55 protein-coding genes (2 of these 55 cut by a window edge) are annotated in these 55,939 nt (G+C 68.9%); 35 read left to right on the top strand and 20 right to left on the bottom strand.

Annotated elements, in window-relative coordinates:
* Positions 1–133 carry the 5' portion of an ABC transporter permease gene (locus tag E0H92_RS19500; protein ID WP_238173489.1) on the bottom strand. The gene continues 884 nt to the left of window position 1, outside the view, so 133 of the gene's 1,017 nt are visible here — the first part of the coding sequence; it begins with the start codon at positions 131–133; the stop codon falls past the left edge of the window.
* 153 nt (positions 134–286) lie between these two features.
* Here E0H92_RS19500 and E0H92_RS19495 point away from each other — a divergent pair, with 153 nt between their 5' ends.
* From E0H92_RS19495 to E0H92_RS19475, 5 genes are all read left to right on the top strand, one after another.
* Positions 287–1,333 (top strand): hydroxyacid dehydrogenase, encoded by a 1,047-nt coding sequence (locus E0H92_RS19495; protein WP_238173488.1) that lies wholly within the window; start codon positions 287–289, stop codon positions 1,331–1,333.
* Between the two features lie 148 nt (positions 1,334–1,481).
* Positions 1,482–3,326, top strand: coding sequence for a DUF2264 domain-containing protein (locus tag E0H92_RS19490; protein ID WP_131497180.1), 1,845 nt, complete (start codon positions 1,482–1,484; stop codon positions 3,324–3,326).
* Positions 3,286–4,386: a LacI family DNA-binding transcriptional regulator gene (locus E0H92_RS19485; RefSeq protein WP_131459165.1), complete on the top strand. Its 1,101-nt coding sequence runs from the start codon at positions 3,286–3,288 to the stop codon at positions 4,384–4,386. Before E0H92_RS19490 ends, E0H92_RS19485 begins: the two co-directional genes overlap by 41 nt.
* Positions 4,387–4,601: 215 nt before the next feature.
* Positions 4,602–5,924, top strand: a complete 1,323-nt coding sequence (locus E0H92_RS19480) for an ABC transporter substrate-binding protein (RefSeq protein WP_131497179.1) — start codon at positions 4,602–4,604, stop codon at positions 5,922–5,924.
* 97 nt (positions 5,925–6,021) lie between these two features.
* Positions 6,022–7,041, top strand: a complete 1,020-nt coding sequence (locus E0H92_RS19475; RefSeq protein ID WP_131459163.1) for a LacI family DNA-binding transcriptional regulator — start codon at positions 6,022–6,024, stop codon at positions 7,039–7,041.
* Positions 7,042–7,044: 3 nt separating this feature from the next.
* On the opposite strand, the gene E0H92_RS19470 is transcribed toward E0H92_RS19475, so the two are convergent.
* Both E0H92_RS19470 and E0H92_RS19465 read right to left on the bottom strand, forming a co-directional pair.
* Complete coding sequence (locus tag E0H92_RS19470) at positions 7,045–7,881, bottom strand: hypothetical protein (RefSeq protein ID WP_131497178.1); 837 nt, start codon at positions 7,879–7,881, stop codon at positions 7,045–7,047.
* A 3-nt stretch (positions 7,882–7,884) separates the two neighbouring features.
* Complete coding sequence (locus tag E0H92_RS19465) at positions 7,885–8,448, bottom strand: hypothetical protein (RefSeq protein WP_131497177.1); 564 nt, start codon at positions 8,446–8,448, stop codon at positions 7,885–7,887.
* Positions 8,449–8,563: 115 nt separating this feature from the next.
* On the opposite strand from E0H92_RS19465, the gene E0H92_RS19460 reads away from it, so the two are divergent.
* Positions 8,564–11,173: a DUF3376 domain-containing protein gene (locus E0H92_RS19460; protein ID WP_131497176.1), complete on the top strand. Its 2,610-nt coding sequence runs from the start codon at positions 8,564–8,566 to the stop codon at positions 11,171–11,173.
* On the opposite strand, the gene E0H92_RS19455 is transcribed toward E0H92_RS19460, so the two are convergent.
* The 4 genes from E0H92_RS19455 to E0H92_RS19440 all read right to left on the bottom strand — a co-directional run bounded on the left by E0H92_RS19455 (position 11,148) and on the right by E0H92_RS19440 (position 14,806).
* Positions 11,148–11,972: a DUF3097 domain-containing protein gene (locus E0H92_RS19455; protein WP_131290792.1), complete on the bottom strand. Its 825-nt coding sequence runs from the start codon at positions 11,970–11,972 to the stop codon at positions 11,148–11,150. The genes E0H92_RS19460 and E0H92_RS19455 overlap by 26 nt on opposite strands.
* A 9-nt stretch (positions 11,973–11,981) precedes the next feature.
* On the bottom strand, positions 11,982–13,517 hold the full coding sequence (locus tag E0H92_RS19450) for an NCS1 family nucleobase:cation symporter-1 (RefSeq protein WP_131459159.1): 1,536 nt from the start codon (positions 13,515–13,517) through the stop codon (positions 11,982–11,984).
* A 105-nt stretch (positions 13,518–13,622) separates the two neighbouring features.
* The gene (locus E0H92_RS19445) at positions 13,623–14,396 is read right to left on the bottom strand and encodes an MBL fold metallo-hydrolase (protein WP_131497175.1); all 774 of its coding nucleotides are present in this window, start codon (positions 14,394–14,396) and stop codon (positions 13,623–13,625) included.
* A 23-nt stretch (positions 14,397–14,419) separates the two neighbouring features.
* Complete coding sequence (locus E0H92_RS19440; protein WP_131459157.1) at positions 14,420–14,806, bottom strand: EF-Tu/IF-2/RF-3 family GTPase; 387 nt, start codon at positions 14,804–14,806, stop codon at positions 14,420–14,422.
* Positions 14,807–14,899: 93 nt separating this feature from the next.
* On the opposite strand from E0H92_RS19440, the gene E0H92_RS19435 reads away from it, so the two are divergent.
* The 5 genes from E0H92_RS19435 (at position 14,900) to E0H92_RS19415 (ending at position 19,882) form a co-directional block, all read left to right on the top strand.
* Positions 14,900–15,541 (top strand): ThuA domain-containing protein, encoded by a 642-nt coding sequence (locus E0H92_RS19435; RefSeq protein WP_238173487.1) that lies wholly within the window; start codon positions 14,900–14,902, stop codon positions 15,539–15,541.
* Positions 15,526–16,629 carry a Gfo/Idh/MocA family protein gene (locus E0H92_RS19430; RefSeq protein ID WP_131497173.1) on the top strand — a complete coding sequence of 368 codons (1,104 nt, stop codon included), beginning with the start codon at positions 15,526–15,528 and terminating at the stop codon, positions 16,627–16,629. The genes E0H92_RS19435 and E0H92_RS19430 overlap by 16 nt, the downstream gene beginning before the upstream one ends.
* A gap of 52 nt (positions 16,630–16,681) precedes the next feature.
* Entirely contained in the window at positions 16,682–17,704 is a 1,023-nt protein-coding gene (hrcA, locus tag E0H92_RS19425) for a heat-inducible transcriptional repressor HrcA (RefSeq protein WP_131459154.1), read from the top strand.
* Between the two features lie 37 nt (positions 17,705–17,741).
* Positions 17,742–18,884, top strand: a complete 1,143-nt coding sequence (dnaJ, locus tag E0H92_RS19420) for a molecular chaperone DnaJ (RefSeq protein ID WP_131459153.1) — start codon at positions 17,742–17,744, stop codon at positions 18,882–18,884.
* A gap of 281 nt (positions 18,885–19,165) precedes the next feature.
* Positions 19,166–19,882: a 16S rRNA (uracil(1498)-N(3))-methyltransferase gene (locus E0H92_RS19415; protein ID WP_131497172.1), complete on the top strand. Its 717-nt coding sequence runs from the start codon at positions 19,166–19,168 to the stop codon at positions 19,880–19,882.
* Positions 19,883–19,886: 4 nt separating this feature from the next.
* Here E0H92_RS19415 and E0H92_RS19410 read toward each other — a convergent pair whose 3' ends face one another.
* A complete protein-coding gene (locus E0H92_RS19410; RefSeq protein ID WP_131497171.1) occupies positions 19,887–20,369 on the bottom strand; it encodes a YybH family protein in 483 nt (160 codons plus the stop codon).
* Between the two features lie 62 nt (positions 20,370–20,431).
* Here E0H92_RS19410 and E0H92_RS19405 point away from each other — a divergent pair, with 62 nt between their 5' ends.
* Together E0H92_RS19405 and E0H92_RS19400 are read left to right on the top strand one after the other, a co-directional pair.
* On the top strand, positions 20,432–20,761 hold the full coding sequence (locus E0H92_RS19405; protein WP_131497170.1) for an ArsR/SmtB family transcription factor: 330 nt from the start codon (positions 20,432–20,434) through the stop codon (positions 20,759–20,761).
* Between the two features lie 95 nt (positions 20,762–20,856).
* Positions 20,857–21,303 (top strand): hypothetical protein, encoded by a 447-nt coding sequence (locus E0H92_RS19400; RefSeq protein WP_131497169.1) that lies wholly within the window; start codon positions 20,857–20,859, stop codon positions 21,301–21,303.
* 7 nt (positions 21,304–21,310) lie between these two features.
* Here E0H92_RS19400 and E0H92_RS19395 read toward each other — a convergent pair whose 3' ends face one another.
* Complete coding sequence (locus E0H92_RS19395; RefSeq protein WP_131497168.1) at positions 21,311–22,450, bottom strand: Gmad2 immunoglobulin-like domain-containing protein; 1,140 nt, start codon at positions 22,448–22,450, stop codon at positions 21,311–21,313.
* Positions 22,447–22,956, bottom strand: a complete 510-nt coding sequence (locus E0H92_RS19390) for a SigE family RNA polymerase sigma factor (protein WP_238151095.1) — start codon at positions 22,954–22,956, stop codon at positions 22,447–22,449. Before E0H92_RS19390 ends, E0H92_RS19395 begins: the two co-directional genes overlap by 4 nt.
* Positions 22,957–23,059: 103 nt before the next feature.
* Between E0H92_RS19390 and E0H92_RS19385 the strand changes: the two genes are divergently transcribed.
* From E0H92_RS19385 to E0H92_RS19350, 8 genes are all read left to right on the top strand, one after another.
* Entirely contained in the window at positions 23,060–24,007 is a 948-nt protein-coding gene (locus tag E0H92_RS19385) for a hypothetical protein (RefSeq protein ID WP_131459150.1), read from the top strand.
* A 150-nt stretch (positions 24,008–24,157) separates the two neighbouring features.
* Entirely contained in the window at positions 24,158–25,084 is a 927-nt protein-coding gene (locus E0H92_RS19380) for a PhoH family protein (protein ID WP_165549887.1), read from the top strand.
* Complete coding sequence (ybeY, locus tag E0H92_RS19375) at positions 25,081–25,557, top strand: rRNA maturation RNase YbeY (protein ID WP_131290828.1); 477 nt, start codon at positions 25,081–25,083, stop codon at positions 25,555–25,557. The genes E0H92_RS19380 and ybeY overlap by 4 nt, the downstream gene beginning before the upstream one ends.
* A 7-nt stretch (positions 25,558–25,564) precedes the next feature.
* Positions 25,565–26,869 carry a hemolysin family protein gene (locus E0H92_RS19370; RefSeq protein ID WP_131290831.1) on the top strand — a complete coding sequence of 435 codons (1,305 nt, stop codon included), beginning with the start codon at positions 25,565–25,567 and terminating at the stop codon, positions 26,867–26,869.
* 18 nt (positions 26,870–26,887) lie between these two features.
* The gene (locus tag E0H92_RS19365) at positions 26,888–27,220 is read left to right on the top strand and encodes a cytidine deaminase (protein ID WP_131459148.1); all 333 of its coding nucleotides are present in this window, start codon (positions 26,888–26,890) and stop codon (positions 27,218–27,220) included.
* Positions 27,204–28,133 (top strand): GTPase Era, encoded by a 930-nt coding sequence (gene era / locus E0H92_RS19360; protein WP_131459147.1) that lies wholly within the window; start codon positions 27,204–27,206, stop codon positions 28,131–28,133. Before E0H92_RS19365 ends, era begins: the two co-directional genes overlap by 17 nt.
* A complete protein-coding gene (locus E0H92_RS19355) occupies positions 28,133–28,801 on the top strand; it encodes a GNAT family N-acetyltransferase (RefSeq protein ID WP_131459146.1) in 669 nt (222 codons plus the stop codon). The genes era and E0H92_RS19355 overlap by 1 nt, the downstream gene beginning before the upstream one ends.
* A gap of 117 nt (positions 28,802–28,918) precedes the next feature.
* Positions 28,919–29,872 (top strand): hypothetical protein, encoded by a 954-nt coding sequence (locus E0H92_RS19350; protein WP_131459145.1) that lies wholly within the window; start codon positions 28,919–28,921, stop codon positions 29,870–29,872.
* Positions 29,873–29,926: 54 nt separating this feature from the next.
* On the opposite strand, the gene E0H92_RS19345 is transcribed toward E0H92_RS19350, so the two are convergent.
* Genes E0H92_RS19345 through E0H92_RS19330 form a run of 4 tightly spaced genes read right to left on the bottom strand, consistent with a single transcriptional unit; the run spans position 29,927 to position 32,867 of the window.
* Positions 29,927–30,916, bottom strand: a complete 990-nt coding sequence (locus E0H92_RS19345; RefSeq protein WP_238152384.1) for a GNAT family N-acetyltransferase — start codon at positions 30,914–30,916, stop codon at positions 29,927–29,929.
* Between the two features lie 41 nt (positions 30,917–30,957).
* Entirely contained in the window at positions 30,958–31,383 is a 426-nt protein-coding gene (locus E0H92_RS19340; protein ID WP_131459144.1) for a PPOX class F420-dependent oxidoreductase, read from the bottom strand.
* Positions 31,384–31,400: 17 nt separating this feature from the next.
* The gene (locus E0H92_RS19335; RefSeq protein WP_131459143.1) at positions 31,401–32,060 is read right to left on the bottom strand and encodes an alpha/beta fold hydrolase; all 660 of its coding nucleotides are present in this window, start codon (positions 32,058–32,060) and stop codon (positions 31,401–31,403) included.
* 15 nt (positions 32,061–32,075) lie between these two features.
* The gene (locus E0H92_RS19330; RefSeq protein WP_165549836.1) at positions 32,076–32,867 is read right to left on the bottom strand and encodes an EamA family transporter; all 792 of its coding nucleotides are present in this window, start codon (positions 32,865–32,867) and stop codon (positions 32,076–32,078) included.
* Between the two features lie 112 nt (positions 32,868–32,979).
* Here E0H92_RS19330 and E0H92_RS19325 point away from each other — a divergent pair, with 112 nt between their 5' ends.
* On the top strand, positions 32,980–34,398 hold the full coding sequence (locus tag E0H92_RS19325; protein WP_165549835.1) for a DUF1800 domain-containing protein: 1,419 nt from the start codon (positions 32,980–32,982) through the stop codon (positions 34,396–34,398).
* Positions 34,399–34,405: 7 nt separating this feature from the next.
* Positions 34,406–35,656 carry a DUF1501 domain-containing protein gene (locus E0H92_RS19320; protein ID WP_131459140.1) on the top strand — a complete coding sequence of 417 codons (1,251 nt, stop codon included), beginning with the start codon at positions 34,406–34,408 and terminating at the stop codon, positions 35,654–35,656.
* 108 nt (positions 35,657–35,764) lie between these two features.
* Here the strand turns inward: E0H92_RS19320 and E0H92_RS19315 are convergent, their stop codons facing one another.
* Together E0H92_RS19315 and E0H92_RS19310 are read right to left on the bottom strand one after the other, a co-directional pair.
* A complete protein-coding gene (locus E0H92_RS19315) occupies positions 35,765–37,183 on the bottom strand; it encodes a sensor histidine kinase (RefSeq protein WP_131497164.1) in 1,419 nt (472 codons plus the stop codon).
* Positions 37,180–37,842, bottom strand: a complete 663-nt coding sequence (locus E0H92_RS19310) for a response regulator transcription factor (protein WP_131497163.1) — start codon at positions 37,840–37,842, stop codon at positions 37,180–37,182. Before E0H92_RS19310 ends, E0H92_RS19315 begins: the two co-directional genes overlap by 4 nt.
* A gap of 370 nt (positions 37,843–38,212) precedes the next feature.
* Here E0H92_RS19310 and leuA point away from each other — a divergent pair, with 370 nt between their 5' ends.
* The 9 genes from leuA (at position 38,213) to E0H92_RS19265 (ending at position 48,266) form a co-directional block, all read left to right on the top strand.
* Positions 38,213–39,886, top strand: coding sequence for a 2-isopropylmalate synthase (gene leuA, locus E0H92_RS19305; protein WP_202873744.1), 1,674 nt, complete (start codon positions 38,213–38,215; stop codon positions 39,884–39,886).
* 247 nt (positions 39,887–40,133) lie between these two features.
* Positions 40,134–41,234 carry an ABC transporter permease gene (locus E0H92_RS19300; protein WP_202873690.1) on the top strand — a complete coding sequence of 367 codons (1,101 nt, stop codon included), beginning with the start codon at positions 40,134–40,136 and terminating at the stop codon, positions 41,232–41,234.
* Between the two features lie 4 nt (positions 41,235–41,238).
* The gene (locus E0H92_RS19295; RefSeq protein ID WP_131497162.1) at positions 41,239–42,135 is read left to right on the top strand and encodes an ABC transporter permease; all 897 of its coding nucleotides are present in this window, start codon (positions 41,239–41,241) and stop codon (positions 42,133–42,135) included.
* A gap of 5 nt (positions 42,136–42,140) precedes the next feature.
* Positions 42,141–43,220 (top strand): ABC transporter ATP-binding protein, encoded by a 1,080-nt coding sequence (locus tag E0H92_RS19290; RefSeq protein WP_131462279.1) that lies wholly within the window; start codon positions 42,141–42,143, stop codon positions 43,218–43,220.
* Complete coding sequence (locus E0H92_RS19285; RefSeq protein ID WP_131497161.1) at positions 43,217–44,278, top strand: ABC transporter ATP-binding protein; 1,062 nt, start codon at positions 43,217–43,219, stop codon at positions 44,276–44,278. Before E0H92_RS19290 ends, E0H92_RS19285 begins: the two co-directional genes overlap by 4 nt.
* Positions 44,278–44,484 carry a hypothetical protein gene (locus tag E0H92_RS19280; protein ID WP_131497160.1) on the top strand — a complete coding sequence of 69 codons (207 nt, stop codon included), beginning with the start codon at positions 44,278–44,280 and terminating at the stop codon, positions 44,482–44,484. The genes E0H92_RS19285 and E0H92_RS19280 overlap by 1 nt, the downstream gene beginning before the upstream one ends.
* Before the next feature lie 59 nt (positions 44,485–44,543).
* Entirely contained in the window at positions 44,544–46,406 is a 1,863-nt protein-coding gene (locus tag E0H92_RS19275; protein WP_131497159.1) for an ABC transporter substrate-binding protein, read from the top strand.
* A 42-nt stretch (positions 46,407–46,448) separates the two neighbouring features.
* Positions 46,449–47,900, top strand: coding sequence for a bifunctional GNAT family N-acetyltransferase/NUDIX hydrolase (locus tag E0H92_RS19270; RefSeq protein ID WP_131497158.1), 1,452 nt, complete (start codon positions 46,449–46,451; stop codon positions 47,898–47,900).
* A 63-nt stretch (positions 47,901–47,963) separates the two neighbouring features.
* Positions 47,964–48,266 (top strand): SAV_915 family protein, encoded by a 303-nt coding sequence (locus tag E0H92_RS19265; RefSeq protein ID WP_131497157.1) that lies wholly within the window; start codon positions 47,964–47,966, stop codon positions 48,264–48,266.
* Here E0H92_RS19265 and E0H92_RS19260 read toward each other — a convergent pair.
* From E0H92_RS19260 to E0H92_RS19250, 3 genes are read right to left on the bottom strand one after another with little or no spacing between them, the layout of a single operon-like run.
* The gene (locus E0H92_RS19260) at positions 48,225–48,872 is read right to left on the bottom strand and encodes an ABC transporter ATP-binding protein (RefSeq protein ID WP_131497156.1); all 648 of its coding nucleotides are present in this window, start codon (positions 48,870–48,872) and stop codon (positions 48,225–48,227) included. The two genes, E0H92_RS19265 and E0H92_RS19260, sit on opposite strands and share 42 nt — an antisense overlap.
* On the bottom strand, positions 48,869–49,696 hold the full coding sequence (locus E0H92_RS19255; RefSeq protein ID WP_131497155.1) for an ABC transporter ATP-binding protein: 828 nt from the start codon (positions 49,694–49,696) through the stop codon (positions 48,869–48,871). Before E0H92_RS19255 ends, E0H92_RS19260 begins: the two co-directional genes overlap by 4 nt.
* On the bottom strand, positions 49,693–52,752 hold the full coding sequence (locus E0H92_RS19250) for an FtsX-like permease family protein (protein WP_131497154.1): 3,060 nt from the start codon (positions 52,750–52,752) through the stop codon (positions 49,693–49,695). The genes E0H92_RS19255 and E0H92_RS19250 overlap by 4 nt, the downstream gene beginning before the upstream one ends.
* Before the next feature lie 149 nt (positions 52,753–52,901).
* Between E0H92_RS19250 and E0H92_RS19245 the strand changes: the two genes are divergently transcribed.
* Genes E0H92_RS19245 through recO form a run of 3 tightly spaced genes read left to right on the top strand, consistent with a single transcriptional unit; the run spans position 52,902 to position 55,480 of the window.
* Positions 52,902–53,891 carry an aldo/keto reductase gene (locus E0H92_RS19245; protein ID WP_131497153.1) on the top strand — a complete coding sequence of 330 codons (990 nt, stop codon included), beginning with the start codon at positions 52,902–52,904 and terminating at the stop codon, positions 53,889–53,891.
* Positions 53,888–54,724, top strand: a complete 837-nt coding sequence (locus E0H92_RS19240; RefSeq protein WP_131497152.1) for an SDR family oxidoreductase — start codon at positions 53,888–53,890, stop codon at positions 54,722–54,724. The genes E0H92_RS19245 and E0H92_RS19240 overlap by 4 nt, the downstream gene beginning before the upstream one ends.
* Before the next feature lie 12 nt (positions 54,725–54,736).
* A complete protein-coding gene (recO, locus tag E0H92_RS19235; RefSeq protein WP_131462290.1) occupies positions 54,737–55,480 on the top strand; it encodes a DNA repair protein RecO in 744 nt (247 codons plus the stop codon).
* A gap of 18 nt (positions 55,481–55,498) precedes the next feature.
* On the opposite strand, the gene E0H92_RS19230 is transcribed toward recO, so the two are convergent.
* A protein-coding gene (locus E0H92_RS19230; RefSeq protein WP_131497151.1) for a PIN domain-containing protein crosses the window boundary here: on the bottom strand, positions 55,499–55,939 show its 3' portion. It continues 324 nt past the right edge of the window; the window shows 441 of its 765 coding nt (coding positions 325–765); its start codon lies off the right edge, out of view — the gene reads right to left on this strand; the stop codon is at positions 55,499–55,501.

Raw genomic sequence — 55,939 nt, 5'->3', positions numbered from 1 at the left:
GCCTGGCGCCCAGGCTCGGCCCACCCTGCGCCCGACCCGCCGGTTGACCTGCCGCCCGGCGGGCTGCCCGGCGCGCGGCCCACGATGCGGCGCGGTCCGGCGAGCGGCCGGAGGATCGGCTGACGCGATGCATGAGGCGCCTCCTGATAGTAAGCGTTTGCTGTCCCGGGTGGCAGTAACGATGAAACGTTCACCGCCTTGCTGTCAAGCGCTCGGGGAAGATTGTCTTGACCTTCACCGGATCTCCTGTCTACGGTTTCCAGTAACCGTTTACTAGGAGTGATCCGTGCCGAAACCTGAACCCGACCGGGGCGCCAGTCCGCGGTTGCGCACGCTCGTGGCGATGCCCGCGCAGACCTGGTCGGAGGTACTCACCCCAGCAACCCGCCACCGCCTCGCAACAGCCACCGAACTGCTCGGCGTACAGGCTGGTGGGGTGCCGCGGTTGCGGGGGTCGTTCGGGGAGGTGGCGGACGAGCTGGCCTCGGCTGAGGTGTTGCTGACCGGGTGGGGGTGTCCGCGGATCACCGCCGAGGTACTCGACGCGGCGCCGAAGCTGCGGGCGATCGTGCATGCGGCCGGGACGATCAAGACGTTCGTGGATCCGGTCGTGTTCGAGCGCGGTGTCGAGGTCTCGTCGGCGGCCGCGGCGAACGCGGTCCCGGTCGCCGAGTTCACGCTCGCGGCGATCGTGCTGGCCGGGAAGCGGGCGTTCCGGCATCGGGACTGGTACCGGACCTCCGGGACGAAGCGTCCGTTGCCAGGGGCACCGATTCTCGGCACGCTCGGTACGACGGTCGGCGTGCTCGGCGCCTCGCGGATCGGGCGGTTGGTGCTGGAGCGGCTACGGGGCCTCGACGTCGACGTACTGGTGAATGATCCGTATCTGAGTCCGGCGGAGGCGGCGGAGTTCGGGGCGCGGTGGTGCGAGTTGCCGGAGCTGTTCGCGGCCAGCGACATCGTGAGCGTGCACGCCCCGTTGCTGCCGGAGACCGAGGGGCTGGTGTCGGCGGAGTTGCTGGCCGCGATGCCGGACGGCGGGGTGCTGATCAACACCGCGCGAGGACCAGTCGTGGACCACGCCGCGCTGGAACGCGAGTGCGTCTCCGGCCGGCTCGACGCGATCCTCGACGTCACAGATCCCGAACCCCTGCCGCCCGAATCACCGATGCTCCACCTCCCCAACGTCTTCATCACCCCGCACCTGGCCGGTGCCATGGGCAACGAGTCCACACGACTGGGCGAAGCCGCCGTCGCCGAGATAGAACTCCTCGCCACCGGCCGCCCTCTGGCCCACCCCATCCACCGCGACGACCTGGGACGGATCGCATGACGGCGTGCAGCTGGACAGGAGGTGTCAGTCGACTGGGTAGTGCACCTGAGCGTGATCGTCTCCGCGCGTACGGCGTCTCACTGGTGCACTACCTGTCGAGCTGCACATCACCCGCCCTGTGCCGGCCCGCCACAAAGGGGCGGATCGCATGAAGTTGCCGGGGCCGGATCGGGTGTTGAGCTCGAGGACTGGGTATTCGCGGGGGACCTGGCTGGCGGTGGCCGATCATTTGCTGGACTCGTTGGTGCCTTGGTTTTCGGGGAGTGGGGCGCTGGTGCGGGTGCCGGGGCGGGGAAGTTGGTCGGGGGCGGACTGTGATGGGTTGGAGGGGTTCGCTCGGTCGTTTCTGCTGGCTGCGTTTCGGATTGCGGCGGACGGAGGGGACGATCGGCTGGTCGAGCGGTACTCGCGCGGGTTGGTGGCGGGTGCGGCGGGTGAGTGGCCGCGGTTGACGCCGTGTTCGCAGCAGATGGTGGAGGCGGCGGCGATCGCGGTCGGCCTGCACGAGTCGCGGGCGTGGCTGTGGGACCGGCTGGACGAGCGCGAGCAGACCCACGTCGTCGACTGGCTGAGCGGGTTCGTCGGTTCTCGGACCTGGGACAACAACTGGCGGCTGTTCCAGGTGGTCGGCGAGCAGTTCCTGGCCTCTGTCGGCGCACCGCACGAGCAGGACGACATCGACGCGGGCCTCGACCGGATCGAGGACTGGTACGTCGGCGACGGCTGGTACTCGGACGGGCCGGGGCAGAACTTCGACCACTACATCGGCTGGGCGATGCACCTGTATCCGGGCCTGTGGACGCGGATGGCGGGACCGTCCGCTGACGGTCGACTGGCCGTGTACCGCGAGCGCCTGCATCGCTTTCTCGAGGACGCCGTACATCTCACCGGCTCCGACGGCGCACCGGTTCACTTCGGTCGGTCGCTGTGTTACCGCATGGCCACCGCGGCGCCGTACTGGATGGGTGCGCTCCTCGACGCGACGCCGCTGACGCCCGGTCAGACTCGTCGCTTGTGCTCCGGAACGCTGCGGCATTTCGTCGACCATGGTGTGCCGGATGATCGTGGGCTTCTGTCGCTCGGTTGGCATCATCAGTTCCTGCCGACCACCCAGCCGTACTCCGGACCTGGATCGCCTTACTGGGCTTCGAAAGGGTTTCTCGGCTTGCTGCTCCCGGCTGACCATGACGTCTGGACCGCTCGCGAGTCTGCCTTGCCGATTGATGAGCACGACCAGGTACGGGCGATGCCGGCGCCCGGGTTCCTGATCCAGGCGACCAAGCACGACGGCATCGTGCGTCTGCTCAACCACGGCAGCGACCACGGCGCGGAGGGCGACGCCCACTACAACCGCCTCGCCTACTCCAGCCGGACCGGCCCCGAGCTCACCGACGAACAGCTCGACAACCAGCTCACGTTCATCGAGTCAGGCCGCCGGGAGAGCATTCGGCGCCTCCGGGTGACCGGAGATATGGCCGCGTCGTGGTGGCAAGCTGGCGCGGCGCGGATCGAGGTGGCGAGTGTTGTGCAGGGGCGGATCGAGGTGCGCTGTGTGCTGGTCGACGGACCACCCGGTCTGGTGCGCCACGGCGGATACGCAGTGGCAGGCGAGGACCGACCGGAAGCGACATCACAAGGGACCTGGGCACAGGCAACCAGGATCGACAGGCTGACGTCAACGGTCGTCGGGCTGCACGGGTACCAGACCGCGGCCGTACGTCGTGGGCTCGACGTGAACGCGTTCGGGCCGCACTCCGCGACGCCGTACCTGGAGGCTGAGCACGAGGGGAAAGATCCGCTGGTGCTGGTGTCCGCGGTGGTACTGTCCGGCGACACGGTCTGGCCGCGGCAACTGGCCGAGAGCATCGAGGTGACGGTGCACGGGCTGCACGTCACCGTCCGGTTCGCCGACGGTACGACGGCCGACGTACAGCTGGGTGAGGAGGTGGGTGATGGCGGCGGAACCGCCCCGGTCGAGGGCGCGCCGGCGTGACCCCGAGTCCGCCCGCACCATCCGGGACGTGGCCGCCCGCGCGGGCGTCTCCACGGCGACCGTCTCTCGTGTTGTCAACGGCAACTATCCGGTCGCGGCCTCGACCCGCGCCGCGGTCGAACGCGCGATGCGGGACCTCGGGTACGTCGCGAACGCGCACGCCCGCGCCCTCGCCGGGTCCACCACCCGCGTGGTCGGCATCGTGGTCAGCGAGATCGTCGATCCGTTCTTCGCCTACATCGCCCGCGGTGTCCAGTCCGAGGCGCTCGCGTCCGGCCGCCTCTGCCTGGTCTGCTCGACGCAGGGCGGTGAGTCCGCCGAGCTGCGCTTCGTCGACCTTCTGCTCGAACAGCGCGCCGACGCCGTGATCCTGGTCGGCGGCGCGGTCGAGGACAAGGAGTACTTCGCCGCGGTCGGGCAACGCGCCCGCCAGTTGGCGAACAACGGGTCGAGTCTCGTCCTGTGCGGGCGGCCGGGGCTGGAGGCCGGCGTCCCGGCGTACGCAGTCGAGTACGACAACATCGGCGGCGCGGCGGCGATCACCGATCACCTGCTCAGCGCCGGCCACACCAAGATCCTGTATCTGGGCGGACCGACGACGCTGTCGACGACGACCGCCCGGCTCAGCGGCTTCCGGCAGGCGTTCGCCGCGCGCAAGCTCGAGCACGACCCGAGCCTGGTCCGGACCGGCGCGTTCGGCCGGCAATGGGGTTACCAGCAAACGCTGAAAGCCCTCGACGACGGCCTCGACTTCACCGCGATCTTCGCCGCCAACGACATCGTCGCCGCGGGCGTGTACGCCGCCCTGCGCGAGCGCGGCCTGCGGATCCCGGACGACGTGTCGGTGGCCGGGTACGACGACGTACCGGTGGCGACCGAGCTGCAGCCCGCGTTGACGACCGTCCGGGTCCCGCTGGAGGAGCTCGGGCGGGCCGCCGTACGGGCCGGGCTCTCCGGTCAGGAACCGAGTGCGGACCCGTTCGCGCATCAGCAGCCGATGACCACGCTCGGCACCGTCGTCGTGGTCCGCGACTCGGTCGGCCCGCCGCGGCCACGCTGATCACTCACAGCGAACTCCCAGCGTCGGCGGCCCTCGGTGATCGCGGCGATTCACAGCGTGACCAGCGGTGACACTATGTCAGGACCTTGTGGCGCCCGTGTCTCAGCGTGACGACGAGATGCTTGACATATCCACCGCGGACACCTGAGACTCAGCTCACTTTCGCGATCCGAGAGCGCTCTCAACCCCCGTCCGAGTTCCAGGGAGCTTCGCACATGCGGCCCAGTGCCCGCTATCGCCCCGTAGCCGGCGTTCTGGCCTGCGCCGCGATCCTCTTCGCCGCTGCTTGCGGCGGCGGTTCCGGTACCCCCGAGTCCGGCGCCGCCAAGGCCGACGGGCCGAAGATCGAGCTGACCATCGCCACCTTCAACGAGTTCGGGTACGCCGACCTGTACGCCGAGTACGAGGCCGCGCACCCGAACATCTCGATCGTGGAGCGGCACGCCAAGACCGTCGACGACCACGTCAAGAACCTGGACGCGAACCTCACTCGCGGCACCGGCCTGGCCGACATCGAGGCGATGGAGGTCAGCTGGATCTACAAGTACCTGGCCAAGGACGACAAGTTCGTCGACCTGCGCAAGTACGGCGCGGACGACCTGCGGGACCGCTGGCTGGACTGGAAGGTGGCCGGCGCGACGACGCCGGACGGGAAGATCATCGGGTACGGCACCGACATCGGGCCGGAGGCGATCTGCTACCGGCGCGACCTGTTCGCCAAGGCCGGGCTGCCGACCGACCGCGCCAAGGTAGCGGAGCTGTTCCAGGACTGGCCGTCGTACTTCGCGGCCGGCCGGAAGTTCGTGCAGCGGGTCCCGGGCTCGGCCTGGTACGACTCCGCGGTGCTGACCTGGGAAGCCATGCGCAACCAGCTCATCCAGGCGTACTACTCGAACCAGGACCGCTTCCTCGGCGACGAGAACCCGCTGCTGAAGACCACCTGGAACCAGGTGGTCGCGGGCAGCAAGGCCGGCTTGTCCGCGCGGCTGCCGGCCTGGAGCGACGCCTGGAACGCGGCGTTCCGCAGTGACAAGTTCGCGACGATCGCGTGTCCGGGCTGGCTGCTCGGCGTGATCCAGGACAACGCGGGCGCCTACGGCAAAGGCAAGTGGGACGTCGCCGACGTGTTCCCCGGCGGCGGTGGCAACTGGGGCGGGTCGTACCTGACCGTGCCGGTGCAGTCGCCGCACCCCGAGGAGGCCGCCAAGCTGGCCGCCTGGCTGACCGCGCCGGAGCAGCAGGTGAAGGTGTTCAAGAAGATCGGCTCGTTCCCGTCCACGCTCGACGCGTACAACGATCCGCAGGTGAAGTCGCAGGTCAACGCGTACTTCAACAACGCGCCCGTCGGGCAGATCTTCGTCAACCGGGCCCGCAACGTGATCCTCAAGCAGCACAAGGGTCCTCGCGACGGCGAGGTCAACCAGATCTTCAGCGCCGCACTGTCCCGCGTCGACGACAAGAAGCAGCCCGCGGACGCCGCGTGGAAGCAGGCCGTCACCCAGGCAGAGAAGGTCGCCGACACCCGCGTCGGCAACTGAAGCAACACACCCCTCCGCGTGGCCGACGACTCACGCGCGTTCGGCCGGGGAGGTACTACGGTGTGAACGCGGGCCAATCGAGAACTGAGGAGGGCCGATGAACGAGTCTGGTTCTCCGACGCTGGAGCAGGTCGCGGCGCTCGCCGGAGTGTCGCGGGCAACGGTTTCGCGGGTCGTGAACGGGTCGCCGAAGGTGCTGCCGGACACGGTCGCCGCCGTCGAGCAGGCGATTCTGCAACTCGGCTACGTACCGAACCGGGCGGCCCGCGCGCTGGTGACCCGGCGCACCGACTCGATCGCGATCGTCGTACCGGAACCGGACAGCCGGGTGTTCTCGGACCCGTTCTTCGCCGGCATGCTGAGCGGCGTCAGCCGGACGCTCGCACCGACCTCGTCCCAGCTCGTACTGCTGATCGAGCCGGCACCGGAACCGACCGAAGCCGACGACCAGCGGCTCCTGCGGTACTTGCGCGGTGGGCACGTCGACGGCGCGATCGTCATCAGCCACCACGGCCGCGACAACGTGCTGCAGGAGCTGGCGCAGCTGCCGTTGCCGATCGTGTTCAGCGCGCGGCCGCTCGGGGTCGACGTACCGGTGGCCAGTGTGGACGTGGACAACGTCGCCGGCGCCCGGACCGGCGTCGAGCACCTGCTGTCGATCGGCCGCCGCAAGGTCGCGACGGTCGCCGGGCCGCTCGACATGACCGCCGGCCTCGACCGCCTGACCGGCTACCAGGAAGTGATGAAGGAAGCCGGACTGCCCGCGATGATCGCGTACGGCGACTTCACCGCCGACGGTGGTGAGCAGGCGACGCTACGGCTCCTGGACGAGCACCCGGACCTCGACGGCCTGTTCGTCGCGTCCGACCTGATGGCGACCGCGGCCCTCCGCGTCCTCTCGCAACACGACCGCCGTGTCCCCGCCGACGTCGCGGTGGTCGGCTTCGACGACTCGGTCCTGGCCACCACGACCACCCCGAAACTCACCACGGTCCGCCAGCCGGTCGAACAACTGGGCGCCCGCCTGGCCGAGATCCTGCTGGCCAAGATCGCCGGCGCCGACCTGAGGTCCCCCGAGATCTACGACACCGAACTGATCATCCGCGACAGCGCCTGACCCTCACGGCGGGTCGTTCTCGAACTGGAACTGCACGCGGATGGAGCTGTCCAGCGGCAGCACGACCGTGGTGTTCGACGCGGACCAGTTCGCCGGCACCAGGAACAGCCGGTTCTCGCCGACCACGAGCAGCCGGAGACCGCGATACCGGTAGTTGAACGTCTGCCCCGCACCCGCCCGCAGCGCGGTCTCCTCGATACCGGGGGAGCGCAACGCGAGCTTCTCCTTGGTGTCGAGGATGACGACCGGGAAGCGGTTCGGGTGGCGCGCGTCGGACTTGGCCAGGCCGCGGCCGGTGTACTGCGCGGTGGTCGCCGCGGTCCAGAAGGCGCAGGTGACGGTGACTGCGGCCAGCAGAACGATCAGGACGCGTTGCGAACCGGCGGTCGGGTCGGCCTTGCCGCGGAGATAGGTCAAGTAGGCAAGCACGGCGGCGGACAGACCGATCACGGCAGGCACGACGAGGGCGTAGTAAGCCGCCTGGCCGATCAGCGGATACGCGAGCAGGCACGCCACACCGATCAGCAGGATCACCACGGCGACGCGGGCGGCTCGGCGTACGGCGACCGGCGTCGGGTGGATCGCCTTGTGGAGCAGGAGGGCGGCGACTGCGAGCAGCATGAGCACGAGCAGCGGGACCGAGAGCGGTTGTGGGCTTCGCATCACGTAGTCCTGTGTGCTCAGCCCGATCGTGTCGACGTCGATTCCGAAGTACTCGTACTGCGAACGCGCCGACACGTACCCGAAGTAGAACAGCAGCGCGCTGACCAACGTCACCGGTGTGACGATGCCTGCCGCGAAACTGATCCACCGCTCGGCCTGCGACCGCTCGTCCGCCATCGGTCACCCACTCGACGGTGTCTCGAGCGGAGTTTCGGGTGGCAGCGCGGTGAGGGTGATCTGGCTGCCGCCTAAGGTCTTCAGGGTGTCGCACACCTCTTGGCTGTCGCAGGTCGCGGTGGCGGGGATGATCAAGGAGACCGTCCCTTCGCGGGCGATCTGCTGGAAGCCGACCCAGCACTGCGGTGTGTTCTGCGCCGTCCACTCCAGGCCGGTGCAGGTCTGGGCGTCGGATCGGCAGCCGGACGGGTCGACCTCGAAGACGCCGGTCGGGTCGAAGGACGGCGTACCGAGTCTGATCGTCACCCCGGCGGGGATCTCGCCGGCCAGCCAGCTGATCGGGTTGCAGTTCGAGCCGTCCTCGGGGACACCGCCGACCGGCAGCGACGCGATCTCGATCGACGGCTTGGTCTGCTGCGACTGCGTCGGTTCGGCCTCGGTCGGCTCGGGGCTGGGCTCGTCGGTGGCCTCGACCGTGACGGTCGCGTCCGGCGGCGACGTCTCGCCCGCGCCGGAACATCCCGAGACAGCCAGCACAACCGCAACCGCCATCGCCCAAACGCGCATGACGACCACCCCCACCCCAAGGATGACCCTGCGTGCAGAACTCGACAACCTTTTGTTCACTCTCCGCTGCGACAACCACCACAACCGTGGTATGTCTGAGTGAAAGGGGGGCCGCATGACCGACCATGAGATCCGGATCGCGCTGGTTCTGAACGGCGGTGTCAGCCTGGCGGTCTGGATGGGCGGGGTGACGCACGAGCTGGATCTGATCCGGCGCGCGTCCGGCGGCAATGGCGCTCCAGGGCCGCAGACGTACGACGCGGTCCTCGCGGATCGCTGGCGGGAGTTGTGCCACCGTGGCGAGGAACGGCGCCGGGTCGTCGTCGACGTGATCGCGGGGACGAGCGCCGGCGGTCTGAACGGTTCGCTGCTGGCCACCGCGATCGCGAACGGCTCGACCCTCGACCCGGACGGCGGCGGTGACCCCGGCGGTGGGGCGGGGAAGGAATTCGACGGTCCGTGGCTGCGGCAGAAGTGGATCGGGCTCGGGTCGCTCGACGTCGGCAAGCTGGTGCCGTCCGCGGGATCCAAGTCGACCTCGGTGCTCGACGGCAAGTACTTCCTGCGCCAGCTCGAGGACCTGCTCAAGGGCGTCGCCGACGCGGGCGAGAGTGCCGCCGAGGAGCCGGTGACGTTGTTCGTGACCGCGTCCGGGCTGGGCGTGCAGCAGTTCGAGGCGAAGGACGCCGCGGGCCAGGCGTTCGTCGTACCGGATCATCGGTACCTGTACGGCTTCACGAGTGAGGACGCGCCGACGTACGACGGTGCGCGGCGGAAGTTCGGCGTCGAGGAGAAGAACGGGCTGAAGGACACCGACCTGCTCGCGCGGGCGGCCCGTGCGAGCGCGTCGTTCCCGGCCGCGTTCGGTCCGGTCCTGGAGACGCCTGAGCTGGCCGCCCAGCCACCGCGGATTCAGCCGGGACCGGCCGAGTCCGGATCCTGGCTCGTCGACGGCGGCGTCCTCGACAACGCCCCGTTCGGTCCGGTGCTCGACGTCGTCGCCCGCCGTCCGGTCAACGGCAAGGCGACCCGCTACGTCCTGTACGTCGTACCCTCGGCCGGGATCGGGCACGCGTCGACCGCGTTGCCCGGTGCGAAGGAGCCCAGCTGGCGGGTCGCGGCACTGTCCGCGGTGCAGTTCCCGCGGGAGGTGGACTTCCGCTCCGACGTCGAGCAGCTGGAGCGTCTGCTGCTCGAGGCGGACGCGTCCTGGTCCGACTCCCAGCGCCTCTTCGACCGTTGCCTGAAGCAACCAGAGGAGCGGGCGCGGCTGAAGGCGGCCGCCGAGGCGCTGCAGCCGGCGTACTCGCGGGGACGCGCGGCCGGCGGTGTCTGGGAAGCCGTGACGGTCGCGAGTCACGACCAGTCGACCGTGCTGGACGCGGCGACCGCTTTGTCGGAATCGGAGATCGACGAGATCCTCACCACCGAGCACCCGTGGGTTCCGGCCCCGGACGGCTCCACGGCGGCGCTCCGCGACGATGCCGACGGCAACCCGAGCTGGCTGTGGGGCACCGGCGCCGCCGAGCGGATCGTCCGGTTGATCCTGCGCTCGCTGCGGAACCGGATCAAGGCGGCGCAGCCGGACGAGCGCGCCGACCTGGACAAGCGGCTGACCGCGGCGAGCGACTGCCTGATGAAGGTCCAGGCGGTCCGCGACGCCCTCGAGGTCGAGCTGGCGGCCGCGAATCTCGACCTCCGCCCGGCCGGCGGCGCGGAAGCGGTCGCGGTCGGGTTGAACGACATCTTCGAGCAGCTCCAGATCCAGCGCGCGCTCGGTGACGCGTTCGCGACCCTGATCGCGGAGATCGGCTGGGAACTCGTGGACACCGCGCTCGAGGTCGAGATCGTCTCCCGCTGTACGTCGGCGCGCACGCCCCAGCAGCGCAGCGCCCCGTTCCAGTTCCTCCGCCTCGGGCCGGACATCCCGCTCGCCGTCCTCGACGAGTTGCAGGAAGGGTCGATCGCCAACCAGCTGAACGACCGCATCCTGTACGGCAGCCAGGTGGGCCACTTCGGCGCGTTCGGCGCGGCTGACTGGCGGCGGTGGGACTGGCTGATGGGCCGGTTGCACTCCGTCGCGCATCTGGGTGCGATGCTCGGCGCCGACGCGGCCTGGATCCGCGAGACCCAGCGTCAGGTGCTGCAGGCCGAGGGCTGGCAGCTGAACGAGGTCGCCGAGCGGATCGAGCGGCTGGCCCGGGACTTCCCGGTCGATGCCGGGATCGGCGCACTCGTGACGATGCGGGACGAACTGAACGCGTCACCCGAAGGCCGCGCGATCACCAAGGGGATCGCGGACCGGATGGTCGACGTCTCGGGTGGTCTCGGTCCGCAGGTCGGCAGCTGGGTGAAGGCGGCCGCGGGCCGCAAGCAACAGCCCGGTTCGTGGTTGCTGCGGACCGCGCGCTGGTTCACCGAACCGGCCCGGCAGACCGTGTGGGACCGGATGGTCCGTGGCGCCAAGCTCAGCCCCGCGCACCGGCCCGCGATCTTCGAGCCATGGTTGCCCGCGGCAACAGCTGCGGCAGGCGTCGTACTGCTGGTGCTTTCCGTTGTCGTCGACGCCGTACGGATCCCGGCCGCGGTGCTCGCCGGCGCGGTCCTGGCCCTCAGCGCGGTGCTCGGCGTCATCACCTGGTACGTACGCCGCGCCCGCCGCCGGATCCGCGCCTGGATCGAGAAACGGATGCCGGCGATCAGTCCAGGGTCACGAAATCGATGAGTTCCTCGACGCGGCCGAGGAGGGACGGGTCGAGGTCGGCGAAGCTGTTCACCTTGGACAGGATGTGCTTCCAGGCGGCGGCGACGTCGGCCTGATCGGTGGCCGGCCAGCCGAACGACTGCAGCACGCCCTTCTTCCAGTCCTGCCCGTGCGGGATCCGCGGCCACGCCTTGATGCCGACCGACGACGGCTTGACCGCTTCCCAGATGTCGATGAACGGGTGGCCGACCACGTGCACGTACCGGTTCGACACCTGCGCGGCGATCTTCGACTCCTTCGACCCCTCGACCAGGTGGTCGACGAGTACGCCGAGCCGCCGGCCGGGACCGGGCTGGAACCGGTTGACGATCTGCACCAGGTCGTCGACGCCTTCGAGGTACTCGACCACGACACCCTCGATCCGCAGGTCGTCGCCCCACACCTTCTCGACCAGCTCCGCGTCGTGCCGGCCTTCGACGTAGATCCGGCTGGCCCGCGCCACCTTCGCCCGGACGTTGTCGACGGCCACCGATCCCGAGGCGGTCCGGGTCTTCTTCGCCGGACCGGCCTTCTTCGGCGGCTTCAGGCTGACCGGTTTGCCGTCGATCCAGAACCCCGGACCGAGCGGGTACGTCCGGATCGTGCCGTGCCGGTCCTCCAGATCGACGACGCCGTGCTCCCAGCGCACGATCGCCCCGACGAACCCCGAACTCGGCTCCTCGACGACCATCCCCTTCGCGATCTCGACCTCGACGGTCCGCCCGTTCTTCGGCTTACGCCAGTCCCCACTGAGTACGTCGTTCCCATACCTGTCGGCCACGCGCCAACTCTAATAAGTGGGAGCGGCATGCGTGGCCGTCGACTGGCGGCTCGGCGCGGTGAGTGTGAGAGCGAGGTACGCCACGAAGCCGACGACGAGACCGACAGCCCAGGAGTAGTCGTACAGCGGCTTGAGGAACGGGATCAGGCCGTCCGCGGGGAACGGGCCCGCGCCCGGGTTCGAGTACGCGCCGCCGACGGCGAGCAGTGAGCCGAGGAGCGTGGCGACGACACCGCGCCAGTTCCAGCCGGACGCGTACCAGTAGCGGCCGCCGGGCCGGTAGAGGTCGGCGAGGTTCAGGTTCGTCCGGTCGATCACCCAGTAGCCCGCGATCAGGACGCCGGCCACCGACGCGAGCAGACCGCCGTAGAACGACAGCCACACGAAGATGTAGATCGACGGGTCCGAGATCAGCCGCCAGGGCTGGATCACGATGCCGATCACGCCGGTCAGCAGGCCCGCGGTCCGGAAGTTCAGCCATCGCGGCAGCGCGTTCGCGAAGTCGTACGACGGACTCACGACGTTGGCCGCGACGTTGCAGGACATCGTCGCGAGGATCGCCATCACCAGGCCGATCGTGACGATCACCGGGTTCTCGAACCGGCGGGTGAGCTCGACCGGGTCCCAGATCGCCGAGCCGTACAGCACGACGGTGCCGGACGTGGTGATGATCGAGACCAGCGCGATGAACGACATCGTGGTCGGCAGGCCGATGATCTGGCCCCAGACCTGTTGCCGCTGGCCCTTCCCGAACCGGGTGAAGTCCGGCATGTTCAGCGACAGCGTGGCCCAGAACGCGATCATGCCCATCAGCGACGGCGCGAAGATCTTCCAGAAGTCCGCGTCCCAGCCGAGTTTCGACGGCTGCGACAGGATCGGCCCGAACCCGCCGGCCTTCACCAGGATCGCCACCATCAGCGCCACGAACGCGACCGTCACCAGCGGCGCCGCCCAGTTCTCGAACCGGCGCAGTCCTTCGATCCCGCGGAAGATCAGCACCATCTGCAGCACCCAGAAGAAACCGAAGCTGAGCCACAGCGTCCATGGGTGCCCGCCGATCGCGGACGCCTCGATCCAGCCCTTGCCGAACAGTTCGCCGACGATCACGTAGATCGCCTGCCCGCCGATCCAGGTCTGGATCCCGAACCAGCCGCAGGCGATGAAGGCCCGCAGCAGCGCCGGGAAGTTCGCGCCGCGGACGCCGTAGAACGCCCGCGCGAAGACCGGGAACGGGATGCCGTACTTCGTTCCCGCGTGACTGTTCAGCAGCAGCGGAACCAGGACGATCAGGTTCCCGAGGGTGATCGTGAGGAACGCCTGCAGCCAGTTCATCCCGATCGCGACCAGGCCGGACGCGAGCAGGTAGCTGGGGATGTTGTGCGCCATCCCCATCCACAGCGCGGCGTAGTTGTACGTCGTCCAGGTGCGCTCGGGCAACCGGGTCGGGGCGAGCTCCGCGTTGGCGTACGCGCTGTCTGCCAGGACGGCGGGATCAGCTAGTTCGACGCGTCCGTCGGGGTGAACCGTCTGTTCGGTCGTGGCCATGTAGTTCCACCCCATCCGGTCGGGCGATGTCCGTTCCGAACAAGTTGCGCGACCGGATGACTTCGTGTCAACAAACAACTACCGAAAGGGCACAGGTTCGTGCACTCAGTCGGAGAGGCCGAGGAGCGGGAGGCTCGGGCGTTGCGGCGTACCGAGAGCTTGGTAGCCACGGCGGATGGCGTCCTGGAGTTTGTCGACCGGCCACGGCCAGTCCTCGGTGTGCTCGAGCGCCTTGTCGAGCGGAGTGCCGGCGTGGTGCAGCGTCGAGATCGTGTTCGCGACCTTGCCCAGCTCGATCGCCTGGTCGGTGGCGAACGCGATGTCGACCACGGCACCATGCCCCGGGACGATCGTCGCGTCCGCGGTCATCATGCCGATCGCGCTCTGCACCGTGTCCGGCCATTCGAGCGGGAACGAGTCCTCGCCGTACGACGGCGGCGCCGACTCCTCGATCAGGTCGCCGAGGAAGAACACGTTCACGTCCGGTACGCCGACCACGATGTCGCCGGAGGTGTGCCCGTTGCCGACGTACAGCAGCTCGACGCGACGGTCGCCGAGGTCGATGACCTTCGCGACCGAGAACGTCGTACCGGCGAGCTTCTCCTCGGTAGCGGCGTTCTCGTGCAGGTAGACCGTCGCGTCGGTGAAGACGCTGTTGCCGGCCACGTGGTCGAAGTGCGCGTGGGTGTTGACGACCCACTTCACCGGTGCGTCGGTCAGCTCGCGGATGTGTTCGCGGAGCTGCTCGGCCTCTTCGGTCGTGGCGCGCGTGTCGATCACCAGCGCGCCTTCGGCTCCGACGACGAGGCCGACGTTCAGGTCCCATTCGTCGTACCGGCGAACCCAGGTGCGATCGCCGATCTCGGCCCAAGCGCTCATGATCCTGAGGTTACTTGCCCCGATTACTTGCTCAGTACGTCGCCCCTGGCCACCTGATCCTTGGCGAGGCCGCGGAGCAGCAGCCCGACGTTGTCGCCGGCCGCCGCGGTCTGCACGGTCTTGCGGAACATCTCGACCCCGGTCACCTCGACCTGGAGCAGCGGCTGCCCGGCCCGGCTGAGCAGCACCTGCTCGCCGACCGTCACCGTCCCGGCCTGCACCCGCCCGGTCACCACGGTGCCCCGGCCGGTGATCGAGAACACGTCCTCGACCGTCATCCCGAACGACCCCACCGGCAAGCCGTCCTGCGGCCGCGGCGGCCCCGGAAAACTGTTCGGCTCCGCATGCCCGCGCGCCAGCATCTCCTGCGGATCCATCGGGTTCGACCGCTTCCAGAACTTCCAGCCCATCCCTTGACACTAACGGTTGGCAAGCCATCTGCTCGCGACTTAAGGTCGCAAGTGTTCCGATCGGAACTCCGAAACTTTCGAAGGGTGGCCGGTGTGACGACACGACGTGCTGTGGTGGTCCGGGGCGGCTGGGAAGGGCACTCGCCGGTCGAGGCGACCGACCTGTTCATCCCGTTCCTGAAGGAGAACGGGTACGACGTCACGGTCTCCGACTCGACCGCCGCGTACCTGGAGCTGGACGGCGTCGACCTGATCGTGCAGTGCGTGACGATGAGCGAGATCGAGCCGGACCACTTCAAGGGCCTGGAGGCGGCGATCCGGCGCGGCACCGGGTTCGCCGGCTGGCACGGTGGGATCGCCGACTCGTTCCGGAAGAACGTGGACTACAGCTTCATCACCGGCGGGCAGTTCATCTCGCACCCGCACGGCTTCACCGACTACCGCGTCAACGTGATTGCCGACCATCCGATTGTCGACGGCATCACGCACTTCGACGTGCACACCGAGCAGTACTACATCCACTACGACCCGACCAACAACGTGCTCGCGACGACCACGTTCGACTCGCACCCGGACTACCCGTGGATCGAGGGCGCCGTGATGCCGGCCGTCTGGACCCGGACCTGGGGCGAGGGCAAGGTCTTCGTCTGCACGGTCGGTCACAAGCTCGACGACCTGGAGACGCCCGAGGTGCGCACGATCGTGGAGCGGGGGCTGCTGTGGGCGAGCAAGTGACCCGCGTCGGCATCGTCGGCACCGGCGTCATCTCCGGCACGTACCTCGACCACCTGGGCAAGCTTCCGGGCGTCGACGTGGTTGCGGTCGCCGACCTGGACCTCGCCCGCGCTCAAACGATTGCCGACCAGAACCCAGCCATCCGCGCGTCGTCGCCGGAAGAGCTGTACGCGGCTGACGACATTGAGATTGTCGTCAATCTGACGATCCCCGCCGCCCACGCCGCCGTGCACCAGGCGGCGATGGCAGCCGGCAAGCACGTGTACGGCGAGAAGCCGCTGGCGATGGACCGCGCCGAAGCGGAGCCGCTGCTGAAGTACGCCGCCGCCAACGACCTCCGGATCGGCTGCGCACCGGACACGGTGCTCGGCACCGGGACCCAGACGGCTCGTGCGGTGATCGACCGCGGTGACATCGGCACCCCGCACGCGGCGACCGCGTTCATGGTGACGCCGGGCCACGAGCTGTGGCACCCGGCGCCCGAGTTCTACTACCAGCCCGGCGGCGGACCGGTCCTCGACATGGGCCCGTACTACGTGACCAGCCTGGTCACCCTGCTCGGTCCGGTCGTCCGGGTCACGGCCCGCGCAGGCCGGGCGAAACAGCAGCGGACGATCCACACCGGACCACGGGCCGGGACTGTGTTCGACGTGGAGGTCCCGACGCACGTCACCGGCGTACTGGAGCACGAGTCGGGCGCGCTGACCACAGTGCTGATGTCGTTCGACGTGTGGGCCGGGCGGCTGCCGCGGATCGAGGTCCACGGTACGGACGGCAGCCTGTCCGTTCCGGACCCGAACGGGTTCGACGGGACCGTCGAGATCGTGACTCCGGAGCAGCGCGAGTGGACCGAGGTACCGGTCGCGGGCGGGTACGCCGGAGCCGGCCGTGGGGTCGGTGTCGCGGACATGGCCCGGGCGTTGCGCACCGGCGAGCAGCACCGCGCGAGCGGCGAGCTGGCGTACCACGTGCTCGACGTACTGGAGTCGTTCGTGGACTCCGCCGTACAGGACCAGCCCCTCGATGTGGCCAGCACCGTGACACGTCCCGCGGCCGTTCCGTTGGGAGCGTCGCCCGAGACCGCCTAGACTGGCACTCCGAACGATTGAGTGCCAAGGACAGTCGGAGAGGGTGGTGCGCGTGCTCGACGAACGCAAGCTGGATGTGCTCCGCGCCATCGTCGAGGACTACGTGGCCACCCATGAGCCGGTCGGTTCGAAGACTTTGGTCGACCGGCACAACCTCGGCGTCTCGCCGGCCACCGTGCGTAACGACATGGCCGCGCTGGAGGAGGAGGGGTACATCACCCAGCCGCACACCAGCGCCGGCCGGATCCCGACCGACGCCGGGTACCGGCTGTTCGTCGACAAGCTGAGCACGGTCAAGACGCTGTCGGTCGCCGAGAAGAAGGCGATCACGTCGTTCCTGGCCGGAGCGGTCGACCTGGACGACGTCGTCCGGCGTACCGTCCGGCTGCTCGCCCAGATCACCCGCCAGGTCGCCATCGTGCAGTACCCCTCGCTGAACCGGTCGAGCGTCCGGCACATCGAGGTCGTCACGATGAGCCCCCGGCGGTTGCTGCTGGTGCTGATCACCAGCAACGGCCGGGTCGAGCAGCGGCTCGTCGAGCACCCGAACGACGTCGACGAGCAACTGATCGCGGACCTGCGGTCCCGGTTGAACACCGCGCTGGCCGGGCAGCGGCTGACCGACGCGACGACCTCCCTGGCCGGCGTGCCGGAGCAGTTCGCGCCGGCCGACCGGTCACTGGTCGCGGCGATCGTCACCACCCTGTTGGAGGCGTTCACCGACGAGGTCGGCGAGCAGCGGATCGCCGTCGGCGGAGCCGCCAACCTGACGCGGTACGGCGACGACTTCGAGCGGAACGTGAAGCCGGTGCTGGAGGCGCTGGAGGAGCACGTCATCCTGCTGAAGCTGCTCGGCGAGGCGACCAACCCGCAGACCCTCACCGTTCGGATCGGTCACGAGAACCCGTTCGAGGAACTGGCCACCACCTCGGTGGTCGCGACCGGGTACGGGTCGCGGTCGGAGGCGCTGGCCACCCTCGGCATCGTCGGCCCGACCCACATGGACTACCCGAGCACGATGGGCGCCGTACGCGCCGTCGCGCGTTATGTCAGCCAGATCCTGGCCGAATCATGATGCAGAGCCTGATGAAGACAACCCCCTGGTCTGGAGTATGAGCACCGATTACTACGCCGTCCTAGGTGTCAGCCGTGACGCTTCAGCGGACGAGATCAAGAAGGCGTACCGCAAGCTGGCACGCCAGTACCACCCGGACGTGAACGACTCCGAGGACGCGCACCAGAAGTTCCAGGAGATCGGGCGCGCGTTCCAGGTGCTCAGCGACCCGCAGAAGCGGCAGATGCACGACCTCGGCGGCGACCCGTTCGCCTCCGCGGCCGGCGGACCGGGCGGCGCCGGCTTCGGCCAGGCGTTCACGTTCACCGACATCATGGACGCGTTCTTCGGCCAGACCGGCGGGGCCACCCGCGGGCCGCGGCCGCGGACACGGCGCGGCCAGGACGCGCTGATCCCGCTGCGGATCGACCTGGCCGAGGCGGCGTTCGGCACCACGCGGGAGCTCAAGGTCGACACCGCCGTGCTGTGCCCGACCTGTAGCGGGTCCGGCGCGGCGGCCGGGTCCGAGCCGGTCACCTGCGAGATCTGCCACGGGCGCGGCGAGGTCACGCACACGCAGCGGTCGTTCCTCGGCGAGGTGCGGACGATGCGTCCCTGTCCGAACTGCCGCGGTTACGGCACCACGATCCCGAGCCCGTGCGTCGAGTGCTCCGGGGACGGGCGCGTGCGCTCCCGCCGTACCGTCACCGTGAAGATCCCCGGCGGCGTCGACACCGGGACTCGCGTGCAGCTGTCCGGCCAGGGCGAGGTCGGCCCCGGCGGCGGTCCGGCCGGCGACCTGTACGTCGAGATCGAGGTCGAGCCGCACGACATCTTCACCCGCAACGGCGACGACCTGCACTGCACGGTGACCCTGCCGATGACGGCGGCCGCGCTCGGTACGACGATCGACCTGCCGACCCTCGAGGGCGAGACGACCCCGCTGGAGATCCGGCCCGGTACGCAGTCCGGTACGGCGATGACGCTGACCGCACGCGGCGTACCGCGGCTCCGGCACGCCGGGCGAGGCGACCTCATCGTCCAGGTCATCGTCGAGACCCCCACCAAACTCGACGACGCCCAGGCCGAACTCCTCCGGCAGCTCGCCGCGGTCCGCGACGAGGAGCGCCCGCAAGGCCAGGTCCAAGCCACCCACAAGGGCGTCTTCGGCCGCCTCCGCGACGCCTTCGGCACCCACTGACGAGCCCCCCACCACGCCCCGTTCGGCGCCGCCCGGCATTTGGGGCTATTACTTGTCTCCGGGTCCCGGATGGTGTGCCCACCCGGTTACTGTCCATGGGCGACAGGAGAGCGGCATTTGGTGGGTGGGCGTCTGAAAGTGTTGGTTTGCGCCCGGGATCCCGGGCGCAAACCCTGCATCTCGGACGCCCACCCACCAAATGCCCCGGGTGAGGCCCGACCCCTGGTGTCGTGCGGCGTGAGAGTGCGGGCGGTCGGAGTGAATGGGTGGAGGTGTGGTCGGTGGGTGTGGCGGTGTTCTTCCGGGCTGAGCTCGGACTGGACGAGTTGGTGCTGGACGGCGCCGAGGGTCGGCATGCGGCCGTCGTACGGCGGATCGGGCCGGGGGAACGCCTTCGGGTGACCGACGGCCGGGGTGCTTGGGCCGAAGGGGCTGTGGTCGCGGCCTCCAAGGGCGGCGTCACGGTCGCGGTGGACGAGCGGGGGAGTACGCCGCGGGCTGATCCGCGGGTCGTCGTGGTGCAGGCCGTACCGAAGGGCGAGCGGGCCGAACTCGCAGTCGAGATGCTGACCGAGGTCGGCGTCGACCTGATCGTGCCGTGGAACGCGGAACGCAGTCAGTTCCGCGCGAACCCCGAGCGGGTCGAGAAGACGCTCGCGAAGTGGCGGGCGTGGGCATTCGAGGCGAGCAAGCAGTCGCGCCGCACCTGGTTCGCCGAGGTGGCCCCGATCGCGACCACGGCCGAGGTCGCCGAGTTGCTCGCCGGCGCGGCGCTCCCCGTCGTACTGCACGAAGAAGCCACCACCCCACTGGCGTCCCTCGAACCACCCGCAACGGGAGACATCGTCATCGTCATCGGCCCCGAGGGCGGCATCGCCCCAACCGAACTGAAGACATTCGACATCGACCCGGTCCGCCTGGGCGACACGGTCCTCCGCACCTCCACAGCCGGCGTCGCGGCGGCAGCAGCCCTCCTAGCCCGCTCCCGCTGGACCTGACGACTCAGCGGACGGCGGACTGGTAGCCGGCCAGTACGTCGGCGTCGTCGATGCTGCCGTGGTGGTGGATCTGTTGCCACGTGCCGGCGTACCTGAAGATCCGTGTCGTGCGGATCTGCAGCGGCCGCTCCCCGAGCTCCGGATGCTGGTACGTCCCGACCTCTCGTCCCGCGAACACCACCGAGTCGCCGAGCCAGTACGTCGCCGCGTCGCCGAACGTCACCTGGACATTCAAGGTCCCTGCGAACACTCGCGCGTACAACTCCCGCACCGCCTCCCGCGACCGCAGGATCCCGCCGATCGGGTTGTTGAGCTGGACCAGCCCGTCATCCGCCCAGCCCACGACCAGCGTCTCCAGGTCCTTGCTGTTCAGCGCGTAGTAGAACGTCTCCAGCGCCGCGAGCGCACCCTCGCGTCCCGGCGACCGTGCCGCCGCCATCCGCGACCGCGCCTGCGGACCGAACCCGTAGTCGACCAGCTCGATCATTCGCAACCCCTCGCTAAGCTGTTAGACAGGAACCGAACACAACTGTACGACAGGGATCGAACATGTCCGTGGAGTCAGCCCGTGCCCGCACGCTCAGTCACGTCGACCCGGCCGAGGTGCCGTTGCAGGCCGCGCTCGACGCGCTCGCGGACCCGGTCCGGCGCTCGATCCTGCGTGACCTGGCCGTCCACGACGACTGGACCCGCGCCTGCGGCACCTTCGACCTCCCGGTCAAGAAGGCCACAGCCAGCCACCACTTCGCCGTACTCCGCGCCGCCGGCCTGATCGAACAACGCGACGAAGGAGCCCGCCGCCTCAACCGCCTCCGCCGCGAAGAGTTCAACACCGCCTTCCCCGGCCTCCTGTCAGCCACCATCGACCGCGCGGACTGAAGCCCGGATGTCACAAGCTGCAAAAGGCTGGCTACCGTTCGTCGTCTCTGCGTAGTCTCTCCACGCCGTCGATGTCGACCTGTGGGGGAACGCAGATGGCAGCGGTTGTTCTCGTTGCGGGCTTCGTCGGAGGAGTAGCCCCGGCCAACGCGACCCACATCGCGGGTTGCTACGGCACCCGCATCGAGCACGTGCCGGTGAAGTACAACACCACAGTCGTCGGCTACGTCGATCTGTATTACAGCTCTTCGAACGGCGGGACCAACTGCGTCAAGACGATCTCGGCCGGGCCTTCGATCGGGGTCTCGAAGTTCATGCTCGCCAAGGTCTACCGCTGCACCGGAGGTGCCGGCAGCATGTGTGCCGACAATTTCGGGGGATTCGATCAGCGGGACGAGGACAAGGGAAACTTCGCGTCGTACGCCGGGCCTGTCAGCGTCACCAGCACCTCGGGCAGGTGCGTGTCGTTCGTCGGACTGGTGACGTGGAGCGGCCGGGAGATTTCGGCTGGATCATCGCCGAAGGCCGTGCACTGCGGCTGATCGCGGCCTACTTCACGGTCAGTTGCTTGCTGTCGGTTGAGGTCATGGTTCCGTCTTCCGCGGAGAGCTCGTAGACCTCGAGGGTGTAGCTGCCCGGGGGGAGCTTGGTCACGCTGAAGGCGAACGGGGTGAACTTGAAGGCCTCGCTGGTGTTGGCTGCGCCCTTGGCAACTACTGCTCGGGTCTTGAGCGACACGATGCGCCAGTTCAGTTGGGCCTCGAAGACGGAGGCAACGCCGGTCACCTTGAGGGGAGCGGTGACGACGGCGTTGTCGTCCGGAGCGGTGACCCAGATGAACGCCTGCACCTCAGCTGCTTGCGCTCGGGTCAGAGGCTGGCTGGTGTCGACCTGGCCGAACAGCTTGCTGCCGGTCCTGCCTTGTTCAGTGACCTGCACTCGCGTGCCCCCGGCGTCCTGGAGGGCGCCCTGGACGGTGTAGACGAGTTGTTGGGTGGCGACCTTGGCGAGGTCGGCGTCGAGGGCGGCTGTCGGTAGTTGCTTGAAGTCGACGGTGACGACGCCCTTCGAGCGGGTGACCGTGTTGACCGCCGCGCCGCGCCAGACCGTGTAGTAGTCCGGGTCGCTCGGCTGCTTGGTGGTCATGATGCGGACCGCCTGCTCGGCCGGGCGGCCGCTGACCTGGGCCCAGGTGCGGTACAGGCGGACGGAGGGCTTCTTCGGTGCGCCGACCTGCTGGCCGAGCCAGTACACGGGTACGACGGCGCTCTTGACGGCCGGTTCCGGTACGCCGCGGTCCGTCGGCTGCACGGTCTTCGCGGTGGATGGGGAGGAGGTCCGGGGCTCGGTAGGAGCCTGGGACGGTTCGGGGGAGGCGGTCAGCTCGGACGGGGTCGGGCTCGCGGGCAGGCCGGTCGCGGTGGTTGTGGTGTCGGGGCCGGCTACCGCGTCGCCGTCGTTCGCGGTGTTTTCGGGGCCGTTGAGCATGGTGAAGGCGCCGATGGCGGCGGCGGTGCCGGCTGCGGCCAGGCCGGCGGTCAGGAGCCAGGGACGTCGCGCGGCGGGGCGCTGGGCGTGCGCGCGGGCGCGGATCTCCGGCAGTGCGTCGGACGGCTCGATCCGGTCCGCCTCCTCGTGGAGGGACCGCCGCATCAGCTCGTCGAACGGGTCGTTCGGATTCTCGTTCATACGTTCTGCTCCAGGAGCTGGCGCAGCGACTTGCTCGCGCGCGCGGCGTGGCTCTTCACGGATCCCCGGCTGATGCCCATCGTGTCCGCGATCTCGGCCTCCGAAAGGTCACCGTAGTAGCGCAGGACCATCACTGTGCGTTGCTTCTCCGGGAGGGTCCGCATCGCCTCGATCACCCGGTCGGTCTCCGCGGTCCGCAGTACCGCCTGCTCCGCGCTCGGCTCGTCGGGCAGGGTCCGAGGGGTGTGCTTGTCGACCACCACCAGGTGGCGCTGGCGGGAGCGGCAGCGGTTCACCACCGCGGTCCGCAGGTACGCGAGCGCCTTGTGCGGGTCGCGCAGCCGGTTCCAGCGGCCGTGCATCGCGACGAACGCGTCCTGCACGATCTCCTCCGCCGTACCGGTGTCACGCAGCAGCAGGGCGCCGAGGCGGACCAGCGAGGTGTAGTGCGCGGTGTAGACAGCCGTCAGCGCCTCGTCGGCATCCCACGAGGACTCATGTGTCACGCACTCTTCGTACACCACGGCCGGTTGTGCCACGAAAAGACGACGCAAAGACCCCGTCCCAGGTTGACAACAGCTTGGCCCGAATCAGTGCGAACCTGGGCCTATGGAGCAACGGGGTAACGGTCAGTGGTGGGGCCATCACGACATCACATACGCCGCCGTCGCCCGGCTGTACGAACAGATGGCGGGCCCGGACGGGACGATCCGCGGCCTGCGCCTGGAGGAGTACGCCGAAGCGCTGGATCGGGCCCAGGCGCATCAGGACCGTCCGCTCGGCGCCGGCATGATCGAGAACTACAACGGATCCGGGAAGTCCATGCCGTACGTGGGACCCGGGCCGACCGCGCACTCGGCGTACGTGAACCCGAACGCGCAACGCGAGCACTTCATGGCGGACCCGTACCGCAAGGGGCTCGACAACCTGGAGACCAACACCGAGTACATCCACGACCAGCTCGCGCAGGCGTCCGGGGGTGACGAGTTCCGGCATCTCGGCGCGGCCGCACACGCCTTGCAGGACAGCTACTCCGGTGCGCACGCCTGGCGCGCGGACTCGGTGTACGACGGCGATCCGACCGCGCCGGTGGTGTCGTTGCACGTGTTCACGCCCATGCACGTGCTGGGTCTCGACGACGGGAAGAACACCCACTCCGACGAGTTCGACACGCCGCCGGCGACCTCGGGCTCGGTGCGCGCCGCGACCGAGGCGACGTACCGGATGCTGCGCAGTTACGAGCTCAACCGCGACCAGGCTCCCGATGCGGCGGACCGGGCCCGGCGCAACGACCTGGCGCCGATGCTGCAGGCGTCGCCGTCAGGTGTCGCCGTCAACTGGTACCCCAGCCGCGAATGGACCCTCGAGCGGAACCGCCGGCTCGCTCTCGAGCACGGAGTCATCCAGCCCGGCCCCGAGTCGGCCGAGATCGCCCGCCTCACCGGGATCCTCGCGCCGAACGCAACAGCCGGGACCACGCCGGTGAAACCGCCCGAGCGGCGCCCCGGAGGCGTGTCCCGGGGAATTACGAGTGAGGGTGTCGGACGGGACGGCTAGCATGGGTGGATCACATCACCTGTCTTCAGGAGGAAGAGCCTGTCCAGGCCACGCAGTATCGAACCGGAGGCGCGCCCGAACGGGACCGTTGCAGGCGCAGCCGCCAGCACGCAGGCGTCGCACAAGATCGTCGTGCCGAACAGCATCGACATGGTGGCCCTGCTCGGAGCCCGGGACGAGTTCCTCCGCATCGTCGAGAAGGAGTTCGCCGCCGACATCATGGTCCGCGGCAACGAGATCACGCTGAACGGCGAGCCGGCCGAGCTGGCCCTGGCCGAGCGGCTGATCGACGAGCTGATCGCCGTGATCCGCACCGGGCACGGGCTGACCGCCGACTCGGTCGAGCGCAGTATCGCGATGATCAAGCAGGCCACGGCCGAGAGCCCGGCCGACGTGCTGACGCAGAACATCCTGTCCAGCCGCGGCCGCACGATCCGGCCGAAGACGCTGAACCAGAAGCGGTACGTCGACGCCATCGACAAGAACACCATCGTGTTCGGCATCGGCCCGGCCGGTACCGGCAAGACCTACCTGGCGGTCGCCAAGGCGGTCCAGGCGCTGCAGGCCAAGGAGGTCAACCGGATCATCCTGACCCGGCCGGCCGTCGAGGCCGGCGAGCGGCTCGGGTTCCTGCCCGGCACCCTGTCGGAGAAGATCGACCCGTACCTGCGGCCGCTGTACGACGCCCTGCACGACATGCTCGACCCGGAGTCCATCCCGCGGCTGATGACCGCCGGCACGATCGAGATCGCGCCGCTGGCCTACATGCGCGGCCGGACGCTGAACGACGCCTACATCATCCTGGACGAGGCGCAGAACACCTCGCCGGAGCAGATGAAGATGTTCCTCACCCGGCTCGGGTTCGGCTCCAAGATGGTCGTCACCGGCGACGTCACCCAGGTCGACCTGCCGAACGGGATGAACTCCGGCCTGCGGGTCGTGCAGGAGATCCTCGAGGGTGTCCAGGACCTGACGTTCTGCCGGCTCACCGCGCACGACGTGGTCCGGCACAAGCTGGTCGGCCGGATCGTCTCGGCGTACGAAAACTATGAAGGTAGTGCTGACAACCACCGATGAACGTCGAGGTCAACAACGAGTCCGGGGTCGAGATCGACGCACACGGACTGATGCGGCTCAGCCGGTTCGTGCTGTCGTCGCTGCGGCTGCACCCGGAGTGTGAACTGTCGATCAAGCTGGTCGACGAGGACACCATGGCGCGGTATCACGTCGAGTTCCTGGACCTGCCGGGTCCGACCGACGTGATGTCGTGGCCGATGGACGAACTGCGGCCGGGGTCCGACGGCGACGCCGACGAGGACCTGCCGCTCGGGCACCTCGGCGACATCGCCCTGTGCCCGACGGTCGCCGCCGCGCAGGGCGCCAAGGCCGGGCACGGTACGTGGGCGGAGCTCGAGCTGCTGACGGTGCATGGCATCCTGCACCTGCTCGGCTACGACCATGCGGAACCCGCCGAGAAAGCGGAGATGTGGGACATCCAGGGCCGCCTGCTGGAAGCATGGCGCGCACCTGGAAACCGGCTAGAGGCGTGATATCCCGATGACTTCCCACGACCTTGTTCTCCTGGTTGTGGCTGCGGTGCTCGTTCTGCTGGCCGGGCTGTTCGCCGGGGCCGAGGCGGCGCTGTCGTCGTACTCGAAGGTGCGGGCGAACGAGCAGGTCGAGCTGGGCAACCTGCGGGCGGTCCGGCTGCGGGACCTGCTGTCGGACGCCCCGCGGTACCTGAACTCGCTGCTCCTGCTCCGGCTGATCTGTGAGATCACCGCGATCGTGCTGGTCACCCAGGCGCTGTCCGAGGTCCTCTCGGTGACCTGGGAGCACATCCTGATCACCGCCGTGGTGATGGTGCTGGTCTCGTACGTGATCATCGGGGTCGCGCCGCGGACGCTCGGCCGGCAGCACTCGGACCGGTTCGCGATCATCTCGGCCGGTCCGGTGATGGCGGTGACCCGGATCCTCGGGCCGCTGCCGAAGTTCCTGATCCTGATCGGTAACGCGCTGACGCCGGGCAAGGGGTTCGCCGAAGGTCCGTTCGCCACTGAGGCCGAGCTGCGGGCGCTGGTCGACTACGCGGAGAAGTCCGCGGTGATCGAGTCCGGCGAGCGGCAGATGATCCACTCGGTGTTCGAGCTCGGAGACACCATCGTCCGCGAGGTGATGGTGCCGCGCACGGACATGGTCTACATCGAGCGGCACAAGAAGCTCCGCCAGCTGACGTCGCTGGCGCTGCGGTCGGGGTACTCGCGGATCCCGGTGATCGGCGAGTCGCTCGACGACATCGTCGGCGTCGTCTACCTCAAGGACGTGATGCGCCGGGTGTACGACAACGCCCAGGCCGAGTCGACCGAGCGGGTCGAGTCGGTGATGCGGCCGTGTATGTACGTCCCGGATTCGAAGCCCGTCGACGAGCTGTTGCGCGAGATGCAGGCGGCCCGGATGCATCTGGCGATCGTCGTCGACGAGTACGGCGGTACGGCGGGACTGGTCGCGATCGAGGACATCCTGGAGGAGATCGTCGGCGAGATCACCGACGAGTACGACGAGGACCCGGACTCGGTGCAGCAACTGTCCGACGGCGCGTACCGGGTGTCGAGCCGGCTGCCGATCGACGAGCTCGGCGAGCTGTTCGGCGTACCACTGGACGACGACGACGTCGACACCGTCGGCGGTCTGATGGCCAAGCTGCTCGGCAAGGTCCCGATCCCCGGCGCCGAGGTGACGATCGAGGGATTGTCGCTGACCGCGGAGCGCCCGTCCGGCCGCCGCAACCAGGTAGGTACGGTTCTCGTACGGCGCGAGGAGCCAACTCCCGCGCCCCAGGACCAGAACCACCAGCACGCCTGATCGTCTAGGAGTTCCACTTTGTCTGACCTCTCCGCTGAGGACGCCAAACTCGTCACGCTCGCGCGTGCTGCCCGGGCGCGGACCCGGGCCGCCGAGGGTGCCGCCGTCCGGGACTCCGACGGCCGCACCTACTCCGCCTGCACGGTCGCGCTCGACACGGTCGAGCTGACCGCGTTGCAGCTCGCGGTCGCGATGGCGCTCTCGTCCGGAGTCAAGGGCCTGGAGGCGGCGGCAGTGGTCACCGAAGCCGATTCGGTCGAGGTGAACGTCGTACGGCATTTCGCCGGCGCCAACATTCCCGTAGTACTTGCCCTTGGCACTGGAGAGGTCCGCGATGTCGTCAGCACCTGAGAACTTCAAGTCGGGTTTCGCCTGCTTCGTCGGCCGCCCCAACGCGGGCAAGTCCACCCTCACCAACGCGCTGGTGGGGAAGAAGATCGTCATCACGTCGTCGAAACCGCAGACCACGCGGCACGCGGTCCGCGGGATCGTGCACCGGCCGGACGCGCAGCTGATCCTGGTGGACACCCCCGGTCTGCACAAACCCCGCACCCTGCTCGGCGAGCGGCTGAACGATCTCGTGAAGACCACCTGGGCCGAGGTCGACGTGATCGCGGTCTGCCTGCCGGCCAGCGACAAGATCGGCCCGGGCGACCGCTTCCTGGCGGCCGAGGCGGCGAAGGTCGCGAAGACCCCGAAGGTGGCGCTGGCCACCAAGGCCGACCTCGTCGAACCCGACCGGATGGTCGAGCACCTGGCCGACATCCAGGCGCTCGGCGAGTCCGCCGGGATCGAGTGGGCGTCGATCGTGCCGGTGTCGGCCACGTCCGGGTACCAGGTCGATGTGGTCGCCGACGAGCTCGTGAAGCTGCTGCCGAACGGCTTCCCGCTCTACCCGGACGGCGACATCACCGACGAGCCCGAGGAGACGCTGGTCGCGGAGCTGATCCGCGAGGCGGCGCTGGAGGGTGTCCGGGACGAGCTTCCGCACTCGATCGCGGTGACGATCGATGAGATGGGGCTGCGCGAGGACCGTCCGGAGGACAAGCCGCTGCTCGACGTGTACGCGAACATCTTCCTGGAGCGCGAGAGCCAGAAGGGCATCGTCATCGGCCACAAGGGCGCGCGGCTGCGCGAGGTCGGCGCGGCGGCCCGGCGGCAGATCGAGGCCCTGCTCGGTACGCCGGTGTACCTCGACCTGCACGTCAAGATCGCGAAAAACTGGCAGACAGACGCGAAGAACCTGCGCAAACTGGGCTTCTGATGAACCTGCGCAACCCCGTGTACGCCGCTCTGACCGGCCCGCACGCGTCGTTCGCCGAGGTCCGCGGCAATGCCCGCCGCTACCCGTCGGCTGTGGCGCCGTTCCTTGCCCTGCCCGAGGTACCGACCGAGCAGGACTGGGCCGACGCGGCCGTCCTGGTCGGCTCCGGTACGACCGCGGCGCTGATGCGTCCGGCGCTGCCGGTGCCGGACAGCTTCAAGCTCGAACTCGAGATCGATCTGGTCCAGTTCGTCGCGCCGGACTCGCTTCCGGCGGCCGACCCGGAGGCGGTCGTCCTCGGCGCGGACGACGTACCCGAGATGCTCGCGCTGGTCGCGCTCACCGATCCCGGACCGTTCCGCAGCCGCACGATCGAGCTCGGCACGTATCTCGGCGTACGCCGTGACGGCGAGCTGATCGCGATGGCCGGTACGCGGTTCGCGCTCCCCGGTCACACCGAGATCAGCGCCGTCTGCACGCACCCGTCGTACCAGGGCCAGGGCCTCGCCAGCCGGCTGATCCGAGCCGTTGCCCACCGCATCGAGTCGTCCGGGCGAACCCCGTTCCTGCACACCGGTGCCGCCAACACCGCTGCGATCCGGCTGTACCGGTCGCTGGGTTTCACCCTCTCCAATGAGATGAAGGTCACAGTGGCCCAGGCGGTCTAGCCTGGAACGGTTGCAACAACGTGCAATCGAGGCGCGTTCTGTCCCTCGCGCAAGTTATGCTCGCGCACGATCTCGAGGTCTCTCGAGGTCGTTCATGTCCTGAGGGGGACTCCCAGTATGAAACTGCAGCGCTTCGCGCTCGCCTTGGCCGGTGTCGGCATGCTCGCCGCCACGGCCGCCTCCGCCCCGGCCACCGCCGCCGTCCGGTCCGACCCGGCGCCCGCGATCGCCCACCCGGCCGAGAGCAACCTGAAGACCACGCCGAACACCAAGCTCGCTTCCGGGGGATGCCTGCAGGATGTCGGCTTCAACACCCCGACGCCGGGGATCAACGACGTTCTGATCACGCCGGCCAAGCCGCCGCGCGGCGAGTGGTACGCGCCGTTCAAGTTCGTCGGCACCCGTCTCAACACGACGTGGTACGGCGTGCAGACCGACGCGCACTTCTACTACCACAGCCTGTTCGTGCAGGGCGGCACGCTGTACCGCGGTGTCACCTACTTCGACACCGAGTACGCGCGGCCGACGTACGCGCGGATCGGCTCCGGCTGGACCAGCTTCACCCAGCTCGTGACGTCGAACTACGCCATCACCTCGCCGAACCGCTCGTACCTGTACGGGCTGAGCACCAACGGCAGCCTCTACCGCTACGCGGCGTCGGGTGCCACCTTCCGGGCGCTCGGCCACTTCGCCGGCTTCAAGGGCTTCAAGGCGATGACCGTGGTGGCGGAGAACCCGTACTACGACACGCTGCTGATGACCACCAAGGCCGGTGCGCTGTGGACGGTCCGGATCCCGACCGCCGCGTCGACGAAGCCGATTCTGAAGCTGGTGCGGAGCTCGGGCTTCGCGGCGTACGAGTCGCTGGCCGCCCGGGGCTGCGGCGACCGGGGCGGCTCGCTGGTGACCGGTTTCGACAACGAGACCGACTCGGCGTACCAGTACGCGATGAGCAAGTTCAACGGCTCGGCGACGGCTGTCACGTCGTACGGCCGGGTCACCGGCGGCACCATCCCGGGCACCGGTATCTTCCCGATCACCGGCCACTGGAACCAGCTCGTGGGCGAGTGACCTTTCAGCAGTAGAAGCCCGGGGCGTCGCTGGTTGCGGCGCCCCCGGTCTGTTTCAGACCGCCTTCTGGTAGGCCAGGATCCGGGCGACGATCTTGTAGTTGAGCTGCTCGTTGATGCCGATCATGTGGTCGTTGGACTCGGCGTTCCAGGTGTCGACCTGGGACAGCGCCGGCTCGGCGTCGCGGAGTTCGAGGAGCATCGCGGACTTCAGTAGGGCGCCCAGCCGGTGACCGCGGTGCTCGCGGGAGACCGCGGTGTCGTGCTGGTGACCGATGTGCGGGCGCTCGCGCTCGACCGCGATCACCGTGTGGCCGGCGAGCGCGCCGGTGGCCTTCTCGCGGGCGACGACGCGGTGGATCGTGTGGTCGCTCTTCGCCTGCGCCTCTTCGTACGCGCGCAACCGCTCAGTGCTGTAGACGTCGTCCTCGATGTCGAGGTCGTCCTTCGGTGCGTCGTTGATGGACGCGGTGACCGCGATCATCCCGTCGAGCATGTCGTCCGGCAGCGCCCCGGTGAGGGTGACCAGCTCGTACGCCGTCGACGCCGCGACCGCCTCGTCGTACACCGACTGCACGACCGACCAGTCGAGACCGGTGAGGTCCTGGCGGCGGTTCACCTCGATGGCCTTCTGCTCGTAGCCGTGCTTCTCGGCCAGGGCGATCGCCTCGGGCAGGTCGAAGCCGCCGTACCCGATCATGGTGCGTCCGTTGTCACGACCGAGCTGCTCGACGTACTCGATCAGCGCCGCCGCGACCGTGCCGTCACGATGGTCGGGATGGACGGACAGGTCGAACCACACATGGTTCGTGTTGTCGTACGTCGGCAGCGACACGACCAGCAGGCCGACCGCCGTGCCGTCGTCGTCCCGCGCCAGGAACGCCTGCTCGGGATCCATGTCCCAGCCGTACCGCAGCATGTCCGCGAATCCCCGTGGGGTCCCCACGAGCATCTCCGGGCAGTCCTGCTTCACGGCAGCGCTCTGTACGGCGACTGCTTCGATGCACCCGGCCTCGTCGTCGGGTGACAGTTTGATGATCTCCACCTCCACAGCGTCCACTGTGGCGGCGGGTTACCGCACCTGGTTTATCCGAGGTTGGGTTTTGGCATCCCGTACGCGTGTTCGACGGTCATCGAGAACATCAGTCGCTTGTCCTGCACCATCACCGCGCGGTACTCGTCCCAGTCCGGGTGCTCCCCGGACGCGGTCCGGTAGTAGTCGACGAGATCCTCGACCACAGCGTCGTCCGGCGCGGCGGCGACCGGGCTCAGGTCGGCCTTGCCCTCGAGTACGACGTACGAGCGACCGCGGGGACCGTCGACGTACAGGCTGGCGCGGGGATCGCGGCGCAGGTTCCTGGTCTTCGCCCGGCCGTCGGTGAGCGAGACGCGGACGCGCGTCCCGTCGAACACATACGTCACGTTGGACAGCTGCGGCCGGCCGTCCCGCTTGATCGTGACCAGCACGCCGAGCCCGTGAGTCCCGATCCGCTCGAGGAGAGATTCCGTCATACCGCCAGCTTAGGAATTCAAGCGCCCTTGAACGCAAGGAACGTCCGCACCGTGGCCAGCCAGCGGTCGGGTGCCTGGGTGTGGATGCGATGGCCGGCCTCGATCGTGGTGACTGTTGCCGATGGCATCAGATTGGTGAGCAGGCCGAAGCGGGACTGGTCGAGGTGGCTGCGCGCGCCACCGGCCAGGAGCATTGTTGGCGATTGGATCGTCGACAATCCTGCCCACCACTCGGGCTGCGGTCGGCGGAGGTCCGCAATCACGTCGCGGAGGAGCCTTGGGTCGCAGCGGCGCCGGGTCAGCCAGCCTGCCGCTAGCAGCGCTAGCGGCGGCATCGGGCGTACGGTCGGCGCTCTGTCCTGAGCGTCGCGCGGCGGTACTGGCAGCTCCTCGAGCACCATCCGCTCCACTCGATCGGGCTCGGCCACCGCGACGGCGCTCGCCACGAACGCGCCGAGCGAGTTGCCGACGAAGGTCACGCGGTCCAGTCCGCGGAGTTCACGTAGTACCTGGTCGCGGAAGTCGTCGAGCCGGTACGGACGCCGCCGTGGTGCACTCCCGTGGCCGAGCAGCGTCGGTCGGTGCACCCGATAGCCCATCGCCTCGAACTCGGGTACGAACTGATCCCACGTCGACGGTCCGCTCGTCCCCGCGTGCAAACACACCAGATCCCGCATCTTTTGAAGCTCCTCTCAAAGACTCACCAGAAGTACGCCTGCGACCACCACGACCAGCCCTGCGACACGTGGCCGCTCACGGAGCACGACCGCGCCGAGCAGTGCGCCGAGGACGACGTTCAAGGTCCGGCCGACCGCCACGGTGCCGACCGAGGTGAACGACAACGCGAGGAGGACGAGCCCGTAGCTGGCCGGCATCAACACCGCGATCGGTACGGCGGCCCGCCACTGCCGGACCGTGCCGCGGACGTCGCGGACGATTGTCGACAACACGACGATCTGCGCCACGTTCGCGACCGCGAGGTACGAGAGAACGTCGACCTTCAGATTGTCGACCGCGTACCCGTCCCACACGGTGTACGCCGCCGTACAGACCGCCACCGCCAACCCCAGCCCGATCCCGCGCACCGGCGTACGGGAGTGCGGCCGATCCATCAACAGAACTCCGGCGAGCGTGATCCCCGCGCCCGCGAGGACGCGCGGACCCGACCCCGACCAGGGAAGCGTCGCGGCGGACACGAGCAGCGGCGCCGTACCGCGGCTGATCGGATACACCGTGGAGAAGTCACCGACGGCGTACGCCTTCTGCAGCGTCACGGCGTACGTCGTGTGCAGCGCCATGCTTACCAGGCCGGCCCACCAGACCGTTGTGAGCGAGCCGCGGATGAGCAGCACGACCGAGATGGGCAGGGTCAGCAGGCCGCATAGCCAGATGAAGGTGGGACCGCCCAGGCCGCCGCGCTTGAGGAGCAGGTTCCAGGTCGCGTGGCAGCAGGCGGACGCTGTCAGCAGGCCGAGGGCGATCACGTAGACAGTGTCTACAGGATGTCGATAGACGCTGTCTACTCGAACCTGTGGATCCGCTGAAGAAGGCCGCCGGATGCTGGCCCGGCGGCGGTGCGCTGGACACGATCGGAGCATGACCGGGATCAGCGAAAGGGCCGTCGTGCGACGGCTGAACGACCGGCTGGCCTTCGGCCCCGCGCCGAGCGACCTGGAGGCCGGCGTCGACGCGACCGTACGACGCCTGCTCGGACCGACCACGGATGCGGCCGCGGCGGCGATCCCCGCACCGACCGGGCTCGAACCGCCGGCGAAGGCGAAGAAGCAGGACAAAGGCGCGAACAAGCCGGAGAACCGCGCGGGCAAGGGGCAGAACGGTGCGGGCAAGACGCCGGGTGAGCAGACGCCGGGCGGGGAGCAGAGTCCGGGTGGGGAGCGGAGTCCGGAGGGCGAGAAGCGGGATCCGGCGGCGAAGAAGGCTGCCAATCGGGAGCGGGCCGCGCAGGAACGGAAGCTGACGATCTGGTGGCTCGACCGGATGGTCGTGAGCCGGACCGCGGGGGAGCGGCTGACGTGGTTCTGGCACGGGCACTTCGCGACCAGCAACCAGAAGGTCCGCAACGCGGCTTGGATGCTGGCCCAGAACCAGACCCAGCGCCGCCTCGCGCTCGGCCGGTTCGGCGACCTCGCGCAGGCGATGATCGTGGACACCGCGATGATCCGCTGGCTCGACGGACAGAAGAACCGCAAGGGCTCACCGAACGAGAACCTGGCCCGCGAGTTCATGGAGCTGTTCACGCTCGGCATCGGCCACTACCAGGAAGCCGACGTCGCACAGGGCGCGCGCTGCTTGACCGGGTGGGTGCTGCGCGAGGACGCCGCGACTTTCCAGCGCAGGCGATTCGACACCGGCAGCAAGACGGTGCTCGGCAAGACCGGCGACTTCGGCGCCAAGGATTTCGCGCAGCTGACGTTGGCACAGCCCGCGTCTGCCGGGTTCGTGATCGGGCGGTTGTGGTTCCGGCTGGTGTCGGCGACGCCGCCCGACGCGGCCACGGTCGCGCGGCTGACCGCGGCGTACGGCAGCAACCGGGACGTGAAGTCGTTGCTGACGGCAATGGTTGGCGAGGCGGCGTTCCGGGATCCGGCGGCAAGTTTGGTGAAGCAGCCGGTCGAGTGGGCGGTCGGATTGCTGCGGGCACTGGGAGTTCGGCCGGGAAGGCTGGCCGAGAAGGAACAGACCAAGCTGCTCGCCGGCCTGCGGGGGATGGGCCAGTTGCCGTACCGCCCGCCGAGCGTCGGTGGTTGGCCTGCCGGCGCGAGCTGGCTGACCACGTCAGCCGGTGTGACGCGGCTGCAACTCGCGCAGCAGTTGGCCAAGAAGGCCGACCTGTCGATTGTCGACAACGCAACTGATCGAGTGCAGGCGGTCGGCGCCTTGCTCGGTGTCGACAGTTGGTCGGAGCGGACCCGGTCGGCGCTGGCCGGTGTAAAGGACCCGGCGCAGCTGACCGCGGTGGCCGCGTGCGCACCCGAGTACGTCGTGAGCGGATAGGAGCATTGTGGACAATCTGACGAGACGACGGTTCCTGGCGCTCAGCGGCGTGACCGCGGCGGGTGCCCTGGCCGCCGGGGCGACCCAGGTGAACTGGTCCGACCTGATGGCCGCGGCCGTCGACGACCCGCTGCCGAGCGACCAGTCGGTGCTCGTCGTCATCACCTTGTACGGCGGGAACGACGGGCTCAACACAGTCGTCCCGGCGGCGGACCCGGCGTACCAGAAGGCTCGGCCGGACCTCGCGTACCAGCCGAACGAGGTGCTCGATCTCGGCGACGGGCTCGGACTGAACCCGGGCATGAAGGGCCTCAAGGGCTTGTGGGACGACAAGCGGCTCGCGATCGTCCGCGGCGTCGGTTATCCGGACCCGGACCGCAGCCACTTCCGGTCGATGGCGATCTGGCAGACGGCGTCGCCCAAGTCGCCGGTACCGACCGGCTGGCTCGGCCGCTGGCTCGATGCAACCGGCGCCGACCCGCTGCGTGCGGTCTCCGTCGAACCAACCCTGCCGCCACTCCTGGCCGGCGCGACCACGGCCGCTGCCTCTCTCCCGTTGCGCGGACTGTCCTTGCCAGGCGGTGCATTAGGTACGGCGTATGCCGCACTGGGCAAGCCGAGCCCGGGTGAGGGCCACTGGCAGGCGCGGGCGGCCAAGTCGGTGCTGGACCTGCAGAACGCGACGCAGGTGCTGGGCAAGGCGGTGCGGAGCGGCCATGAGCAGGAGGACGAGGACGACGAGGAACGGACCAAGGGCGCGTCTGCTGGCGGTGCCTCGCAGCTCGGCGCGCAGCTCGAACTGATCGCCGGGTTGATCGAGGCGGGTGTACCGACCCGCGCGTACTCCGCCTCGCTCGGCGGGTTCGACACCCATGCGGACGAGCGCGGGACGCAGCAGCGGCTGCTGACCGAACTCGACGGTGCGCTGACGCCGTTCGTCCAACGTCTGCAGCGGACGGACCGCGGGAAGAACGCGGTCGTCCTCGTGTACTCCGAGTTCGGCCGCCGCGTCCAGGCGAATGGCAGCGAAGGCACCGACCACGGCACCGCCGGCCCGGTCTTCGTCCTGGGCGAGAAGGTCACCGGCGGCTTCTACGGCGAACAACCCAGCCTCACAGACCTGTCCAACGGCGACCTCAAATCCACCACCGACTTCCGCGACGTCTACGCCACAGCCCTCCACCAGGTCCTAGGCGCCGACCCCACCCAAATCCTCCCCAACCACACCACCACAATCCCCAACCTCCTCCGCACCTAACCCGGCCAACTCGAGGGCCAACCCTCCAGCTCGGGGGATGCCCGCTCAGGTGGAGGGTTGCCCACTGAGAATCCGAGGGGGCAACCCTCCAGCTCAGGGGATGCCCGTTCAGGTGGAGGGTTTGTCTTGGGGTGGGAGGTGGAGGTGGAAGGCGGCGCCTGGGTGGGGGGTGGGGCGGTTGGTGACTGTTAGGTCGCCGCCGTGGGCTCGGGCTACGCCGCGGGCTATGGCTAGGCCTAGGCCGGCGCCTTTGCTGTGGGGGCCGTGGACTAGGCGGTCGAAGATGCGTTCGCGGGCGGGTGGGGGTACGCCGGGGCCGTCGTCCTCGACGCGTACGCCGGTGGGGGCGACTGTGATGCGGAGGGTGTGGGCGCCGGCCTGGCGGGCGTTGTCGACGAGGTTGGTGAGGACCTGGGTGAGCCGGTCGGCGTCGGCGGTGACGGTCGCGGTGCCGTGGATCTCGACGGAGACGTCGGGTGCTACCAGGCGGAGGCGAGCGGCCTGGGCGTCGGCCAGTTGGCGGAGGTCCACGGGGGCGAGGTGGAGCTGCAGTCCCGCGTCGATCCGGCTCAACTCCAGCAGGTCGGAGACCAGCGTGCCGGCGCGGCGCGACTCACGTACGAGCAGCAGCTCCAGCTCCTCACGTTGCGCGGCCGAAGCATCGGGCCCCAGCTGGATGAGGGTTTCGGCGGCAGTCTGCAACCCCGCCACCGGCGTACGCAGCTCATGAGCCGCATCCGCGACGAACTCCCGCATCCGATCCTCCGACCGCCGGGCCACTGCCTCAGCCGCCCGCGCCTGCTCCGCGGAGCTCCGTGCGGCACCCTCCGCCGCCCGCGCTAGCTCCTCGGACCGCCGCGCCTGCTCCTCGGAGGTCCGTGCGGCGCCCTCCGCGGTTCTCGCCGTGGTCTCGGCGCCCTCCAGGGCGTTGAGCATTTCGTCGAAGGCGGTTGCGGTGCGGGCTAGTTCTGTGTTGGCGCGTTTGGGGTTTAGGCGTTCGCCTCGGCGGCCGGCTGCGATCGAGCGGGCCAGGGTGGTCATCTTGTCCAGGGGTGCCAGGGCGAAGCGCATGCCGATCGTCAGCGCGAGTGCGGTGATCAGGATCGCTGCTGCCCCGGACAGCAGCAGGACAGTACGCAAGCGGGCGCTGGCGTCAGCGAGCAACCCGGTGTCGGCGGACAGCAGGAGCTGCGCGCCCTTCGTCTGCTGGCCGGCCTGCAGGGTTGCCGTCACCTGCCGGACAGTTCCGCCCGGGTCGATTGGCGGCGCACCGAGCTGCCGGCCGTTCCGCAGGATCAGCGTGACCCGGACGCCGTCCGCGTCCACGCGCCGTACCAAGTTGCCTGGTGCAACGTTCTGACGCGCGAGCTGTTGCGCGAGTTGCGCGCGCCCGGTGAGCAGCGAGTCGAGGCTGCGCTCCGCCTGCGCGTCGAACACCGCCTTCACCGTCAGCCCGGTGATCGGCAGCACCACGAGCAGTACGGCGATAGCGGTCAACGTCACCCGGACGCGCAGCGACAGGTTCATGTGCGCAACACGTATCCCGAGCCGCGGACCGTGTGCAGCAGGCGCGGGCCGTGGGCTTCCAGTTTGCGGCGGAGGCCGCTGACGTAGACCTCGACCAGGTTGTCCGCATAGTCGTCGTACCCCCAGACGGCGGTCAGCAGCTGGGTCTTGCCGACCACCTTCCCGTCCCTTCCGGCCAGGAACGCGAGCAGCTTGAACTCGGTCGCCGTCAGTTCGATCGCTGTCCCGGCCCGGCGTACCGCCTGCGCTTCGACGTCCACCTCCAGGTCGCCGACCGTCAGCACGGTTCGCAGCCGTCCCATCCGGCGTAGTACGGCCTCCACGCGGGCGATCAGCTCGGCGAGGACGAACGGTTTGACCACGTAGTCGTCCGCGCCGGTGCGCAAGCCGTGCAGGCGGTCTTCGACGGCGTCGCGGGCGGTCAGCAGGATCACGCCGGCGTTCGATGTCTCACGGGCGAGTGACAGTAACTCGAAGCCGTCGCGTCCGGGCAGCATCACGTCGAGCAGCACGAGGTCCGGCCGGTACGCCGCCAGCTCGCGTTCGAACCCGTCGCCGTCCGGGAGCGTCCGTACGTCGTGCCCGTCCTCGGTCAGCGCGATCGCGACGGCGGTCCGGATCGGTTCCGCGTCCTCGACCACCAACACCCGCGCCGTCATCCGCCCATCCTCGCACCGCGGACAGCCCGCCCCGCGACCCTCAGCCGAAGATCCTCAGCACATCCTCAGCACCACCCGCGCACCCACCCGCCCACGACCCCGAGCGAATCCTCAGCACAGGCCTGGTCACTCTCTGTGTCTCGCCGGTCGAGACCCCCGGTTCGACGGGCCGGGGGAGTTGTGCATAGACTCGCTGGCATCATGCGGCACCAGCTTCTCCTCCTTCGCTGCCGCGGCGAGGCCTGTTAAGGCCGGTTCCCTCGCCGCGGAGTTTCGTCGTACGCCGGTCGTCACTCACGACACCCGTACTTTCGAGGAGAACCCCGTGGCACCGAAGAACCAGCCCAAGCCTGTTCAGCAGCCGTCCGGTATGCCGACGCACCGCTACCGCGCGTTCCCGCCGATCGACCTGCCGGACCGCACCTGGCCGGCCAAGTCCGTCGACAAGACCCCGCGCTGGCTGTCCACCGACCTCCGTGACGGCAACCAGGCGCTGGTCGAGCCGATGTCCCCGGCCCGCAAGCGGCGGATGTTCGACCTGCTGGTGAAGATGGGCTACAAGGAGATCGAGGTCGGTTTCCCGAGCGCCAGCCAGTACGACTTCGACTTCGTCCGCAGCCTGATCGAGGACGACGTGATCCCGGACGACGTGACGATCTCGGTGCTGACCCAGGCGCGCGAGGAGCTGATCGAGCGCACCGTGCAGTCGCTGCAGGGCTCGCCGAAGGCCACCATCCACCTGTACAACGCGACCGCGCCGCTGTTCCGCCGGGTGGTGTTCAACGTCGACAAGGCCGAGTGCCGCACGATCGCGGTCCGCGGCACCGAGACCGTGATGAAGTACGCCGACGAGATCCTGGGTGACTGCGAGTTCGGGTACCAGTACAGCCCGGAGATCTTCACCGGCACCGAGATGGAGTTCGCGCTCGAGGTGTGCGAGGCGGTGAGCGACGTCTGGCAGCCCGCGGAGGGCCGCGAGATCATCCTGAACCTGCCGGCCACCGTCGAGATGTGCACCCCGAACGTGTACGCGGACCAGATCGAGTGGTTCGGCCGGAACCTGACCCGGCGCGAGCACAGCACGATCAGCCTGCACCCGCACAACGACCGTGGTACGGCGGTGGCCGCCACCGAGCTGGCGCTGATGGCCGGCGCGGACCGCGTCGAGGGCTGCCTGTTCGGCCACGGTGAGCGGACCGGCAACGTCGACCTGGTGACGCTGGGGATGAACCTGTTCAGCCAGGGCATCGACCCGCAGATCGACTTCGCCGACATCGACGAGATCCGCCGTACGGTCGAGTACTGCACGCAGATGCGCGTCCCCGAGCGGCAGCCGTACGCCGGTGACCTGGTCTACACCGCCTTCTCGGGCTCGCACCAGGACGCGATCAAGAAGGGCCTGGAGGCGCTGGACAAGCAGGCCGCGGCCGAGGGCAAGCCGGTCGGCGACATCGCCTGGGAGGCGCCGTACCTGCCGATCGACCCGAAGGACGTCGGCCGCAGCTACGAGGCCGTGATCCGGGTGAACTCGCAGTCCGGTAAGGGCGGCGTCGCGTACATCATGAAGTCCGAGCACCGGCTCGACCTGCCGCGCCGGCTGCAGATCGAGTTCAGCCGGGTGATCCAGCAGCACACCGACAACGAGGGCGGCGAGGTCGGCCCGCAGCAGATGTGGGACATCTTCGCGGCCGAGTACCTGGCGCCGGGCGCGCTGTCGCTGCTGAGCGTCAACTCGACCTCCGGTGAGGGGCAGGGCGACCAGCTCCGGGTTCAGGTCTATGCCAACGGTGTGCCGCACGAGTTGGTTGGCGAGGGCAACGGCCCGGTGTCGGCCTTCGTGGACGCGATCAAGCCGCTGAAGTACGACGTACGGGTGCTGGACTACCACGAGCACGCGCTTTCCGCGGGCGGTGACGCGCTGGCCGCGGCGTACGTCGAGTGCGAGGTCGGCGACGACGTGTTCTGGGGCGTCGGCCGGGACGCCAACATTCTCACTGCTTCGTTGAAGGCCGTCGTGTCGGCTGTCAACCGCGCCACGCGCTGACAGCGTTCGAATCTTCACACCGAGTTGCCCGTCTCCGTGTCGGAGGCGGGCAATTCCTGTACTCCCCGATACCGTTTCCTCACGGACCGCAACGTTGTCTCAACGTTGCCTCAAGTCGTTGACTCGGTGACTGAGGTTGCGCACACTGTCGTCACTATGCGCAGATCCTTGCAAGACAGTGTTACTAAGTCGAGCTGATCAGGGTCTGCGCCACCGACTTTCCCTGGTAGTCGCGTGGAGGTGAGCAGTGAGTGGTGCGGTCGACACGTCCGCGACGAAGCTGATCGAAGGACCGGTCGTCGAACCGAGACCCTCGGCTGCTCGGCGTTTTGTCAACGCCTGGCTGGTCCGAAGACTCTTCAAGGCGGTCCTGACGGTCTTCATCGTCACCACCGGCACGTTCTTCCTGGTCAGATTGTTGCCCGGTAACCCGGTCGACACCTATATCCAGACGCAGATCGCGCAGACCGGTATCTCGTACGAGGCGGCGGCCGCACAGGCGAAGAACCTGTTCTCGCTCGACCCGGACGCCCCGGTCATCTCGCAGTACGCGACCTACATGGTCAACCTGCTGCACGGCGACTTCGGCAACTCGGTGCTGTCGCCCGGCACCACGGTCGCGGATGTGATCAAGACCTACCTGCCCTGGACGCTGTTCTCGGTCGGTGTCGCGACGGTCTTCAGCTTCATCATCGGCATCGTGGCCGGCATGATCATGGCCTACCGCCGGGAGAGCTGGATCGACCACCTGCTGACCTCGATCGGCTCGCTGCTGCACGCGATCCCGAACTACATCCTGGCGATCCTGATCGTGGTCTTCCTCGGCGTGAAGCTGCAGCTGTTCAACCTCACCGAGGCCCGCGGCTCGTACACCCCCGGGGTGGAACCGTCGTTCAGCCTGAGCTTCCTGAACGACATCTTCTACCACGCGTTCCTGCCGATCCTCGCCTATGCGCTGACCACGGTCGGCTCCTGGGCGCTGGTGATGAAGTCGTCCACGGTGGAGACGCTCGGCGAGGACTACGTGACGGTCGCCCGGGCGCGCGGCCTGTCGGACAACCGGATCCGGTCCGGGTACGTCGGGCGCAACGCCGTACTGCCCCTGTTCAGCCAGCTCGCGGTGTCGCTCGGGTTCGTGGTCGGCGGGTCGATCTTCGTGGAGAAGATCTTCGGCTACCAGGGCATCGGCTTCAGCCTCTTCAACGCGGTCAACGGCCGTGACTACCCGGTGCTGCAGGGCATCTTCCTGGTCGTCACGATCTCCGTGGTCGCGGCCAACCTGCTCGCGGACGTCCTCTACAGCCGCCTGGATCCGCGGATCCGGGTCGGCGGCACGGGCAAGGGGTGACCAGATGACCGAGGCAACAATCCCCGTCTCGTCGGTCGGAACCACCGGCGTCTCCCGGTTCGCCGGGATCCTGAGCTCGCTGCGCCGCAGCCCGGCCGGTTTCATCGGCTTCCTCATCGTCGCGCTGCTGGTGCTGGTCACCGCGATCGTGCCGTTCTTCCTCCCGGACGTGACGCCGAACGTCAAGGAGATCCTGCTCCCGGCCGGCTCGCCCGGGCACCTGCTCGGCACCGACAACGAGGGCAAGGACGTCCTGATCCAGATGATCGGCGGCGGCCGGACGGTGATCTTCGTCGGCTTCATCGCCGCGGCGATCTCGACCGCGCTGGCGATCGTGCTCGGATCGCTGGCGGCGTACCTCGGCGGCTGGGTCGACTCGGTCGTCGTCACGCTGGCCGACGTGTTCCTGACCGTCCCGCAGATCGTCCTGCTCGCCGTCATGGGCGCGTTCTTCAAACTCGACTCGCCGATCCTGCTCGCGCTGCTGGTCGGCGGCCTGTCCTGGCCGGTGCTGACCCGGGCTGTGCGCGCCCAGGTGTTCTCGCTGAAGGAACGCGAGTTCGTCGAGGCCGCCCGGCTGCTCGACCTCGGGACGATCCGGGTGGTGTTCGTCGAGATCCTGCCGAACATGGCCAGCTTCATCCTGATGAACTTCATGATCGGCGTGACGAACGCGATCTACCAGCTGGTCGGTCTCTACCTGCTCGGGCTCGCGCCGCTGAGCGGGGCCAACTGGGGCATCATGCTCAACCGCGCCTGGATCGCCGGCGCCATCTTCAACGACGCGAGCCTGGCCTGGATCCTCAGCCCGATCCTCGCGATCGTCCTGCTGCTGCTCGGACTGGTGATGATGACGAGATCCCTCGAAGAGATCCTCAACCCGCGGCTCCGGGACCGGTGAGCGCGATGACGACAACCTCTGCGAGTGACCGCGCGACGCGCGGCGGCCAGGGCAAGCCACTGCTGTCCATCCGCGACTTCAAGGTCGAGTACCGGACCGGTTCGGGTACGACGGTGCAGGCGGTCCGCGGCGTCGACCTGGACCTGTTCCCGGGCGAGAGCCTCGCGCTCGTCGGCGAGAGCGGCTGCGGTAAGACGACGTTCGGGCTCGGTCTGCTGCGGTTGCTGCCGCGGCTCGGGCACGCCAGCGGCCAGGTGACCTTCAACCGCGGCGACGGCACCGAGATCGACGTCCTCGGCCTGGACGGCCGGGACCTGCGGCAGTTCCGCTGGCGGGACGCCGCGATGGTGTTCCAGGGCGCGATGAACGCGTTCAACCCGGTGCTCAAGATCCGCGCGCACATGCACGACACGATGCGCGCGCACACCAAGGCCACCAAACAGGAGATCGAGGACCGGGCCGGCGAACTGCTGAGGCTCGTGCGGCTGGAGCCGTCGCGGGTGATGGACAGCTACCCGCACGAGTTGTCCGGCGGGATGCGGCAGCGCGTGCTGATCGCGATGAGCCTGCTGCTCGAACCCGAGGTCCTGATCCTCGACGAGCCGACCACCGCGCTGGACATCCTCACCCAGCGGTCCGTCGTCGACGTTCTGCACGAGGTGCGGGAGCGGCTCGGGTTCTCGATGATCTTCATCTCCCACGACCTGTCGCTGGCCGCCGAGCTCGCGGACCGGGTCGCCACCATGTACGCCGGACGCATCATCGAGACCGGCGGCGTCCGGGACATGTTCTACAAGCCGCGGCACCCGTACACGCTCGGGCTGATCAAGGCCGTACCGCCGATCGTCGGCGACCTGCCCGACATGGAGTCGATCCCCGGCGGCCCGCCGAGCCTCGCCGCGCTGCCGGCGGGCTGCACGTTCAGTCCGCGCTGCAAGTACGCGACCGACGAGTGCAAAGAGGCCGACCCGCCGCTGCTCCCGATCACCGACGAGCCGGGTGACGCACACGAGGCCGCCTGTATCCATTGGAAGGACGTGCACCTCGAACGCCGGGTGCAGGACGAAATGGGGACCGCCTCATGAGCGCGCTGGAGAAGTCCCCCGAGACCGCGGGCAGCACACCGCTGATGACGCTGGGCGGCGTCAGCCAGGTGTTCGACACCAAGGCCGGCCCGATCCGCGCCGTCGACAACGTCGACCTGTCGGTCAACCCCGGCGAGGTGCTCTGCCTGGTCGGTGAGAGCGGCTCCGGCAAGACCACGGCGGCCCGGATGGCGGCGGGTCTCGCCCGGCCGACCAGCGGGCGGGTGGCCTTCGACGGCACCGACATCTGGTCGATGAAGCGGAACGACTTCGCCACGTTCCGGCGCAGCGTGCAGTACGTCCACCAGGACCCGTACGCCTCGCTCAACCCGACCCGGACGATCCAGCAGACGATCACCGCGCCGCTGCTCAAGCACGGAGTGGTGAAGAGCAAGAAGGAGGCCGCGGACCGGGCCGTCGAGCTGCTGACGAAGGTCGATCTGACCCCGGCCGAGAACTACCTGCCGAAGTACCCGCACCAGCTGTCCGGCGGTCAGCGGCAGCGGGTCGCCGTCGCCCGGGCGCTGACGCTGGACCCGAAGCTGATCATCGCCGACGAGTCGACGTCGATGCTGGACGTGTCGATCCGGATCAGTGTGCTCGCGATGCTCGGCCGGCTGCGCGACGACCTCGGCGTCGGGTTCCTGTTCATCACCCACGACCTGGCGATCGCGAAGTACTTCGGCTGGCGCGGGAAGACCGCGGTGATGTACCTCGGCCGGATCGTCGAGTTCGGGCCGACGCCGAAGATCATCAACGCGCCGACGCACCCGTACACCCGGGCGCTGATCGACGCGATCCCCGAGCCGGACCCGGACCTGACCAAGACCAAGGGCCGCGAATCCCTGCGCAGCCTGGAGATTCCGAGCCTGGCGCACCTGCCGTCCGGGTGCTCGTTCCACCCGCGCTGCCCGCAGTTCGAGGACGGGCTGTGCGACGGAGCGGTCCCCGAGCTCACCACGATCCGCTCCGGACAGTCCGCCGCGTGCCATGTGGTCGCGCGCGACGGCGTACCCGGTGCCGAAGACGGGGGACCGCCGGATGAGCCGGGGACCTGATGCCGTCTCAGATGGGCCGAGTGGCGCTCAGTTGGGCAGCGTTCCTGGTGCTGGCCAGCGGAGTCCTGCTACTCACACTGACGCCGGGCACCCCGGAGTTCGTCGTCACCTTGTTCACCTTGTGTTTGGGCCTGCTACTGGGCCTGGTGGTCGTCGTCGGAGTCGTCCTGACCCGGCGCCGGGAAAAACGCGAGGGCGGTAGTTAATCGAACCAGTAGTACCTGACCGCACAGCGGTGTGCGATCAGACCAGAAAGGACGAAGGAATGAGTCCCACCGGCACCAACGATTCCGGCAATAACGCGCCGGGCGCGAGCGCCCAGACCAACGCGATTTCCCGTCGGCACGTGCTCCAGATCTTCGGTATCGCCGGTGTCGGCGTGGCCGGCATCGGATCCGCGGCCGCGTGCTCGCCGAGCAAGCCGAACGCCAGCGAAGGCGACGGAAAGTCCGGCAACAAGGAGTTCCACGGGGCGTACCCGTACCAGTTGCCGCCCAAGGGTCACTTCAACCTGATCGCCGGCGTCACCGACGGCATCCAGGCCAGCAACAGCCCGTACTTCGACCTCGTCTACCCGAGCGCCGGCATGTACTACTGGGCCGACAAGAAGTGGGAATGGATGATGGCCGAGTCCGGGACCCTGGACGAGGCGGGCAAGACCTACACCCTGAAGCTGCGCTCCGGCCTGAAGTGGAGCGACGACAAGCCGGTCACGGCGAAGGACGTCGTGTCGACGTTCAACCTGCGCTGGCTGCTGCGCCAGCAGGAGTGGACGTTCCTGTCCGACATCAGCGCCAAGGACGACACCACGGTGGTCTTCACCATCGGTACGCCGTCCACCGTGCTGGAGCGCTACATCCTCCGTGCCGGCATCCTGCCGGACTCGATGTACGGCGAGTGGGCGACCAAGGCCGAGACCATGCGCAAGGCCAAGACCAGCCTGGACAGCGCCGAGGGCAAGCAGCTGAACGGCGACTTCCAGAAGTTCCGTCCGGAGAACGCGCCGGTCTCGGGTCCGTTCAACTTCGACGTGAAGAGCATGACCAACGCGCAGATGTCGCTGGTCAAGAACGACAAGGGCCTGTTCGCCGACAAGATCGGCTTCACCAAGGTCGTGCTGTACAACGGTGAGACGTCCGACATCTCGCCGGTCGTGCTGAACAAGGACGTCGACTACGCCACCCACGGTTTCGCGGTGGCCACCGAGAAGACCCTGCTGGGCAGCGGTTTCCGGATCCTCCGGCCGCCGGTGTACTCGGGTCCGTCGCTGGTCTTCAACTACACCGCGCACCCCGAGCTGGCCGACGCGAAGGTCCGGCAGGCGATCGCCTACGTCCTGGACCGCAACGAGAACGGCACCGTCGCCCTCGGCGACTCCGGCAAGCCCTGCAAGTTCATGGCCGGCTTCTCCGACATCCTCGTACCCGACTGGGTGTCGGACGCGGACCAGAAGAAGCTGCAGGCGTACGAGAAGGACGAGGCCAAGGCCACGTCGCTGCTGACCGAGGCCGGGTGGAAGAAGACCGGCGGCAAGTGGATGCTGCCGAACGGCAAGCCGGCCGCCTACGACATCAAGTTCCCGACCGAGTTCGCCGACTGGAACCCGGCCGCCACCAACGCGGCCGACCAGCTGAACAAGTTCGGCTTCAACATCACCAAGCGGGGTATCACCTTCACCCAGCTGAACCCCGACGTACTCGCCGGCAAGTTCGACATCGCGATCCAGGGCTGGGGCGCGTCGAGCCACCCGCACCCGTACTTCGCGTTCGTCCAGGACCTGTACACGTTCAACTACGTGATCGCGGCGAACTCCGGCGGCAAGGGCATGAACTTCCCGCTCAAGCAGACCACCTCGGCCGGTCCGATCGACCTCAAGGACGTGGTGGACAAGTCGGCGCAGGGCCTGAACGTCGACGAGCAGAAGAAGAACATCACCGCCGCGGCGATGGCGTTCAACGAACTCCTGCCGATCATCCCGCTCTGGGAGCGCTACGGTAACAACCCGGCGCTCGAGGGCACCCGGGTGGCGAAGTTCCCGGCGGACGACGACCCGATCCTGAAGAACGCGCCGTACGCGGACAACTTCGTGATCATGGGCATGTACTCGGGCAAGGTCGCACCGGTCTAAAAGATTGGCGTTCTGACCCGATTGTTTGGTTGGGTCGGCCGGGTGATCAGCATTCGCGAGATCGACCCGGCCGACCTGGCCCTGTTCGACGAGTGGTACGACGCCCACCGCGCCGGTGCGGTGGCCGGGCGCGAGGCTCCGCTGGTGGGCGCTCGCGAGGCGCTCGGGTTCTCGTTGCGCAATCCGGGGCCTTTGAAACAGCGGATTCCGGTCGGCGCGTTCGAGGACGAGCGGGTTCTCGGCGCGATGCTGTTCGAGTACCGGCTGCAGGACAATCTCGACACGGTCGAGGTCGAGATCGACGTCCCGCCGGCGCATCGGCGGCGGGGGATCGGGACGGCGCTGTGGCAGTGGGCCGTGACCAGGTCGGCCCAGCTGGGCAGGACGATCGTCCAGACCGAGGTCGCCGTACCCGCCGATCCGTCGCCCGGTGCGGTGTTCGCGGACCGGCTCGGGTTCCAGCTCGAGCACGTCGAGGAGCACCTCGTCGTACCGCTGCCGTACGACGACCTGCGCCTGGAGGAACTGCGCTCCACGGCGGGGCGACCGGACGGGTACCGGCTGACCTCCTGGGCGGGGCTGTGTCCGCCGGAGCATCAGCAGGCGTACGCCGACCTGCACACCGCGATGGACCTCGACGTACCGACCGGCGGCATGACGCGTGAGGTGGTGCCGTGGACGGTCGAGAAACTCGAGGCGAGCGAGGTCCGCATCGACCGGACGCACCTCGCCCTGGTGACGATGGCGCACACGGACGCGGGCGAGCCGGCCGGGTACTCGCTGATCTACCTGTCACGCGGGGACGTCGAGAACGCTCAGCAGGACGACACCCTGGTGCTGCGTGAGCACCGCGGCCACAACCTCGGGACCCACCTGAAGCTGGCGAATCTCGAGCAACTGGCCAAACACCGTACGACGCAGCGATATCTGCACACGTGGACGGCGCTCACCAACGCCCCGATGCGCAAGGTCAACGCCCGCTTCGGCTTCCGCGCGGTCGAGCAGCACCGAGAACTGGAGCTCCGCCTGCCCAGCCTCCGCCCGGCGGCGCGCGGCCTGATCCTCGACCCTGACGACCGCATCCTGCTGGTCCGCTTCGAGTTCGACGACGGGCCGCTGTGGGCGACTCCGGGCGGCGGCCTCGAAGCCGGTGAAACCGTGATCGAGGGTCTGCGGCGTGAACTCGTCGAGGAGGTCGGTCTGCGAGACTTCGCCGACCCGCCGCACCTGTGGCACGAGGAAGTAGTTGCCGAGGGCCACGCCACCGGCTACGACGGCGTCCTCAACGACACCTTCCTGATCCGCACGGACCATTTCGATCCGGCCGGGTCGATGACCGCCGAGGAGCTCCGGGCCGAGAACGTCCACGGCATGCGCTGGTGGACACTCGCCGAGCTCGACGAGCACGATGGGCGCTTCGGCCCCCGGAACCTGCCGGACCTGCTCCGGCAGGTGCTGACGAGCGGTCCACCGACCACCCCGCTCGGCCTGTGAGAGACCTGTGCGAACTGTGCGAGAAAAGGAGTTCCGGGCGCCGAGAACGCCTAGCTTCGAGATGTGAAGCCTCGGCATACCACTGACTGGTTCGTTCCCGTGCACTCCCTCGGCGACATCGCCGCGCCCCGGATCGGGCGGCTGCCCGACGGCCGCCGGGTCGGCATCGCGTTCACCAGCCTCGCGAACCTCCGCGGCGCGTCCGGAGCCCAGCAGGAATGGATGCGCCTGACCGAGGAGGCGTTGCGCGAGACGCTGGCGCCGCTCGGTGTCACCAGGATCCAGCTCGACCCTTCGCGGGTCGGGCCCGACTCAGGTCCGCTCTCACAGCCGACGTACCCAGCTGAGCCTGCCCTCGTCCATTAGCGCGTGACCGTCGGCGCTGTCGGCGACGTTCGGGTCGTGGGTCGCGATCACGACGGCGGCGCCGCGGCGGGCCTGGTCGTGCAGGAGTTCGAGGACGCGTTCGCGGTTGCTACTGTCGAGCTCGCTGGTGGACTCGTCGGCGAGGATCACCCGGCCCTGTTGGGCGATCCCGCGCGCCACCGCGACGCGCTGCTGCTCGCCACCGGACAGCTCCTCGACCAGGTGGTCCCCGCTCTCCTCCAAGCCGACGCCCTTGAGCGCCTCCTCGATCCTTCGGTCGACGTCGCCGGCCGGGTTCTGTTCGGCCCGCAACGGGAACGACAGGTTCTCGCGCGCGGTCAGTACCCGCGCGAGCCCGTTGCCCTGCGGGATCAGGACGACGCCGTGCGCTGCGGCGGCGGGCCGGTCCTTGATCACCAGACCGTCGACCTCGACCTGCCCTTTCGTCACCGGGACCGCGCCGGCGATTGCCCACAGCAACGAACTCTTCCCGGCGCCGGACGGGCCGCTGACCGCGAGCACGAACCCGGGCGGGACGGTGAACGACACGTCCGATACCGCGGTCACGTCGCCGTAGCGGACCGTCACCTGGCTGAGTGTGATCATTCTTGCTCCACGGGGGTGATCTGGATCTTGCCGTTGTCGGTGGTGACCTGGACGAGGGTCCCGGCCGGCAGCAGTTCGGCGACGTGCGGCGGCAGCGGAAGGGATCCGTCGACCGCGACGACGGCGTACTCCTCGCCCGACCTGCCCTCGGAGGCGATCCGGCCGTCCCGGATGGTGATCGTCCGGGGGAGGGTCGCCGCGACCTCCGGGTCGTGTGTGACCAGCAGCACCGTCATCCCGGTCTCGGTGTTGATCGTGCGGAGCGCCGCGAGTACGTCGTCGCGGGCATGGTGGTCGAGCTGGCTGGTCGGCTCGTCGGCGAGCAGCAGGCCGGGCATCGTCGCGATCCCGACCGCGACCGCGCAGAGCTGGATCTGGCCGGGCGCGAGCTGGGTCAGCGGCGTGTCCACCTGGTTGCCCAGGCCAACGAGTTCGAGAATCGCCTCCGGTGCCGGGAGGTCGCGGCCGCGCGGTGCGGCCTCCTGTGCGTACCGGATGTTCTCGCCGGGGGTCAGGTACGGGACGAGGTTGCGGCCGGCGCCCTGCAGCACGATGCCGACGTCGCCGGAACGCATCCGGTCGAGCTCCGTCTCGGTCATTGTCGCGACGTTGTGCTCGCCGATCTGCAGCCGCCCCGCACTGGGTGTCAGCAGGCCGCCGCACACCTGCAGCAGCGTCGACTTCCCGGCACCGGAAGGCCCGAGCAGCCCGACGAGCTCACCGGGCCGAACACTGATTCCGATCCCGGACAGCGCCGCGACATCATGCCCGTGCGCCCGGTAGATGTGCACGAGTCCCGTCGTACTGATCGCCAATCCGGTCATGTGAGCTCCTCCCGGATCCGGGTGTAGCTGGAGCGTCTGTTGACGCCGCTGCCGAGGAACAGGGTCGCGGCTGCGAGGATCGCCGTACCTCCGAGCCAGAGCGCGATCGCCACCGGCCAACTGGTGCTGTGGTCGAGCGGCATCGGCCCGTCGCTGTTGGCGAACAGCGGGATCAGCGGAAGTGCCACCTGCGCGCCGACCAGGCCACAGACCGTCCCGAGCAGGACGGCCAGCGTGACCGGGCCGGTCTGCTCCCAGCGGGCGGCCCGTCCCGTCGCGGTCGCACGTACGCCGGTGAGCTGCAGGCTCGCGTAGTCCTGGGCCCGCGAGCGCCAGGACGTGACGACGGTGAGCAGCAGTACGACGATCGCGAGGATCCACGCCGCGATCCCGACCACAGGGGTCAGCTGCAGCGCGAGAGCGCTCGCCGAACGCCCGTACGACGCGATCCGGTCGTCGCGACGATCCACCAGCTCCGCGGTGAGACCGGCCTTCGCGAGCTGCTCGGTGATCGTGTCGACGTTCGCCAGACCGTCCTTGTTCAGCCAGATCTCGAAGTCGGTCCGGACCTCGTCCACAGCGCCACCGAGTCGCCGTACGGTCTCTAGGTCGACGACGGCGGTGCGGTCGCCGTACCTGTTCACGGGAGCGCGCAGCCGGTCGATCCTGGTCAGGGTCATCGGGCTGTTGTCGATCGCGGGGCTCGTCGTGACGTTGTCGGCGTACCGGAACTCCGGGGTGACCAGTGCCGGTACGGCCGCCGGGACGGTCCCGTACTGCAGGAACTGATCGGCGCCGAAGCTCTGCATCGCGATCGTCAGCGCGCCGCCCGGCTTGGCCGCGACCGAACCCTGATCCGACCCGACCGGCCGGAACGGCTGCCAGGACTCCGGGGAGCCGAGCGTGATGCTCGGACGGTCGTCGCTGGAGATCTTGCTGATCACCAGGTGGCCTTCCAGACCGATCGGGTCGAGCGGCTCCCGGCCGATGCCCAACCGGATCAGGTCGCAGCCGGCCTGACACTCGACCGGGGTGCGCAGCTCGACCGGCTTGGTCGCCGGGAGCGGCAGCGGCGGGAACGAGACCAGGTAGCGCGAGCCGTCGCGGTGGCTGACCACATTCGCCCGCAGTACGACGGACTTCGGCTGACCGCTGCCGATCTGCTGTCCGCCCGTGTCCTTGGCGATCTTGGCTTTGATCGCGCCGGTCGAGACCGTGACGGTCAGCTGCGTGCTCCGGATCTCGATCGGCGCGGGGGTGCTCGGGGCCTTCAGCTGCTTCCAGCCTTCGGCGTCGGTGAGCTGGTCGCCGCGGAACGCGATCTTCCGGAAGCTGTCCGGTTCGATCATCTCCGACTTCAGCGCGTCGGGCGACGCAGGCCGGGAGATCACCACGGGGGTGAGCTGGCGCCGGTCCGGGTCGATCTTGTTGACCGCGGCAAGGAAGTCCGCGAGGTACAGGCTGTTCATCCGCAGTACGCCCTCCGCGCCGGTCTCGTAGCCGGAGCGGGTCTCGCGGTTGCGGGCGCCGACCGCGGCGGCCTGGCCCGCGAACGTGAGCAGCGCGGCGGCCACCGCGACCGCGGCGACGATCCGGGTCACCGCTGGACGGCGGGAGATCTGCAAGGTGCCGAGCGCGAGCCCTAGCCGCCCGCGGCGGACGGCCTGGCGGCTGATCAGCCCGGCGATCGGTAGCAACAGGTGCGCGAAGATCAGACCCACCGCGAGCGCCAGGAGCGCCGGCGTGAGGATCGGGAACGGTCCGCGGCCGTCACCGGTCAGCGCGGCGAACAGGCCGGCCGCGGCGAACACGATGATGCACAGGTCGGCGACACCGATCATTCGGCCGCGTCCGCGCGGGGCGACCCGGCGCAGCAAGTTCGAGATCGGCTGGCGTACCGCCGTACGGACCTGGAGCAGGACCACGATGAGCGCGACGGCGACGGCGGCGACGAGAGCGACCGGGACGGTCCACGGGAGTTCCATCGGGGCGCCGCGCCGCAACCAGGTCAGGCGGACGACCGTCAGTACGCCGAAGCCGAGCGCTCCGCCGACGAGCGTTCCGGCGAGCACCGGCAGGCCCAGTTCGAGGGCGAGCACGCGATGGGTCCGGCGTACCGGCTTCCCGCGCAACCGGGAGAGCGCGATCTCGGGCCGCCGCTGGTCGACCACGGCCGCGAGCGCAAGCGCCAGTACGACGACCGCGAACAACGCGACCTGCACCATCACGAGCGGGATGATCGTGGTGGCCTGCTTCCGGTCCGCCTGGATCTGGTCGATCAGCGGAGTCAGCGAGGTCGTCACGTCCGCCGGGACGCCGAGCTCCCTGGCGTTCCCGTTGACGGTGCGGGTGGCGTCCTGCAGGCGGGACAGGTCGTCCAGCCTGGCCACACCCGGTCTCGGGCGGGTGTCCGAGGTGACCCGTGGCTGGGTGATCGTCGTCGGCTCGGTGAACATCTCGTCGGCCCAGCCCGGGTCCTTGGCGGACGCCGGCCGCGAGTGCCCGGTCGGGTAGTCGCCGAACCAGTAGTTGCCGCGGCTCTCCTTCGGGCGGTAGAAGCCGACGACGGTCAGCAAGGCGCCGGACGCCCCGTCGGCTTCGGTTCGCAGCTTCGTACCGATGCCCAGGTCCCAGGCCGACTTGTCGACGGCCGAGACGATCACCTCGTGGGACGCCTGCGGGCAGCGACCCTCGGTCACCACGAGTTGCGCGCAGTACCCGTCCCGCCAGCGCAGCCGGGTGGAGTTCGCGTCGTCGTCTGCCCGGACGCGCCACGAGGCGTCGCTGTAGGAGCCGTGCACGGGCGGTGTGAAGAGCGGCCGGAGGTCGGCGGGCACTAGCTGGTCGAGCTGCTCCGGCCGTACGCCGGGCTGCTGGGAGACGATCAGCCACGACGCCTGCAGCGGCTGCCCGGCCAGGGTCTCGGTCATCACGGTCTGCTCGACCGCCCGCGCGAACCACGGCCCGAACACCGCACAGGTACCGATCAGCAGGCTGACACCGGCCAGTACCAGGGCCTGTGCCCAGCGGTACCGCAGCGCCCGTCGTACGTACATTCCACCCCCAGCCTTCGGTCGCTCGCCGAATGTACGGAATGTTGCGGTCGCCGGACCGGGTGGCGGAAAAATGTCACATTAATGTTGTCCAGACAGGAATCCCGGGGCCCTTTGCGCCGCGGAACACGCAGCGGCGGTAGGTTCGGGGCATGCGTGAATCCCAGCTCGGTGACCTGACCGTCTCGGCCCTCGGCCTCGGCTGCATGGGGATGTCCCAGTCGTACGGCGTCCGCGCCGACGACTCCGAGTCCATCGCGACGCTGCACGCGGCCATCGACGCGGGCTGCACCTTCATCGACACCGCCGACGTGTACGGCGACGGCGAGAACGAGGAGCTCGTCGGCCGCGGGCTCGCCGGCCGCCGCGACCAGGTCGTGCTCGCGACCAAGTTCGGCTTCAAACGCCCGGCCTCGGCCTCGGCGGTGCCGACAGTCGTCGACGGTTCCCCGGCGTACGTCGCTCAGGCCCTGGACGCCTCGCTGCGCCGTCTCGGCGTCGACCACATCGACCTGTGGTACCTGCACCGCCGCGATCCGCAGGTGCCGATCGAAGATACCGTCGGAGCGATGGCCGCCGCGGTCGAGGCGGGCAAGGTGCGGTACCTCGGGCTGTCCGAGGTCAACGGTGAGACGGTGCGGGCGGCGCACGCCGTACACCCGATCACCGCCGTCCAGAGCGAGTGGTCGTTGTGGACGCGGGACCCGGAGACCGTCGTCCTGCCGACGTTGCGTGAGCTGGGCGTCGGATTCGTCCCGTTCAGCCCGCTCGGGCGGGGGTTCCTCACCGGGCAGATCAAGTCTCCGGAGGACTTCCCTGAGGACGACATGCGGCGCGGGCTACCGCGGTTCCAGGGCGAGAACTTCCAGCGGAACCTGGACCTGGTCGCGCAGGTACAGTCGCTGGCCGCCTCGAAGGGCGTGACGCCCGGCCAGCTGGCGCTCGCGTGGTTGCTTGCGCAGGGCAATGACGTGGCGCCGATCCCGGGGACGAAGCGGCAGACGTACTTGCGGGAGAACCTCGGCGCGCTGGACGTCACGTTGACCGCCGACGAGCTGGCCGCACTGGACGAGGCGTTCCCGCCGGACGCGGTGTCCGGGCAGCGGTACGGCCAGGGCGGGATGGACCTGGTGGGCAAGTGATCGGCGTCACCGGTTCGACCGGACAGCTCGGATCCCGGATCGTCGCGCGGCTGACCGGCGTACCGCTGCGGCTGATCGTGCGGGACCCGGCGCGGGCCCCGTCGGTGCCGGGTGCCTCGGTCGCGCAGGCGGCGTACGGCGAGCACGCGGCGCTGCTGTCGGCGCTGGACGGCGTCGACGTACTGATGTTGCTGAGCGCAACGGAGTCGGCGGACCGGGTGGCGTTGCACAAGGCAACGGTTGACGCTGCGGTGGCCGCTGGTGTGCGGCGGATCGTCTACACCTCGTTCGTCGGGGCGGCGCCGGGTGCGACCTTCACGTTCGCGCGGGACCACTGGCACACCGAGGAGCACATCCGGTCGACCGGGGTCGACTTCACGTTCCTGCGCGACAACCTGTACCTCGACTTCGTGCCCGGGTTCGTGGGGTCGGACGACGTGATCCGCGGGCCGGCGGGGGACGGGCGGGTCGCCGCGGTCGCGCGCGACGACGTGGCGTCCGTCGCCGCTTCGGTCCTCCGCACCGCCTCCTCCGGTGCTGATGAGCACTTGGGTGCCACCTATGACCTCACCGGCCCGTCGGCGTTCACCCTCGCCGAGGCGGCGGCGGTGCTGACCGGGGCCTGGGGCCGGAAGGTGCGGTACGAGGCCGAGACGCTCGACGAGGCCTACCGGTCCCGCGAGTCCTACGGCGCGGCCCCGTGGGAGGTGGCCGGGTGGGTCACGTCGTACGCGGCCATCGCCAGCGGCGAGATGGGCCACGTCTCGACCGCTGTCGCCGACATCACCGGGCGGCCGCCGATCGGCCTTGAGGAGTATGTCGGTCGCGGGTGAGACACTGACGTCGTGCCGCTCTACCGGGATCAGGCGATCGTGCTGCGCACCCAGAAACTGGGTGAGGCGGACCGGATCGCCACGCTGCTGACCCGCGCCAACGGCAAGGTCCGCGCGGTCGCCAAGGGCGTCCGGCGGACATCGTCACGCTTCGGTGCCCGACTCGAGCCGTTCAGCCACGTCGACCTGCAGCTCGCCACCGGGCGGACGTTGGATGTAGTCACGCAGGCCGAGTCGATCGCGGCGTACGGTGAGGGAATCGTGGGGGACTATGCGCGGTACACCACCGGCACCGTCCTGCTCGAGACCGCCGACCGCCTCGTCGTCGAGGAGAAGGAACCCGCCACCCAGCAGCACCTGCTCCTGGCCGGCGCTCTCCGCGTCCTGTCCACCGGCGAACGCGAACCCGCCCTGGTCCTGGATTCCTTCTTGCTGAGGTCCTTGGCGATCTCCGGCTACGCGCCGTCCTTCGACGACTGCGCCCGCTGCGGCGAACCAGGCCCCCACCGCGCCTTCAACCCCGCCGCCGGCGGCATGGTCTGCACCACCTGCCGCCCACCCGCCTCAGCCATGCCCTCCCAGGCCACCGTCACCCACCTGGCCGCCCTCCTCACCGGAGACTGGCCCACCGCCCTCCAAGCCGACCCTCGAACCCGCCGAGAATCCACCGGCCTGATAGCCGCCTTCTTCGCCTACCACCAAGAAAACCAGCTCCGCTCCCTACCCCACCTGGACCTGACCTCCGGAGCAAGCTGACCGCCCACACCTCGCCGGCTACTGCTCCTGCTCGGCGCCCTTCATGCGTTCAGCGGACTTCGAGTCGCCCGCCTTGCGCGCCTCAGGTGCCGAGGCCGGCGCCTGCGGTTTGCCGGGCCCAGCCACTCCCTCGAACGCGGCGCGCTGCGCAGAACCCCGCTCGTTCGCCGTCAACACCGGCGCGGTCCCACGCTGCTCCGGCGGCACGACAGTGTTGAGCTTCTGCGCAAACCCCTGAAGTTCCTCGCCCTGAGCCATCGTGTCGATCAACGCCGACATCGTCTTCGGCTCCCGCCGATTACGATCCAGCATGGCCTGCAGACCCTCCTGCACCCGCTGCGGGTCCTCCTCGAGCTTCCGGACCAGGAATTGGTTGAGACTCTCGACGCGCATGGCGTGCGGCCCGCTCGACGGCGCGTCGAAGTCCTTGAGGTTGTCGGTCACAAGTACGCGCGACTG

This window comes from Kribbella speibonae, from assembly GCF_004331375.1.
Taxonomy (GTDB): Bacteria; Actinomycetota; Actinomycetes; order Propionibacteriales; family Kribbellaceae; genus Kribbella; species Kribbella sindirgiensis.
Note: the sequence above shows the minus strand (reverse complement) of the source record. Positions and strands in the feature narration are given on the sequence as shown.

Excerpts from the sequence above, each read along its gene's own strand:
- E0H92_RS19490 (WP_131497180.1), top strand. The coding sequence starts at position 1,482 with ATGAAGTTGCCGGGGCCGGATCGGGTGTTGAGCTCGAGGACTGGGTAT.
- E0H92_RS19485 (WP_131459165.1), top strand. The coding sequence starts at position 3,286 with ATGGCGGCGGAACCGCCCCGGTCGAGGGCGCGCCGGCGTGACCCCGAG.
- E0H92_RS19480 (WP_131497179.1), top strand. The coding sequence starts at position 4,602 with ATGCGGCCCAGTGCCCGCTATCGCCCCGTAGCCGGCGTTCTGGCCTGC.
- E0H92_RS19475 (WP_131459163.1), top strand. The coding sequence starts at position 6,022 with ATGAACGAGTCTGGTTCTCCGACGCTGGAGCAGGTCGCGGCGCTCGCC.
- E0H92_RS19470 (WP_131497178.1), bottom strand. The coding sequence starts at position 7,881 with ATGGCGGACGAGCGGTCGCAGGCCGAGCGGTGGATCAGTTTCGCGGCA.
- E0H92_RS19465 (WP_131497177.1), bottom strand. The coding sequence starts at position 8,448 with ATGCGCGTTTGGGCGATGGCGGTTGCGGTTGTGCTGGCTGTCTCGGGA.
- E0H92_RS19460 (WP_131497176.1), top strand. The coding sequence starts at position 8,564 with ATGACCGACCATGAGATCCGGATCGCGCTGGTTCTGAACGGCGGTGTC.
- E0H92_RS19450 (WP_131459159.1), bottom strand. The coding sequence starts at position 13,517 with ATGGCCACGACCGAACAGACGGTTCACCCCGACGGACGCGTCGAACTA.
- E0H92_RS19445 (WP_131497175.1), bottom strand. The coding sequence starts at position 14,396 with ATGAGCGCTTGGGCCGAGATCGGCGATCGCACCTGGGTTCGCCGGTAC.
- E0H92_RS19440 (WP_131459157.1), bottom strand. The coding sequence starts at position 14,806 with ATGGGCTGGAAGTTCTGGAAGCGGTCGAACCCGATGGATCCGCAGGAG.
- dnaJ (WP_131459153.1), top strand. The coding sequence starts at position 17,742 with ATGAGCACCGATTACTACGCCGTCCTAGGTGTCAGCCGTGACGCTTCA.
- E0H92_RS19410 (WP_131497171.1), bottom strand. The coding sequence starts at position 20,369 with ATGATCGAGCTGGTCGACTACGGGTTCGGTCCGCAGGCGCGGTCGCGG.
- E0H92_RS19405 (WP_131497170.1), top strand. The coding sequence starts at position 20,432 with ATGTCCGTGGAGTCAGCCCGTGCCCGCACGCTCAGTCACGTCGACCCG.
- E0H92_RS19400 (WP_131497169.1), top strand. The coding sequence starts at position 20,857 with ATGGCAGCGGTTGTTCTCGTTGCGGGCTTCGTCGGAGGAGTAGCCCCG.
- E0H92_RS19395 (WP_131497168.1), bottom strand. The coding sequence starts at position 22,450 with ATGAACGAGAATCCGAACGACCCGTTCGACGAGCTGATGCGGCGGTCC.
- E0H92_RS19385 (WP_131459150.1), top strand. The coding sequence starts at position 23,060 with ATGGAGCAACGGGGTAACGGTCAGTGGTGGGGCCATCACGACATCACA.
- E0H92_RS19380 (WP_165549887.1), top strand. The coding sequence starts at position 24,158 with ATGGTGGCCCTGCTCGGAGCCCGGGACGAGTTCCTCCGCATCGTCGAG.
- ybeY (WP_131290828.1), top strand. The coding sequence starts at position 25,081 with ATGAACGTCGAGGTCAACAACGAGTCCGGGGTCGAGATCGACGCACAC.
- E0H92_RS19370 (WP_131290831.1), top strand. The coding sequence starts at position 25,565 with ATGACTTCCCACGACCTTGTTCTCCTGGTTGTGGCTGCGGTGCTCGTT.
- era (WP_131459147.1), top strand. The coding sequence starts at position 27,204 with ATGTCGTCAGCACCTGAGAACTTCAAGTCGGGTTTCGCCTGCTTCGTC.
- E0H92_RS19355 (WP_131459146.1), top strand. The coding sequence starts at position 28,133 with ATGAACCTGCGCAACCCCGTGTACGCCGCTCTGACCGGCCCGCACGCG.
- E0H92_RS19350 (WP_131459145.1), top strand. The coding sequence starts at position 28,919 with ATGAAACTGCAGCGCTTCGCGCTCGCCTTGGCCGGTGTCGGCATGCTC.
- E0H92_RS19340 (WP_131459144.1), bottom strand. The coding sequence starts at position 31,383 with ATGACGGAATCTCTCCTCGAGCGGATCGGGACTCACGGGCTCGGCGTG.
- E0H92_RS19335 (WP_131459143.1), bottom strand. The coding sequence starts at position 32,060 with ATGCGGGATCTGGTGTGTTTGCACGCGGGGACGAGCGGACCGTCGACG.
- E0H92_RS19325 (WP_165549835.1), top strand. The coding sequence starts at position 32,980 with ATGACCGGGATCAGCGAAAGGGCCGTCGTGCGACGGCTGAACGACCGG.
- E0H92_RS19315 (WP_131497164.1), bottom strand. The coding sequence starts at position 37,183 with ATGAACCTGTCGCTGCGCGTCCGGGTGACGTTGACCGCTATCGCCGTA.
- E0H92_RS19310 (WP_131497163.1), bottom strand. The coding sequence starts at position 37,842 with ATGACGGCGCGGGTGTTGGTGGTCGAGGACGCGGAACCGATCCGGACC.
- leuA (WP_202873744.1), top strand. The coding sequence starts at position 38,213 with ATGCCGACGCACCGCTACCGCGCGTTCCCGCCGATCGACCTGCCGGAC.
- E0H92_RS19295 (WP_131497162.1), top strand. The coding sequence starts at position 41,239 with ATGACCGAGGCAACAATCCCCGTCTCGTCGGTCGGAACCACCGGCGTC.
- E0H92_RS19290 (WP_131462279.1), top strand. The coding sequence starts at position 42,141 with ATGACGACAACCTCTGCGAGTGACCGCGCGACGCGCGGCGGCCAGGGC.
- E0H92_RS19285 (WP_131497161.1), top strand. The coding sequence starts at position 43,217 with ATGAGCGCGCTGGAGAAGTCCCCCGAGACCGCGGGCAGCACACCGCTG.
- E0H92_RS19280 (WP_131497160.1), top strand. The coding sequence starts at position 44,278 with ATGCCGTCTCAGATGGGCCGAGTGGCGCTCAGTTGGGCAGCGTTCCTG.
- E0H92_RS19275 (WP_131497159.1), top strand. The coding sequence starts at position 44,544 with ATGAGTCCCACCGGCACCAACGATTCCGGCAATAACGCGCCGGGCGCG.
- E0H92_RS19260 (WP_131497156.1), bottom strand. The coding sequence starts at position 48,872 with ATGATCACACTCAGCCAGGTGACGGTCCGCTACGGCGACGTGACCGCG.
- E0H92_RS19255 (WP_131497155.1), bottom strand. The coding sequence starts at position 49,696 with ATGACCGGATTGGCGATCAGTACGACGGGACTCGTGCACATCTACCGG.
- E0H92_RS19250 (WP_131497154.1), bottom strand. The coding sequence starts at position 52,752 with ATGTACGTACGACGGGCGCTGCGGTACCGCTGGGCACAGGCCCTGGTA.
- E0H92_RS19245 (WP_131497153.1), top strand. The coding sequence starts at position 52,902 with ATGCGTGAATCCCAGCTCGGTGACCTGACCGTCTCGGCCCTCGGCCTC.